34 protein-coding genes and 1 pseudogene are annotated in these 42,919 nt (G+C 39.9%); 18 read left to right on the top strand and 17 right to left on the bottom strand.

The genetic code is table 11. From position 1 onward, the window contains the following. The first annotated feature begins 411 nt into the window (after nucleotides 1–411). Together AB7E53_RS04815 and AB7E53_RS04810 are read left to right on the top strand one after the other, a co-directional pair. The gene (locus AB7E53_RS04815; protein ID WP_446774473.1) at nucleotides 412–2,556 is read left to right on the top strand and encodes a glycoside hydrolase family 97 protein; all 2,145 of its coding nucleotides are present in this window, start codon (nucleotides 412–414) and stop codon (nucleotides 2,554–2,556) included. A 206-nt stretch (nucleotides 2,557–2,762) separates the two neighbouring features. Next, on the top strand, nucleotides 2,763–5,174 hold the full coding sequence (locus tag AB7E53_RS04810) for a transglycosylase domain-containing protein (RefSeq protein ID WP_446774471.1): 2,412 nt from the start codon (nucleotides 2,763–2,765) through the stop codon (nucleotides 5,172–5,174). A 1-nt stretch (nucleotide 5,175) separates the two neighbouring features. Here the strand turns inward: AB7E53_RS04810 and AB7E53_RS04805 are convergent, their stop codons facing one another. Next, nucleotides 5,176–6,225, bottom strand: a complete 1,050-nt coding sequence (locus AB7E53_RS04805; protein WP_446774469.1) for a DUF4434 domain-containing protein — start codon at nucleotides 6,223–6,225, stop codon at nucleotides 5,176–5,178. A gap of 127 nt (nucleotides 6,226–6,352) precedes the next feature. Next, complete coding sequence (locus tag AB7E53_RS04800) at nucleotides 6,353–7,639, bottom strand: DEAD/DEAH box helicase (protein WP_446774467.1); 1,287 nt, start codon at nucleotides 7,637–7,639, stop codon at nucleotides 6,353–6,355. Between the two features lie 121 nt (nucleotides 7,640–7,760). Between AB7E53_RS04800 and recQ the strand changes: the two genes are divergently transcribed. Continuing rightward, nucleotides 7,761–9,620: a DNA helicase RecQ gene (gene recQ, locus AB7E53_RS04795; RefSeq protein WP_179399431.1), complete on the top strand. Its 1,860-nt coding sequence runs from the start codon at nucleotides 7,761–7,763 to the stop codon at nucleotides 9,618–9,620. 301 nt (nucleotides 9,621–9,921) lie between these two features. Here recQ and AB7E53_RS04790 read toward each other — a convergent pair whose 3' ends face one another. From AB7E53_RS04790 to pyrB, 4 genes are read right to left on the bottom strand one after another with little or no spacing between them, the layout of a single operon-like run. Further along, nucleotides 9,922–10,638: a porin family protein gene (locus tag AB7E53_RS04790; RefSeq protein WP_446774465.1), complete on the bottom strand. Its 717-nt coding sequence runs from the start codon at nucleotides 10,636–10,638 to the stop codon at nucleotides 9,922–9,924. 8 nt (nucleotides 10,639–10,646) lie between these two features. Further along, on the bottom strand, nucleotides 10,647–11,213 hold the full coding sequence (locus tag AB7E53_RS04785; RefSeq protein ID WP_079682047.1) for a flavin reductase family protein: 567 nt from the start codon (nucleotides 11,211–11,213) through the stop codon (nucleotides 10,647–10,649). Then, nucleotides 11,210–11,674, bottom strand: a complete 465-nt coding sequence (pyrI, locus tag AB7E53_RS04780; RefSeq protein ID WP_068185533.1) for an aspartate carbamoyltransferase regulatory subunit — start codon at nucleotides 11,672–11,674, stop codon at nucleotides 11,210–11,212. Before pyrI ends, AB7E53_RS04785 begins: the two co-directional genes overlap by 4 nt. Nucleotides 11,675–11,687: 13 nt before the next feature. Continuing rightward, on the bottom strand, nucleotides 11,688–12,602 hold the full coding sequence (gene pyrB / locus AB7E53_RS04775; RefSeq protein ID WP_079682046.1) for an aspartate carbamoyltransferase: 915 nt from the start codon (nucleotides 12,600–12,602) through the stop codon (nucleotides 11,688–11,690). Between the two features lie 172 nt (nucleotides 12,603–12,774). Between pyrB and AB7E53_RS04770 the strand changes: the two genes are divergently transcribed. Next, entirely contained in the window at nucleotides 12,775–15,120 is a 2,346-nt protein-coding gene (locus tag AB7E53_RS04770) for a transglycosylase domain-containing protein (protein WP_446774464.1), read from the top strand. A 21-nt stretch (nucleotides 15,121–15,141) separates the two neighbouring features. On the opposite strand, the gene AB7E53_RS04765 is transcribed toward AB7E53_RS04770, so the two are convergent. The 4 genes from AB7E53_RS04765 to AB7E53_RS04750 are packed head-to-tail and all read right to left on the bottom strand — an operon-like array spanning nucleotide 15,142 to nucleotide 17,605. Continuing rightward, nucleotides 15,142–15,723 (bottom strand): Maf-like protein, encoded by a 582-nt coding sequence (locus AB7E53_RS04765; RefSeq protein WP_446772964.1) that lies wholly within the window; start codon nucleotides 15,721–15,723, stop codon nucleotides 15,142–15,144. A gap of 43 nt (nucleotides 15,724–15,766) precedes the next feature. Then, on the bottom strand, nucleotides 15,767–16,288 hold the full coding sequence (locus AB7E53_RS04760) for a KdsC family phosphatase (RefSeq protein WP_446774461.1): 522 nt from the start codon (nucleotides 16,286–16,288) through the stop codon (nucleotides 15,767–15,769). Then, a complete protein-coding gene (locus tag AB7E53_RS04755; RefSeq protein WP_446774459.1) occupies nucleotides 16,281–17,048 on the bottom strand; it encodes a Rossmann-like and DUF2520 domain-containing protein in 768 nt (255 codons plus the stop codon). The genes AB7E53_RS04760 and AB7E53_RS04755 overlap by 8 nt, the downstream gene beginning before the upstream one ends. Further along, the gene (locus AB7E53_RS04750) at nucleotides 17,045–17,605 is read right to left on the bottom strand and encodes a nitroreductase family protein (protein ID WP_446774458.1); all 561 of its coding nucleotides are present in this window, start codon (nucleotides 17,603–17,605) and stop codon (nucleotides 17,045–17,047) included. Before AB7E53_RS04750 ends, AB7E53_RS04755 begins: the two co-directional genes overlap by 4 nt. A gap of 118 nt (nucleotides 17,606–17,723) precedes the next feature. Here AB7E53_RS04750 and AB7E53_RS04745 point away from each other — a divergent pair, with 118 nt between their 5' ends. The 6 genes from AB7E53_RS04745 (at nucleotide 17,724) to AB7E53_RS04720 (ending at nucleotide 24,810) form a co-directional block, all read left to right on the top strand. Beyond that, nucleotides 17,724–20,138, top strand: a complete 2,415-nt coding sequence (locus tag AB7E53_RS04745; RefSeq protein WP_446774456.1) for a TonB-dependent receptor — start codon at nucleotides 17,724–17,726, stop codon at nucleotides 20,136–20,138. A 133-nt stretch (nucleotides 20,139–20,271) separates the two neighbouring features. Continuing rightward, a complete protein-coding gene (gene mce, locus AB7E53_RS04740) occupies nucleotides 20,272–20,682 on the top strand; it encodes a methylmalonyl-CoA epimerase (protein ID WP_068185566.1) in 411 nt (136 codons plus the stop codon). A gap of 35 nt (nucleotides 20,683–20,717) precedes the next feature. Further along, nucleotides 20,718–22,271: an acyl-CoA carboxylase subunit beta gene (locus AB7E53_RS04735; RefSeq protein WP_079682039.1), complete on the top strand. Its 1,554-nt coding sequence runs from the start codon at nucleotides 20,718–20,720 to the stop codon at nucleotides 22,269–22,271. A 21-nt stretch (nucleotides 22,272–22,292) separates the two neighbouring features. Then, nucleotides 22,293–23,189: an OadG family transporter subunit gene (locus AB7E53_RS04730; protein WP_179399425.1), complete on the top strand. Its 897-nt coding sequence runs from the start codon at nucleotides 22,293–22,295 to the stop codon at nucleotides 23,187–23,189. A gap of 24 nt (nucleotides 23,190–23,213) precedes the next feature. Continuing rightward, entirely contained in the window at nucleotides 23,214–23,645 is a 432-nt protein-coding gene (locus AB7E53_RS04725) for a biotin/lipoyl-containing protein (RefSeq protein ID WP_179399424.1), read from the top strand. A gap of 4 nt (nucleotides 23,646–23,649) precedes the next feature. Further along, nucleotides 23,650–24,810, top strand: coding sequence for a sodium ion-translocating decarboxylase subunit beta (locus AB7E53_RS04720; protein WP_179399423.1), 1,161 nt, complete (start codon nucleotides 23,650–23,652; stop codon nucleotides 24,808–24,810). A 64-nt stretch (nucleotides 24,811–24,874) separates the two neighbouring features. On the opposite strand, the gene tsaB is transcribed toward AB7E53_RS04720, so the two are convergent. Continuing rightward, complete coding sequence (gene tsaB, locus AB7E53_RS04715; RefSeq protein ID WP_446774454.1) at nucleotides 24,875–25,567, bottom strand: tRNA (adenosine(37)-N6)-threonylcarbamoyltransferase complex dimerization subunit type 1 TsaB; 693 nt, start codon at nucleotides 25,565–25,567, stop codon at nucleotides 24,875–24,877. Between the two features lie 93 nt (nucleotides 25,568–25,660). On the opposite strand from tsaB, the gene AB7E53_RS04710 reads away from it, so the two are divergent. The 7 genes from AB7E53_RS04710 to AB7E53_RS04680 all read left to right on the top strand — a co-directional run bounded on the left by AB7E53_RS04710 (nucleotide 25,661) and on the right by AB7E53_RS04680 (nucleotide 33,142). After that, complete coding sequence (locus tag AB7E53_RS04710; RefSeq protein WP_068185579.1) at nucleotides 25,661–26,533, top strand: YicC/YloC family endoribonuclease; 873 nt, start codon at nucleotides 25,661–25,663, stop codon at nucleotides 26,531–26,533. Between the two features lie 3 nt (nucleotides 26,534–26,536). Continuing rightward, entirely contained in the window at nucleotides 26,537–27,103 is a 567-nt protein-coding gene (gene gmk / locus AB7E53_RS04705) for a guanylate kinase (protein ID WP_446774452.1), read from the top strand. A 114-nt stretch (nucleotides 27,104–27,217) separates the two neighbouring features. Then, nucleotides 27,218–27,772 (top strand): nicotinate (nicotinamide) nucleotide adenylyltransferase, encoded by a 555-nt coding sequence (gene nadD, locus AB7E53_RS04700; RefSeq protein ID WP_079682037.1) that lies wholly within the window; start codon nucleotides 27,218–27,220, stop codon nucleotides 27,770–27,772. Between the two features lie 115 nt (nucleotides 27,773–27,887). Continuing rightward, nucleotides 27,888–29,618 (top strand): lysine--tRNA ligase, encoded by a 1,731-nt coding sequence (lysS, locus tag AB7E53_RS04695; protein WP_446774450.1) that lies wholly within the window; start codon nucleotides 27,888–27,890, stop codon nucleotides 29,616–29,618. A gap of 10 nt (nucleotides 29,619–29,628) precedes the next feature. Further along, on the top strand, nucleotides 29,629–30,624 hold the full coding sequence (locus tag AB7E53_RS04690; protein ID WP_068185690.1) for an NAD(P)H-dependent glycerol-3-phosphate dehydrogenase: 996 nt from the start codon (nucleotides 29,629–29,631) through the stop codon (nucleotides 30,622–30,624). Nucleotides 30,625–30,638: 14 nt separating this feature from the next. Then, nucleotides 30,639–31,982: a glucose-6-phosphate isomerase gene (locus tag AB7E53_RS04685; RefSeq protein WP_179399420.1), complete on the top strand. Its 1,344-nt coding sequence runs from the start codon at nucleotides 30,639–30,641 to the stop codon at nucleotides 31,980–31,982. 260 nt (nucleotides 31,983–32,242) lie between these two features. Beyond that, nucleotides 32,243–33,142 (top strand): PIG-L deacetylase family protein, encoded by a 900-nt coding sequence (locus tag AB7E53_RS04680; RefSeq protein WP_179399419.1) that lies wholly within the window; start codon nucleotides 32,243–32,245, stop codon nucleotides 33,140–33,142. 152 nt (nucleotides 33,143–33,294) lie between these two features. Here AB7E53_RS04680 and AB7E53_RS04675 read toward each other — a convergent pair whose 3' ends face one another. Further along, a complete protein-coding gene (locus tag AB7E53_RS04675; RefSeq protein ID WP_446774448.1) occupies nucleotides 33,295–35,778 on the bottom strand; it encodes a glycoside hydrolase family 9 protein in 2,484 nt (827 codons plus the stop codon). Between the two features lie 283 nt (nucleotides 35,779–36,061). Between AB7E53_RS04675 and AB7E53_RS04670 the strand changes: the two genes are divergently transcribed. Continuing rightward, nucleotides 36,062–36,790, top strand: a complete 729-nt coding sequence (locus tag AB7E53_RS04670; protein ID WP_179399417.1) for an HAD family hydrolase — start codon at nucleotides 36,062–36,064, stop codon at nucleotides 36,788–36,790. A 64-nt stretch (nucleotides 36,791–36,854) separates the two neighbouring features. Here the strand turns inward: AB7E53_RS04670 and AB7E53_RS04665 are convergent, their stop codons facing one another. The 5 genes and pseudogenes from AB7E53_RS04665 to AB7E53_RS04645 all read right to left on the bottom strand — a co-directional run. Beyond that, complete coding sequence (locus AB7E53_RS04665) at nucleotides 36,855–37,850, bottom strand: acyl-ACP desaturase (RefSeq protein ID WP_079682032.1); 996 nt, start codon at nucleotides 37,848–37,850, stop codon at nucleotides 36,855–36,857. A gap of 104 nt (nucleotides 37,851–37,954) precedes the next feature. Next, a complete protein-coding gene (locus AB7E53_RS04660; RefSeq protein WP_446774446.1) occupies nucleotides 37,955–38,689 on the bottom strand; it encodes a lysophospholipid acyltransferase family protein in 735 nt (244 codons plus the stop codon). 151 nt (nucleotides 38,690–38,840) lie between these two features. Beyond that, the gene (locus AB7E53_RS04655; RefSeq protein ID WP_446774444.1) at nucleotides 38,841–40,040 is read right to left on the bottom strand and encodes an MFS transporter; all 1,200 of its coding nucleotides are present in this window, start codon (nucleotides 40,038–40,040) and stop codon (nucleotides 38,841–38,843) included. 72 nt (nucleotides 40,041–40,112) lie between these two features. Then, nucleotides 40,113–42,668 carry a M1 family aminopeptidase gene (locus AB7E53_RS04650; RefSeq protein WP_446774442.1) on the bottom strand — a complete coding sequence of 852 codons (2,556 nt, stop codon included), beginning with the start codon at nucleotides 42,666–42,668 and terminating at the stop codon, nucleotides 40,113–40,115. A 134-nt stretch (nucleotides 42,669–42,802) separates the two neighbouring features. Continuing rightward, nucleotides 42,803–42,919, bottom strand: a pseudogene (locus AB7E53_RS04645) (sugar phosphate isomerase/epimerase family protein); the annotation flags it as partial.

The following is a 42,919-nucleotide window of genomic DNA, read 5'->3' as shown; positions in this document are numbered from 1 at the left end:
TATGGATAACTTGCATTCAACATATGACAAACGAATAATTCATATAACAGAAGAAAATTGTTTATAACGATGAAACAATTAGTTGTATACTATGTTCCAACTTATATGCCGGTATCTAAATTAACTTACAAAAGGCATAAAAATCAGATTATGACAGATGACAGATCCGTGAGAGATGAAAACAGGGATCTGTCATAACCTACTTATCTGATCATAAACCAGATAGCTCGAAAAAATGGCAGATGACAGATGTTTTCGTCAAAAACAGTTTTTATTTGTGGATAATATACGACTGATAACCTGTTTTTGCCTGTTTCCGAAATCGTTTGCATGACAAACTTGCTATCATTCGGCCTGCAACTGGTTTGTATCTGGTGTTTTAGTGTTTCATTTGCACCATAAAGATTTTAAATTATCACCATGAAACAAATTTTATTAGCTACAGTTTTATTGTTCTCGGCAGGTTTGCTGAGTGCTGAGACCGTCAAATCTCCCAACGGAGCGATGGTACTAAACGTAGAGCTCAAGAACGGAGTACCTGTTTATCGACTGGACTACAAAAACCAGGCAGTCGTTAAAGAGAGTAAGCTTGGTCTTGAACTTAAAGATGGCAAGAATCTTACGGACGGGTTTGAACTTACAAAAACAGAAACGGCATCGTTCGATGAAAGCTGGAATCCTGTTTGGGGAGAAGTAAAAACCATCCGCAACAACTACAACGAACTGGCAGTCACCCTCACCCAACCTTCAACAAGCAGACATATTTTGATCCGCTTCAGGGTGTTTAACGACGGGATTGGTTTTCGTTATGAGTTCCCTCAACAAGAAAACCTGAACTATTTTACAATCAAGGAGGAAAAAACGCAGTTTGCCATGACAGGCGACCATAAGGCATTCTGGCTTCCGGGCGATTATGATACCCAGGAGTATAGTACGATGACTTCCAATTTATCGGAAATCAGGGGATTGATGGATGAGGCAATTACTCCAAATTCATCGCAGACACCGTTTTCTCCCACCGGAGTACAGACTTCGCTGATGATGAAAAGCAAAGAGGGCCTGTACATCAACATTCATGAAGCGGCATTGATTGATTATTCATGTATGCACTTGAATCTGGATGATAAGAATTTTATTTTTGAATCGTGGTTAACTCCGGATGCTATCGGAGATAAAGGATATATGCAGACTCCCTGTCAGTCGCCCTGGCGTACTGTAATCGTAAGTGACGACGCACGTGATATACTGGCATCCAAAATGATTCTTAATCTGAACGAGCCAACCAAGTACGAAGATACATCGTGGATCAAACCGGTAAAGTATATCGGCGTTTGGTGGGAAATGATTACGGGTAAAAGTACCTGGGCCTATACGGATTTACCTTCTGTTAAATTGGGTGTGACCGATTACTCTAAAACCAAGCCCAATGGTAAGCATGCTGCCAATAATACAAAAGTGAAGGAATATATTGATTTTGCTGCCCTTCACGGATTCGATGCCGTATTGGTAGAGGGTTGGAACGAAGGTTGGGAAGACTGGTTTGGAAAGACCAAGGATTATGTATTCGATTTTGTAACTCCTTATCCTGATTTTGATGTAAAGGAACTGAACCGCTATGCAGCTTCCAAAGGGGTGAAACTGATGATGCACCACGAAACATCGGGTTCTGTACGGAATTACGAACGTCATATGGATAAAGCATACCAATTTATGGTAGACAACGGATATAACTCGGTAAAAAGTGGTTATGTAGGAGATATGATTCCCCGGGGTGAATATCATTACGGTCAGTGGTTGGTTAACCATTACCTGTATGCTGTAACAAAAGCGGCCGAATATAAAATTATGGTAAATGCGCACGAAGCGGTCCGCCCGACAGGACTTTGCCGCACCTACCCTAACCTGATTGGAAACGAATCGGCCCGTGGTACCGAATATGAGGCATTTGGTGGTAACAACGCAGACCATACAACTATTCTGCCATTCACCCGTTTAATGGGTGGTCCGATGGATTATACTCCCGGTATTTTTGTTACGCAGGTAAATAAAATCAATCCGGACAATAATTCGTTCGTGCATTCTACTCTTGCCCGTCAGCTTGCTCTTTACGTAACCATGTATAGTCCGCTGCAAATGGCTGCCGATCTGCCCGAACATTACAACCAATATCTGGATGCCTTCCAGTTTATTAAGGATGTGGCAATCGATTGGGACGAAAGCAAGTATCTGGAAGCCGAGCCAGGCGATTACATCACTGTAGCCCGCAAAGCAAAGGGTTCATCCTCCTGGTTTGTGGGTAATACCAGCGACGAGAACGGACATGCCTCAACGTTAAAGCTTGATTTTCTGGATGCTGGTAAAAAGTACATTGCCACAATTTACAGCGATGCTAAAGATGCACACTACGAAACCAATCCCCAGGCCTATACCATCCGCAAAGGAGTGGTAACAAGCAAATCAGTTTTACAGCTTAAGGCTGCACCGGGCGGTGGATATGCCATCAGCATTGTTGAGGCAACAGACAACGCATCTGTAAAAGGATTAAAGAAGCTATAATTCAAGTATTTAAGTTTAAAATTGAAGAATAGAGACCTTCCCGGCGGGAGGTCTCTGTTTTTTTATTAAAAGGGACAAAAGAATTTTCTACTTCCCGCATTCAATATCAAACTATTGTCGTAATTTTGCACCCGAATTAGATGTGTCGTTGACAACAGGGATTTTAATTATTAGTCAGAATTTATTTACATTAGTATTACAAATACATGATTAACTCCAAAAGCAGTGAATGGGTTTCTCGTGGTAAAAGCATCTTCCAATTCGTTTTAACCCGCTGTAAAGCAGGTTATGTGAAGGGCAAAACCATCTTCCAACAATCTCCCTGGTACAAAAAAATATTACTTTCGGGCGCAGCGTTTATCGTATTGTTCTTTATCTATCTGGTAATGGTAGATATTAATTTCTTATGGCTATTCGGTAAATCACCCAGTCTTTCAAGTATCAGTAACCCCAATCAGAGCGTAGCTTCCGTTATCTATAGTGCCGACGGGAAAGCGATCGGTAAGTATTTCCGCGAAAACCGTACACCGGTGGAATATGAAGAGATCTCTCCCATCCTGATAAAAACGCTTATAGCTACTGAAGATGAGCGCTTTTACGAACACTTCGGGATTGACTTCCAGGGGTTGTTTGCAGCGGTTAAGGACATGACACAGGGACGTGCACGTGGTGCAAGTACCATTACGCAGCAGTTGGTAAAAAACATGTTCAAGGTTCGTTCGCAGTATTCGAGAGGGGTATTGGGACAGATACCCGGATTGCGGTTGCTTATTGCCAAATCCAAAGAATGGATTACGGCTGTAAAGATTGAAATGTTTTACGACAAGAAAGAAATTCTTACCATGTACCTTAATACGGTAGATTTTGGCAGTAACGCTTATGGGATAAAAACGGCTTGTAAAACATACTTTAAAATTTCTCCCAAGGATCTTACAATCGAACAATCGGCCACGCTGGTAGGTTTGCTTAAGGCTACAACTACTTACAATCCGCGCGTAAATCCAAAAAACAGTCTGAAACGCCGCAACGTGGTGCTCGAGAATATGAAGAATCAGGGTATCATTACTGCGGCTCAACTTGATTCGATCAAACAGATACCCATCAAGCTGAATTATAATGTTGAAAGCAATTACGATGGAGAGGCTCTTTATTTCAGGGAAGCGGTTGCTCGTTCGCTGGAAAAATGGTGTAAAGACAACGAGATAGATCTTTATTCGGACGGATTAAAGATTTATACTACGCTGGATACACGTATGCAGAAATATGCCGAAGAGGCGGTAGATAAGCAAATGCGTGTTGTTCAGCAGAACTTTAACAACCACTGGGGTAAAGAAAACCCCTGGAGAGACGAGAATCACCAGGAAATTGTTGGCTTTGTAGAGGACATTGCCAAAAAGACCCAACTGTACAAATACCTGGTTCAGAAATACAACAATCAGGCCGACTCGGTAAATTACTATATGAATGAACCTCGTCGCCTCAAAGTGTTCGATTACAAGACAGGAGTAAAAGACACCACCTTCAGTGCCATGGATTCGATCCGTTACATGGAGCGTTTCATGCACACAGGCTTTGTAGCCATGGAACCTCAGACAGGATTCGTAAAGGCTTGGGTGGGCGACATTAACTTTGAAACCTGGAAATACGACAAGGTGCTTTCAAAACGTCAGCCAGGTTCTACTTTCAAACTTTTTGTATATACTACAGCCATCGAAAAGGGTATGTCTCCCTGTGATACACGTCCGGATAATTATATTAGCTGGGATGTGATGGATAAAGGTGAAATGGTGAAATGGGTTCCGCGTAATGCCAACGGCGAATATACGGGTGAAAATCTTTCCTTAAAAGCGGCTTTTGCTCGCTCTATCAATACCATCGCCGTAAAGCTGACTCAGGAAGTGGGGGTGGAAGAGGTTGTCAAGACTGCCCATGCCATGGGAATTAAAACGCCTCTCAACAAGATTCCTTCCGTAGGTTTGGGATCGTCTGATGTTTCACTGCTGGAGTTGGTAAACTCGTATTGTACGGTTGTAAATGATGGCAAAACACACGATCCGGTATTGGTAACCCGCATAGAAGACCACGACGGCAATCTTTTGTATCAACACAAGCAGGTGGATAAACAAGCCATCAGTTACGAGACTGCTTTCCTGATGACTCAGTTGCTGCGTGCAGGACTTACAGAATACAATGCTACTTCTCAGAATTTGTGGACCTACGATATTTTCCGCCAGAATACAGAGTTTGGAGGAAAAACTGGTACATCGTCCAACCACTCGGATGCCTGGTTTGTGGGTGTGAGTCCGAATCTGGTAGGTGGTGCCTGGGTAGGTGGCGAACATCGCAGTATCCATTTCCGTACCGGCAAATTGGGTGAAGGCAGTAAGACGGCCCTTCCTATATTCGGTCTGTTTATGGAAAAGGTATTGGCTGATAATAACCTGGAAAAATATCGGGCCAAGTTCCCCAAGCCTACAAAGCCCATCAACAAACAGTATGAATGTATGTCGGTAAGACCAGCCGAAAACGATTCCATCGATTTCCTGAATTCAGACAGTTTGTTTATTGAAGAGGAGGAGCCGGAGTATATTGAAGCCACTCCCCCTCCGGCCCTTTAATCTATTTGTTTTTATTCAGCCAGTCGATATAGTCGGTATATAGTTCGGTCGATGTGGGATGACCTGCAAAAGCGGTGGTTCCGGGTTTATTCATCATTCCGATGTATTGATAAATCAGGATATTCTCGACGTACGGAGAGACGTCTTCCAACTGTGTACGTATCCTTTGGAAGGAAGCCGGAAGCAAGGCACTCTTGTAAACAGGACCTTCAAATTGAAACACTTCAACATCGGCCCATAGTCTGGCCCGGCCAACGCTGGCATGCACTTTCTGCAGCGCTTCGAAATACCGTCCGGCCGATCCTGCATCTGTTTTCAAAACGCCTACTTCATCTTGGTAGGCTATGATATCGATATCCAGGCGTTCGAGTTGGCGGGCAAAATTTGCATCGGCTTTTACAAACTTGGTGCCATAGGGGGCTATCAGGTTAACACAGCGGGGCATCAACTCCCTGGCTTTACGTGAGCAGGAGTTTACATAGTGGATGGTGGCCTCATCAATGTTTTCAGACAATCCGGTCTCATTTGGGTAATACCATCCGTAAAAGCTTGGGTGGTGACCGTATTTCCCGGCAACCTCTTCCATCCCCTTCTCTCTAATGCTGACCACCTCCTTGCTCGTCATCAGTTTATACATATCGCCCGAATCTCCCCAAAAGTCGTTACTTACAAAGAACTTGACCCCAAACTCGTCGGCAGCCGACAATACGGCCTCTAACGGATCCGGACATTCAAAATCATGACGGGGTTGCAATTGCGACGGGTAAAAGGTTTTCCCTTTATCGGCCACCGAGAGCAGCACCAGATATTCCATTCCTGCTTCGCGTATCTCTCTGATTTTTTCGCGCCACTGTGCTGATGTGAAACTTCTTAAGGTTGGATCCCAGTATTTACCCTCGGCCGGATTGTGGTGATTAAATTCAAACCACGATCCGATGATAGGTTTACATTTTGATGACAGAGGTGCTTCGGTTGCAAGCAATTGCTGATTTAGCAAGCATGATGAAGCGATGGAAATACCGCAAGCATGTATAAAATTACGTCTGTTCATGTTAGTATGAATCTGTTAGTAGGTATACTATACAAACGATAAAACAGGAAAATAATACTCATTTACGAATCAAAAAAAGAGGCTTTCAATAAATTTGAAAGCCTCTTTAATATACAAATAGAATGTATTATTTCTTTTTGGGAGCAGTGTTAGCGTTACTTCCTTCTGCCCTCTTCTTATTTCTCCAGTAACTGCCGTCGCGCTTGCTTCCAAACATATTCCGGCGTTTAGACTCTTCTTTGATTGCCTTGTTCTTCTCGGCAACAGCTTGCTTTACCTGGGCAGTTTCAAAAGGATTACCTCCCGCAGCCGGTATCTGTTTTCCGATCAGTTTATGAATGTCTTTCAACAATGGCATCTCCTCTGCATCGCAAAACGAATAGGCAACTCCACTTCGTCCGGCTCTGCCTGTACGGCCGATCCGGTGTACATAAGTTTCCGGCACATTGGGCAATTCGTAGTTTATTACGTGCGAAAGGTTGTCTACGTCTATCCCTCGGGCTGCAATATCGGTTGCAATCAAAACCCGTGTAGATCCATCTTTAAAATTTGAAAGGGCACGCTGACGGGCATTCTGACTTTTATTTCCATGAATAGCCTCTGCAACGATCTCATATTTTACAAGTGATTTGGCAATCTTGTCGGCTCCGTGCTTGGTTCTTGCAAAAACAAGTACAGATTCCAACGACTTGTTTGCCAGCAAAGAGGTAAGAAGAGAAATCTTATCCTTCTTTTCCACATAGTATACGTACTGGTCGATCGTATCAACTGTAGAAGATACAGGAGTAACCTCAACCTTTTCGGGCTTGTAAAGAATCGTACTTGCCAGTTTTTCAATTTCGGGAGGCATCGTTGCCGAAAAGAACAGCGACTGACGCTTTTTGGGCAACAAGGGCAGAATACGTTTGATATCGTGTATAAATCCCATATCCAACATCCGGTCGGCTTCATCCAGCACAAAGAAATCAAGACTTTTCAGACTTACATATCCTTGATTGATCAGGTCGAGCAGACGTCCGGGTGTGGCGATAAGAATATCCACCCCACGTTGCAACGCATCGGTTTGAGGCTTCTGTCCCACTCCTCCAAAAATAACTGCATGGCGAAGGTTGGCATAACGTCCGTATGCTTCGAAACTCTCGTCAATCTGAATAGCCAGCTCACGCGTTGGTGTAAGAATAAGCGCTTTAATACCTCTGCTACGCTCTTTCTGCTGCTGATTGTATAGTTTCTGTATGATGGGAATGGAAAATGCGGCTGTTTTACCTGTGCCCGTCTGTGCACACCCCAATAAATCGTATCCGTCTGTTACTATGGGAATGGCTTCTGCCTGTATGGGTGTCGGGGTGGTGTATCCTTCTTGTTGTAAGGCCTTTCTAATAGGCTCTATTAAGTTTAAATCTTCAAATGTCATGTAATGATTGGGTGAGCCTCGCGGCTCGTTATGTAAATATTGGGTGCAAAGGTACAACAAATATGCCAGACATTAACTATCTTTGCTATCTAAATCATGATTGAGAGACCAAACTGAAACGATGAAGGAGATTGAGGCGTTATTAAAAAAGTTTTTTGGATATACTTCCTTTCGCCCCTTACAGGCGGATATTATCAAAAGAATACTGGATAAAAAAGATTCACTGGTGCTGATGCCGACCGGTGGAGGTAAATCCATCTGCTTTCAGTTGCCGGCTATTTACCTGCCGGGTACGGCTGTTGTAATCTCTCCTCTGATTGCCTTGATGAAAGACCAGGTGGAAGGCCTGTTATCTAACGGAATACCTGCTGCTGCACTTAACAGCAGTATGCCCGATGCCGAACGACAACGCATCAAACAACTTTGCATGCAGGGGAAGGTGAAGCTTCTGTATATTTCACCCGAGGGATTGATGGGGGAAGTGGATTGGTTGCTTCCACGTATGGATATTTCTTTGATTGCCATCGACGAGGCTCACTGTATCTCGCAATGGGGACATGATTTCCGTCCGGAGTACACCCAACTGGCCGTTCTGAAAGAGCGTTTTCCAAAGGTCCCTATCGTTGCTCTGACGGCCACCGCTGATAAGATTACGCGGCTGGACATACTCAATCAGTTGAAACTGAATGATCCCCAAACCTTTATTTCGTCGTTCGACAGACCAAACCTATCGCTTACCGTTAAAAGAGGTTTCTCAAAAAAAGAAAAGATTGCCTCCATCGTTCATTTTATCAATGCCCGCAAACAACAAAGCGGGATTGTATATTGCATGAAGCGAAGTGACACGGAAGAATTGGCGGAAGCGCTAAACTCCTATGGTATAAAGGCTATTGCCTACCATGCGGGATTAGCACCTGCCCGACGTGAAAAGGCCCAGGATGACTACATAAACGACCGGTTCGATGTGGTTTGTGCAACTGTTGCCTTTGGTATGGGGATCGATAAAAGTAACGTTCGTTGGGTAATACACTATAACATGCCCGGAAGCATTGAAAACTATTATCAGGAAATCGGGCGCGCCGGACGGGATGGTTTACCCAGCGATACCTTGTTGTTTTATTCTTTGGGCGATTTGGTCTTGCTCCGTCGTTTTGTGGAAGAGAGCGGACAAAGCGATATCACTTCCGAAAAGCTGGAACGTATGAAGCGGTACTGCGAAACCGATGTTTGCCGTAGGCGGATATTGCTTAGTTACTTTGGTGAAGAGGCAGAACACGATTGTGGTAATTGTGATGTGTGTAAGAATCCTCCTCAACGGTTCGACGGCACAATACTGGTACAGAAAGCGCTAAGTGCAGTGGTACGCACGGGTGAGCGGGTTGGCATACAGATGCTGATTGACATCTTGCGGGGGTCGTTCCGCCAGGAGATCAGGCAACATGGGTATGATCAGCTGAAGACTTACGGTGCAGGTCGGGATCTTTCATACAAAGAGTGGAAAGAATATGTTTATCAGATGCTGCAGTTAGGCTACGCTGAAGTGGATTATGCAGCCGGACGTACGCTTAAGGTTACTCCACTGGGAAGCAAGGTTCTTTACGGCGAACTAAAAGCCCAACTGGCTACCTGGAACGAAGATGAAAACACGGATAATTATTCCGACAAAGGTTCGCGAGGAACACGTGAGACTAAAAAGAAATTTAAAGCGAGTCCGATTCGTCCCATCGATTCAGATTCTATAGAAGAATCCTTGCTGGACTCACTCAGACAACTTCGTAAACAGTTGGCCGAAAGGGAAAGTATGCCTGCATACATTATTTTCAGCGATCAATCGCTTCAGGATATGGTTGAAAAGAAGCCCGTTACGCTGGATGAGTTTAGTGAAATAATCGGAGTTGGGCAGATTAAGCTGGATAAATACGGAAAAGTATTTGTCTCTCTGATCCGTTTTGTTCTTAAATTACCAAAGCTCAATTTCTAGAACTGGAATCTTACTGAATAGCTGATGCTCTTAGATAATTAAAAAGGCGTATCCTCACGGACACACCTTTCTACCTTTGAGCGTTTTGACTATTTTACCCATTCTCCTTTATTTTCAGGAAAATCGTTGTGTGTAACTTCTTACACAACAAAGTATATGAAAATACCGTGCCAAAACAGGATATAAAAACCTATCATCGGATAATCAGCTTAAATACAATGATTTATAATAACACACAAAGAATGAACACCTGGGGAAACATGTGTAACACTGTGGAATATTTCCTCAATAAAACGGGGAATTAAAACAATATTCCGAGGGAAAAACTCATTTTATTGGTTCTGTTCTTCAAACTGAAGTTACTTTCGTAGGGTAAAAGAGTGGTTTGATAAGAGAAATCAGTTTTGGATTGATTGATACCGAATTCATAATAAAAATCAAAGAACATCCGCCAAATACTTACCGACACTCCGGTTACGGCATTAACACCATACGGTTTGCTTTCGCCCGACAGCTTAAAAGTTTCCGGATTACCTACGGGTGAAAAATCTTCCGTAACCCTGTACCTTAATTTCGGTCCGGCCTGAAAACTGAGACAATAAGGATAAGATTTTACCATATTGAACCCTAAAAGCACCGGCACTTCAATTGTATTTGTCTCCACATTGAATCCTTCTGAAGAGACTGCAGATGTACTTTTAAGATACGTTTGATCTATACCATCAGGCAACGAATAGTTGATACTTCCGTCTGCGTGGTTCCATTCCACACCCGGCATAATAAAAAACCGGTCGATATTTATACGGCAAAACAGTGCAGCAAGGTAACCTACTTTGTATTGAAGATTCACATTTTGCGCCTCTACCCCTTCTATTGTCAACGAGTTGATAATAGGAAGTGTTGAGCTGAACCCGAGTTTCGCTCCAAACGAAAAACCTTCTGTTTCGTTTTTCTGTGTCTGAGCTCCTCCAGTAAATGCAATAATCAACAATACTGTAAGTATACCTAATTTCTTCATTTCAATATTTATTTTTTCTTTTTAACCGACCAGCCGAATTTACCGATCAGCTCTCCTAATCCATAATACTTTCCATGAGAATACGCCAACAAATCGGCTCTTTGCATATCGAAAGCCCCTGTTTCTGGATCGAGGTAGGCATCGTCTGCCTGTACATTTACCACATCGGCAATAAACATATCGTGGCTTCCAAGTGCTAATACCTCTTTCACCCGGCATTCAATACAAAGAGGAGACTCTTCAATTATAGGTGCACTGACTAACTTTGACTTGCCGGGAGTAAGATTCATTTCATTAAATTTGTTATAATCTTTACCGGAACTTACACCGCACCAATCGGTTGCATAAGCCATTTCTCGGGTAGTAAGATTGATTACAAATTCCATATTCTTTTTTAGAATCGGATACGAATGCCGTCCGGGCCGTATGGATATATAACACATAGCCGGATTGGTACATATAGTACCGACCCAGCTGACTGTTATAATATTGTACTCGGAAGGTTCGCTGCCACAACTCACCATTACAGCAGGTACCGGATAGATCATTGTACCCGGCTTCCAGTCTTGCTTCATAAAATAATAATATCTTCTTTATTTATTTTTCTTTCGCAGTAACGGCATTTTACGGTTCCCGACTCCTTATCTATCACATCAAAGCGGGTTGGCATCGGTTCGTTGTTCGTTATGCATTTGGGATTGTTACATTTAACCAGCCCAACCAGTTCATCAGGGAGTTCAACGGTTTTCTTCTCAACAACCTCGTAATCGCGTATGATATTCAGAATTACATTAGGAGCTATCAGGGCGATGCGGTTAATCACATCTTCTTCAAAAAACTTATCGGCAATTTTGATAATACCTTTGCTTCCCATCTTTTTACTATGGAAATTGTTCCCGATTGTAATTGTGTTTTCAAGTTCTTTCAAACTTAACATATCGGCTACCTTAAATAGCTGACGGGGGGGGATATGATCAATGGCGGTACCGTTCTCCAAAGCGGCAACCTGCAACTCTTTTTTCTTTTCTGCTGACATAACTGTACTGCTTTTAAATAGTAATTCCTAACACTTCGCAAATAATGGCCTGACGGGCAAAAAGTCCATTTCGTGCCTGCTGTATGTAATAGGCTTTAGGACTATCGTCTACATCATACGCAATTTCATTTACCCGTGGCAGCGGATGCAAAACACGCAAATTATCTTTGCTATTCTCCAGCATCTGACTTTTCAGGATATATACATTCTTCACTCTCTGATACTCTTCGAGGTCTGTAAACCGTTCGCGTTGAACACGTGTCATATACAAGATATCTGTCTCGTTGATAACCTCTTCCGAGAAAGCGGTGTGTTCATAATACTTTATGTTGTGCTTGTCGCAAAACAACTTATACTCGTCGGGCATTCGCAATTCGTCTGGTGCTACAAAATGAAAAGTAGGATTAAAATGCGACATCCCGCTGATTAAAGAATGTACCGTACGTCCGTATTTAAGATCTCCCACCATGGTAATGGTAAGATCGGTAAGTTTGCCTTGAGTCTTCTGTATGGAATATAAATCCAACATGGTTTGAGAGGGATGTTGATTGGCTCCATCTCCGGCATTGATGATTGGAATATCTGTAATTTCGGATGCATATTTCGCTGCTCCTTCAAGATGATGCCTCATTACAATCAGATCTGCATAGTTACTAACCATAAGGATGGTATCCTTTAAGGTTTCTCCCTTGGAAGAACTGGTAGTTGAAGCATCCTGAAAACCAATCACTTTACCGCCTAAACGGTTGATTGCGGTTTCAAAACTCAAACGGGTGCGGGTGGACGGTTCAAAAAAGAGCGTTGCTGCTACTTTGCCTTCCAACAAATTCCGATTTGGATTATCTTCAAACTTTCTGGCATTATCCAGAATACGAAGAATGTCCTCCTTGGTACATTGATCGATCGAAACTAAACTTTTACTTTTCATATGCTATATCACTGCTTATGTCACAAAAGTATGGAAAAAATCAGAGACGATATAGTCGGCAGCCTTTTTTTATCATTGTTTTTTAGTTTAAAGATTATGTTTATTGGATTAACAATAATTATAACAGGAAATAGTTACCTTTGCGGTTTCATAATGAAAGAAGGTAAAAAAGATGACATCAAACGCTCGTAAAAAGATCATTATTGGTTTTTGGGTATTCTACGCTGCAGCAGCTTGTGTAGCAGTATTGCTTTTTATTGCCATAGCCAATGGTTCGGTAGGCTACATGCCTCCTGTTGAACAATTGGAAAATCCAATTGACAAATATGCTTCTCAAATAATTTCCACCGATGGAAAAACATTGGGTAGCTATGCCCACAGTAAGGACAACCGTTTATTTGTAAACTACAAAGACCTCTCGCCCGAACTGGTCAAAGCCCTTATCGCAACAGAAGACAAGCGGTTTACAGACCACTCCGGAATCGACGTAGCAGGACTTTTCCGTGCCATTGTAAAACGAGGAATCCTGATGCAAAAAAGCGGAGGTGGTGGAAGTACCATCACACAACAGTTGGCAAAACAACTTTTTTCACCCAGTGCAGATAACGTGGTTGAACGTTTGTTTCAAAAGCCTATTGAGTGGGTAATCGCCGTACAACTGGAGCGATTCTATACGAAAGAGGAGATCATCAATATGTATCTGAATAAGTTCGATTTCCTATATAATGCAGTGGGTATCCAATCGGCTGCCAGGGTTTATTTTAGTACCACTCCAAAAGCATTAAAGATTGAAGAAGCTGCCACGCTTGTGGGTATGTGTAAAAATCCTTCCTACTATAACCCGATTCGTCATAACGAACGCACCAAAGGCCGGCGAAATGTTGTTTTGGATCAAATGTATAAAGCCGATTATATTACCAAACAGGAACGAGATTCGCTGTCATCGTTACCTCTAAAGGTGAAATTTACGCCAATGGATCACAAAGAGGGACTTGCTGCCTACTTTAGAGAATATTTACGTCTGACTCTTACAGCAAAAAAACCCAAAAGGAGTAACTATGCCAGCTGGCAGTCGCAAAAATTCTCGGAAGACTCGTTAGCTTGGGAAACAAATCCTCTTTATGGATGGTGCAATAAGAATAAAAAAGCCAATGGAGACTACTATAACCTATATGACGACGGACTACGAATCTATACCACAATAGATTCCCGCATGCAAAAGTATGCAGAAGATGCCGTAAGAGAACATGTAGGCGGTACATTACAACCCATGTTCTTCCAGGAAAAAGCAAAAAGAGATTATGCTCCTTTTTCCAGAGATTTACGATTGGGGCAGGTTGACACCATTCTTACACGTGCTATGCAACAAACCGATAGGTATCGTGCTTTGAAAGCAAATGGTTTAAGCATGGAAGAGATTAAAGCGGAATTTAAAAAGCCTGAAGAAATGCGGGTATTTAGCTGGAATGGCCCAGTCGATACGATCATGTCTCCCTGGGATTCCATACGTTATCACAAATCATTCCTTCGTAGTGCCTTTATGGCTATGGACCCGCATAGCGGACATGTCAAAGCATATGTAGGCGGCATCGACTATAACGATTTCCAATATGATATGGTAAATGGTGGTCGGCGTCAGATTGGTTCTACCATGAAACCGTTCCTGTATTCTCTTGCCATGATTGACGGCTTTACACCTTGCGATGAAATGTTGCATGTGCAGCAACAACTTCGGGATGAAAACGGAAACCTATGGGTTCCAAGAAATGCCGGAGCAAAGCGCGTTGGTGAAACTGTTACAATTAAGTGGGGGTTGCAAAATTCTTCCAACTGGGTAACAGCCTATCTGATGGGGCAGCTTTCTCCATATACATTTGTACGTTTACTTCATTCCTTTGGATTAAAGAATTACATAGATCCGGTAATATCGGTGTGTTTAGGAACGCCAGACGTTTCGGTAGGCGAAATGGTTACCGGATATACTACGTTTGCCAACAAAGGGATTCGGGTTGATCCGGTCTACGTTACCCGTATTGAGGATCAGTTTGGCAATACAATTGCAAGCTTCACACCAACAATGAGTGAAGTCCTTACAGAGGAGGCCTCGTACAAAATGTTATATATGCTACGGAGTGTTGTAGACGGTGGTACTGCCAGCCGTATCAGATACAGATACAACATTACAGCTCAGATGGGTGGTAAAACCGGAACTACTCAAAACAATTCCGACGGTTGGTATATGGGATTTACCCCTAGCCTGGTTGCCGGATGTTGGGTTGGTGGTGAAGACAGATCCATTCACTTCGATCGGTTGAACGAAGGACAGGGAGCCAGCATGGCTTTACCTATTTATGGTCTGTTTATGCAGAAAGTATATGCCGACAAATCCTTGGGTTATCTGGAAAGTGAAGTTTTTGAAGTTCCGGAGAAATACAGTAATCCATGTGGTAAACCTGTTTCGGAACAAGAAAACAATACCCCCGAAGAATCCGGAGGTATTGATGATATCTTCAAATAAATCAGCTGTTCTGCCGCGAACTTAAAAGGCTTTGAGTTCGCGGTAGAGCCTCTGAACGGGCAATCCCATTACATTAAAAAACGACCCATTAATCGCTTCTGCCCCGATATATCCGATCCACTCTTGTATTCCATAGGACCCGGCTTTATCATAAGGTTTATATTTATCTACGTAATATTCAATATCAGAAGGCTCCAGATAACCGAAACTCACGGCAGACGAGACAGAAAAATTAGTACTCTTGTTCTTTGTAACAATACAAACTCCTGTTATTACTTCATGAACTCGGTTGGATAATTTCATCAGCATCTTAATTGCGTCTTCGCGGTCAGATGGTTTTCCAAGAATCTCTTCGAAAGTCCAGACTACCGTATCTGCGGTAATAAGCAATTCGTCTTCCTGCAAAAAAGGGGCATAGGCATCTGCCTTTTTCTGTGCGACATGCATAGGTATCTCCTCGGGAGACAATCCCTCGGGATATGATTCATCAACATCTCCATTTACTTTAACTTCGAAAGAGATATCCAAGCCGGCCAACAATTCTTTTCTTCTGGGAGAATTGGATGCTAAGATTATTCTATACTTATCTAGATTGGACAACATAGGTTTCTGTGTTTTTCAATTATATTTTAATATTTTCCAGGAATTACCAACCGAACGCTTCTCCCGTCAGCCATGTTCCCTGTGTTTTCATCGTTTGCTCTATCACATCACGTGCAATTCCCTCTCCACCGTTTTTAGATGAGATGTAAAGCGAAATATCCTTTATTTCGGAAGCTGCATCCGCTGGCGCTACAGGCAAGCCAACCAGCTTCATTACTTCATAATCAGGAATATCATCTCCTGCATACAGGACCTCTTCAGGTTTTAAACCGGTAAGATTCATAAAATCAGTATAATCTTTCATCTTAACGGAGCTCCTCATATAGATATACTTAACCCCCAAACGTTCAAAACGCATTTTCACAGAATCGGTATACCCTCCGGTTATGATTGCGACCTGATATCCTTTCTTTACAGCAAGCTGTAAGGCATACCCGTCTTTAATATTAACAGTACGCATCGGATCTCCGTTGGGATGCAGAGGTATGACGTCTTTAGAAAGAACTCCATCCACATCAAAGATAAACCCTCTGATTTTTCTTAAATCATAATTTATACTACTCATTGCTGGATTCTTTATGTATATTCCGGCTGATTAACCGGTAAAGCTCTTTCATATTTGGGTCGGAAAGAAGCTCTATATGTTTTTCAATAATATTTTCATCATATCTGATTGCCGGTCCGGTTTGCGCCTCGCGGGCAGAAAGCTGATGCACCTTGGCTGCTGTTTCATCAATAAGGGGCAAAAGAAATGCCTCGGACAAACTTTGTTCCTGCAATATTTTAGATGCCATCAAATACATGTGATTCGTAAAATTACAAGCCCATACAGCTGCAAGATGCAAATGTTTTCTCTTTTCCGAAGAAAGAGAGATTACCTGTCTTGTAAGCTTACCTGCAAAAGATAACAAATATGCTTCGTCGCCGGCAGAATTTGATTCAATAAACACCGGCACAATACTAAAATCTATGTCTCTATTTTTACTGAACGTCTGCAGAGGATATAATACCCCATACCTATCATTATATCCTTCAAATACACCCATCGGAACACTTCCAGCAGTATGAAGCCAAAGACCTTTATTTTGGGGAATTTTATGAATCAAATCAAGTAAGGCAGAATCTTTGACTGAAAATATATAAATATCAGCATCGTTTACAATGGACTCTGGTTCGGTAGTAAAACTGCATGAAAGTTTATTGGCTAGCAAACTTGCATGGGATTCTGTCTGACTGTAAACCTGGACGACTTCAATCCCAGCCCCTTTCATTGCCAGAGAAAGGTGGGTAGCAAGGTTTCCAGATCCGATAAACACCACTTTCATGACTCAGAGGATTCTGATTCGGATGGAAAAACAAATTTATCTATGTGAATCTTTTCCCACTGCAAATGTGTTTCATCAAATGGCTTCCTGTCTTGGTCTTTATAGCCAACTCCGATAATAGAAAGCACTTCCATCTGATAAGGTATATCCAGCAAGTCTCTTACATATTGAGCAGAATCAGTCTCTCCGGCTGTTTCACGATTTCTAATCTGGCACCAACAACTGCCTAAGCCCAAATCTTCGGCCTGAAGTTGGATATAAATAGAGGCAACCGATGCATCTTCAACCCACACATCACTTTCCATAGGATTAGCTAACACAACAATAGCAAGTGCAGCAGTTTCAAGAAAAGAAGAACCGTTCTTCTTACAAGATGCCAGTTTCTGCAACATCTCTTTATTTTCAACGAGCACAAACTGCCACGCATTACTTCGTTTTGAAGATGGAGACATTAATGCTGCTTTTAATAACGATTCAACTTGTTCGGGGCTAAGTAGCTGGTTTGTAAACTTTCTGATACTTCTTCTTTTTTTAATCAGTTCTGCAAAGCTCTCCATTATTCTCTATTTAGATGATAAATTGTTTGAATTTCGACAAAATTAATAATATTTTTATCACTCCGGGTATACGCTTCTTCTTTTTTTCTCGTTAAGTATTACTAGTAAGATACAGAATATGAAAATACGTGCGATTGCAGCACTGCTATATATTATCATTTCCGCAACCACGCTGGCTCAAGGGCGGATCAAAATTTCCGGGTACGTACGCGACGCGGATGGTAATCCTATTGAACTTGTAAACATCCGTGTAAAAAATTCTCTGAACGGTTCTATGAGCAACGACAAAGGCTTTTATGCTTTACATGTGGCTGCCGGAGATTCGCTCACGCTTGTTTATTCGTGTCTGGGATACAACAAGGCCGAACGCATAATACCCAAAGCCGACCGTGACATGCGGCTTAATGTGCAAATGAACAGTACATCACTCAACTTGGGAGATGTAACAATAACCGCAATCCGCAAACAAACCACCACCATGGAAACGTTGGATGCAAACCGGATAAGGCTCCTCCCCGACCCTGCCGGGGGAAGTATCGAATCTTTGGTGGTTACGTATGCCGGAGTTTCATCAAGCAATGAACTTAGCTCTCAATATTCGGTCAGAGGAGGAAGCTATGATGAAAACATCGTATATGTTAATGGAATTGAAGTATTCAGACCCTTGCTGATCCGGTCCGGCCAACAGGAGGGACTAAGCTTTATCAATCCTGAACTCACTGAATCTGTCAATTTTTCGGCCGGTGGATTTGAGGCACGTTACGGAGATAAGATGAGCTCGGTTTTGGATATCAATTACAAAAAGCCTAAATCGCTGGAAGGTTCAGCTTCTCTGAGCTTTCTTGGTGCAAGCGCTTATGTTGGAAGCAGCATCGGCAAATTAACTCAAATCACCGGTATCCGTTACAAAACAAACCAATCGCTATTGAATACAATGGATACAGACGCTGAATTCAATCCTACTTTTGTTGACTTACAGTCGTATATAACTTATCAGATCACTCCAACTTTGGATGTCAATTTCTTAGGAAACGTCTCAATAAATAATTACAAATTCACACCTTTTACACGCGAAACTTCTTTTGGAACAACGTCTATGATTAAAAAATTCAAGGTTTATTTTGATGGACGTGAACAGGATAAGTTTGAAACTCTCTTTGGTGCAATGGTAATAAAAAAAAGGCTGACCGAGCAAACGGAGTTAGGTCTTCAAGCCTCCGCGTTTTCAAGCAAAGAAGAAGAAACGTATGATATTTCAGGCGAATACTGGTTGAATGATTTAGGTGAAGAGAACAATACGGACGACGACGCATCTTCTGCTTTGGAGGTTGGAACCTATCACGAACATGCAAGAAACAGACTCAACTCCAACATCATCACTATTGGGCATTATGGTGAAAGCAAATTAAAAAACAACACCTTGAAGTGGGGAGTTAATGTTCAACTCGAGAAGATAAAAGACCGAATTAATGAGTGGGAAAAACGTGATTCGGCTGGATATTCTTTACCTTACACAGGATCGGAGGTAAGTCTTATTACAAATCTGTATTCTAACAATAAGCTGGAAAGCAGCCGGACTTCCGGTTACCTGCAAGACAATTTCAAATTCAGGACCAAGCATGGATTATTTACATTGGTAGCTGGTATCCGGGGAAGTTATTGGAGTTTCAATAAAGAATTCATTTTCAGCCCGCGTGCTTCAATCGGCTTTATTCCTAACTTCAATCAGGATCTTACATTCCGTTTTGCCTCCGGCATTTACTATCAGTCTCCTTTTTACAAAGAAATGCGTGTTACCAAACAAGATGAGCAGTCCAATAATGTTGTAGTTTTAAATGATGCTCTGAAATCTCAGCAATCAGTGCATTTTATATTAGGGGGAGATTATACATTCCGCGCAGCCGAAAGAAACTTCAAAATATCAACTGAAATTTACTACAAAATGATGGATAAACTTAATCCTTATACAGTAGACAATGTAAAGATAAGATATTACGGTGAAAACTGCGCCAATGGCTATGCGTTAGGGATGGACGTTAAGTTTTTTGGCGAATTTGTTCCCGGAACCGACTCATGGCTGAGCTTTTCAATAATGAAAGCAGAACAAACAATCAGAGACAAGGTAACAGTACCAATGCCTAATAGCCAAAGATACAATGTTTCTCTATTTTTTCAAGACTATTTTCCTGGTTATAAAAAGGTTAAATTAAATCTTAAAGGAGTGCTTGCCGGAGGATTACCTATTACAGCTCCCAGAAAAGGATATGAAGATGGATTCTTTCGTATGTCTCCTTACAAAAGAATTGATTTGGGATTATCCTATCAAATTGCTGGCGCAACAGAAGAGATCATGCAACGAGGGATAATGAGTAAATTAAAAAACATTTGGATTGGAGTGGATGTCTTTAATATTTTGAATATAAAAAATGTCAGTTCATATTATTGGGTGACCGACATTTACAACCAGCAATACGCCGTTCCGAATTATCTAACAGGCCGTCAACTCAATCTGAGATTAATTGCTGAATTCTGAAAAAACTCAATTATTCATTTTTAGGCTGTCAGAATTGATATATCATTGGATAAAATTAAAGAAATATTTCACCATTGTATAAAAAGGATGTACATTTGCAGCAATAAAAAATCATTTAATTTATTAATATATCATGGAAATTACGCATATTGAACATTTAGGTATTGCTGTAAAAAGTATTGAAGAGGCACTGCCCTACTACGAACAAGTTTTAGGTTTGAAATGCTATAACATCGAAGAAGTTGCAGATCAAAAAGTAAAAACAGCTTTTTTTATGGTTGGCCAGACTAAAATTGAATTACTCGAACCAACAAGCGAAGAAAGTGCAGTTGCCAAATTTATTGAAAAGAAAGGCGAAGGCATTCATCACATTGCATTTGCCGTTCCTTCTGTTGCTGAAGCATTGGCCGAAGTAGAAGCTAAAGGTGTTAAATTGATCGACAAAGCTCCAAGAGGTGGTGCCGAAGGACTTAATATTGCATTCCTTCATCCGAAGTCAACTTGCAGTGTGCTCACAGAACTTTGCGAACATCCTGAAAAATAATTTATTACTTTATTCTAATATCAAAATATAAAAACATGAGTAACCAACTTGAAAAAGTAAAAGAGCTGATTCAATTACGTGAAAAAGCTCGTATCGGAGGTGGAGAAAAGAGAATTGAATCTCAGCACAAGAAAGGTAAATATACTGCCCGTGAAAGAATTGCCATGTTGCTTGACGAAGGTAGTTTTGAAGAATTCGACATGTTCGTTCAGCACCGTTGTACCAATTTCGGTATTGATGCCACTAAATTTTTAGGAGATGGTGTTGTTACCGGATATGGAACAATAGATGGACGTCTTGTATATATATATGCACAGGATTTTACTGTATTTGGAGGAGCACTTTCTGAATCATTGGCCATGAAAATCTGTAAAGTGATGGACCAGGCAATGAAAATGGGTGCACCGGTAATTGGATTGAATGACTCTGGAGGTGCTCGTATTCAAGAGGGTGTAAACGCCTTGGCAGGTTATGCAGAAATTTTCCAGCGTAATATTTTGGCTTCTGGCGTTGTTCCTCAGATTTCTGGAATTTTTGGTCCATGCGCAGGTGGAGCCGTTTATTCTCCTGCATTGACCGACTTTAATATCATGACCAGAGGTACCAGCTATATGTTCCTCACAGGTCCTAAGGTTGTTAAGTCTGTAACTGGAGAAGATGTTACACAAGAACAATTGGGTGGAGCTAGTGTTCACACTACAAAATCTGGTGTTGCTCACTTTGCAGTTGACAACGAAGAAGACGGATTGAAATTGATTCGCCAACTTATCAGCTATATGCCGCAAAACAACTTGGAAGAAGCACCACTTATGGAGTGCAACGACCCTATCGATCGTTTGGATGATGCATTGAATGACATCATTCCTGATGAACCTAATAAACCTTACGACATGTATGAAGTGATTGGTACAATCATTGATAATGGCGAATTCCTTGAGGTTCATAAGGACTATGCTCAGAACATTATTGTTGGTTTTGCCCGCTTCAACGGTCAGTCTGTTGGTGTAATTGCAAATCAACCTAAAATAATGGCTGGTTGTCTTGATAGCAACGCTTCACGTAAAGCAGCCCGTTTCGTTCGCTTCTGTGATGCATTTAATATTCCTTTGGTTACGTTGGTTGACGTACCGGGATTCTTACCAGGTACTGGCCAGGAATACAATGGTGTAATTCTTCACGGAGCTAAACTTCTTTATGCTTATGGAGAGGCCACAGTTCCTAAGGTTACTGTAACTTTAAGAAAATCGTATGGTGGAGCTTATTGCGTGATGAGTTCAAAACATCTTCGTGGTGACATGAACTATGCTTGGCCAACTGCTGAAATTGCAGTAATGGGACCAAGTGGTGCTGTTGAAGTTATCTTTGCGAAAGAAGTTGCATCAGCAGAAGATCCCGCTAAAGCTCAGATTGAAAAAGAAGAGGAATATAAAAAAGCATTTGCAAATCCGTACAATGCAGCTCAATATGGCTATATTGATGATGTTATCGAGCCTCGTAACACCCGTTTCCGGATTATCCGTGCTTTGCAGCAGCTTCAGACTAAGAAGTTGACAAACCCTGCAAAGAAACATGATAATCTACCTTTATAATTCATAAAAAAGGAGATGAATATGATAAAAAAGAAAATAGGGATACTGGTTTTGTTTGCAACATTATTCTCTTTAGGGATTAATGCTCAACGTGCCACATCCATAAGAATAAATGAAATATTAGTTGTCAACGAAGATAATTATGTTGACGATTATGGAAAACATAGTGGTTGGATTGAGCTGTTTAACAGTTCTGCAGGGACTGTAGATTTGAAAGGTTGTTATATTACTAACGACAAGAACAATCTTACAAAATATATGATTCCCAAAGGTGATGTTCTTACAAAAATACGTCCAAGACAACACACTCTCTTTTTTGCTGACAATAATCCTGGAAGAGGAACATTTCACGTAAACTTTGTTCTTGATCCATATATGGATAACTATATTGCCATTGTTGATGCAGATGGTAAAACATTAATTGATGAAGTTACAGTTCCAGCAGGTCAAATTGCAGACACAAGTTATGGTCGTTTGATAGATGGTGAAAAAGAATGGGCGCAACTTACCAAAGTAACTCCCAGCACAAACAATCTTACACTTGATTCAAATGAGAAAATTGATAATTTCAAACAAAATGATTCCTTTGGAATTGGAATGACAGTAAGTGCAATGGCTGTTACTTTTATGGGATTATTATTATTATATCTCATATTCAAACAAGTGGGAAAAATATCCATCGCTGCTTCTAAACGAAATGCAAAAAAGGCAAAAACAGGAGCCATTAATGCTGAAAATGATGATCTAGCAGGAGAAGAGGCTGGTGAAGTTTTTGCAGCTATTGCGACGGCACTATATGAAGTAACAGAAGATGTACATGATCTTGAAAACACTGTTCTAACTATACATAAAGTTACCAGAAACTATTCTCCATGGAGTTCAAAACTCTACGGCCTGCGTGAAATTCCAAGAAAATAATTTCAATAAAAAGAAATATAAACAATGAAACAGTTTAAATATACAATAAACGGGAATGTTTACAATGTTACCGTTAACAATGTCGAAGACAATTTTGCTGAAGTAGAGGTAAATGGGACTCCTTACAAAGTGCAGATGGACAAACCTGCAAAAAAACAAATGGTGACATTAAAAAGACCTGCTCAAGCACCAACTGCAGCAAATGGGGCCCCACTAGTATCGCGTCCCGTTACTAGTAGTTCTGCCGGAGCAGTGAAATCACCCCTGCCAGGTGTTATTTTAAGTCTGGATTGTAAGGTGGGTGACACTGTTAAACGTGGACAAAAGATAGCAGTCCTTGAAGCCATGAAAATGGAAAATAACATCAATGCAGACAGAGATGGTAAAATTTTAGAAGTAAAAGTAAACAAAGGTGATTCTGTTCTGGAAGGCGCGGATATCGTTGTAATTGGGTAACGTTATGCAAGAAAGTTTTATATCATTTTTAGGAGAGAATCTCCAAACGTTTCTCTCATATACAGGTATTTACAATGCAACACCCGGTCATCTCATTATGATTTTGATTGGACTGTTGTTTATTTTCCTGGCAATCAAATATGAATTCGAGCCTATGTTGTTAATTCCAATTGGTTTTGGAATTTTAATTGGCAATATTCCATTTAAAGATGCTGGCCTTCAAGTTGGAATCTATGAGGAGGGATCTGTCTTAAACATTCTTTATCAAGGTGTAATGCAAGGATGGTATCCTCCATTAATTTTTCTAGGTATTGGTGCTATGACAGATTTCTCAGCGCTAATTTCCAATCCGAAACTAATGCTCATTGGTGCAGCTGCTCAATTCGGTATTTTTGGAGCTTATACAATTGCATTACAAATGGGTTTTGAGCCTAATCAAGCAGGAGCAATTGGAATCATCGGTGGTGCTGATGGTCCCACTGCGATCTTCCTTTCATCTAAGTTAGCCCCTAATTTAATGGGTGCAATTGCGGTATCAGCATACTCGTATATGGCATTAGTTCCTATTATTCAACCTCCTTTTATGAGACTTTTAACTACTCAAAAAGAGCGATTGATACGAATGAAACCACCAAGAGTAGTATCATCAACAGAGAAAATTATTTTCCCTATTGTTGGTCTACTACTAACCTGCTTTCTTGTTCCTTCAGGTTTACCATTACTTGGCATGTTATTCTTCGGAAATTTATTAAAAGAAAGTGGGGTAACACGTCGTTTGGCAGAAACCGCAAGAGGACCACTTATCGACACAATAACTATTTTATTAGGGATTACTGTTGGTGCTTCAACACAGGCTACACAATTTCTCACAGTAAACTCCATCAAAATTTTTGGTTTAGGGGCTTTGTCGTTTGTTATAGCAACTTGCGCAGGAATCCTCTTTGTGAAATTTTTTAATTTATTTCTTAAACAAGGTAATAAAATTAATCCACTCATTGGAAATTCTGGTGTATCGGCAGTTCCTGATTCTGCACGTATTTCACAAACTGTTGGATTGGAGTATGACCCCACCAACTATTTGTTGATGCACGCAATGGGACCAAATGTAGCCGGTGTAATCGGCTCTGCAGTTGCTGCAGGTATTCTTTTGGGATTCTTAGGTTAATATCTTAATTCCTACATATAAAAAAAGCGGCTTTCGGGCCGCTTTTTTTATATGTAGGAATTAATTAAAAAACCTTATTTCGTGCTACAGTGGCAACAAAATCTTTCAAATAAAAAGGCTCAAAATAGGCAACATCCTTAAATTCTCCTTTAATAAAAGCATCTTCAGCCAATAAAGCCATATCTTCAGCCAATGGATAAATCTGATCCATAAACATAGCATTGGGATGTGTAATTACAGTCTTACACTTTTCGGCTCCATTTCCAAAAAAGCAGACAGGACCCTTATTCAAAAATTCTTCGTAAGTTTCTAGTGTTATAATATCAGCAGCAGTCTCACGACAAGTAGTCAATTCCCTATCAAATATGGATGCATATACCTCCATACGCCGGGCATCCAACATCGCACAATACAGAGTTTCATTCGCTTTATTATTTAATGAAATGGCTTTTGATGCGATTATTTTAAGTGTGGGAACCGCTATTAAAGGTATTCCATAGCCAAAACAAAGGCCTTTCGCCATAGATACACCAATACGTAAACCGGTATAAGATCCGGGCCCACTACTTACAGCTACAGCATCTAATTTTAATTCATTATTTTTAATGAACTCCAAAGCCTCTGCAACAAAAGTTCCTAAAAGAACAGAATGAGAAGGACCTTCGGTTGATTTGTTGGCAAATATAACATTACCGTCTTGACACAAGGCTGTTGAACAAACGGAAGTCGAAGTCTCGATATTTAAAATATATGACATAATTACTAGTTTTAAAGTGCAAAATTACATTTTTATACAGTATAACAATCATTGTTAGAAATAAAAAGTAACTTTGCACAAAGTTTAAGAACTATGATACAATCTATGACTGGGTTTGGCAAAGTTACAGCCGAACTTCCTTCCAAAAAAGTAACTGTAGAAGTGAAAGCACTTAACAGCAAACAGCTGGATCTTTCCACTCGTATTCCTGGAATTTATAAGGACAAAGAAATGGCGGTACGAAGTTTATTGCTTCAGGAAGTGGAACGTGGTAAAGTGGACTTCTCTATCTTCATTGAATATATTGGTAAAGATACTCCAACACAAATAAATCTTGCTGCAATTGAAAGTTACTATAATCAGATCAAGGACGTTTCTGAGAAACTAAATATTCCGGTTCCGGCTGATTGGTTCACAACTTTATTACGTTTGCCTGAAGCAATCAAATCAGACATTGCTGAAGTTGATGAAAGCGAATGGGAGTTAGTGATGAAAACAATTAAAGAAGCAATCAAGCATCTTAAGGAATTCCGGCTACAAGAAGGAGCCATGCTTCAGAAATTATTTGAACAAAAAATAGGAAACATTGCTTCTTTACTGGATCGTATTGGTGAATTCGATGCAGAGCGTATTGAAAAAATAAAAACTCGCATCAGTGAGAGTATTGCTAAATTAAACGGAGTTGAAATAGACAACAACAGGTTTGAGCAAGAAATGATATATTACATTGAAAAGCTGGATGTTAACGAAGAAAAAAACAGACTGGACAATCATTTGAAGTATTTTATAAGCACCATGAACAATGGCCATGGACAAGGAAAGAAACTTGGATTTATAGCCCAGGAAATTGGCCGCGAAATAAACACTCTGGGATCAAAGAGTAACCATGCAGAAATGCAGCAGATTGTTGTACAGATGAAAGATGAACTGGAACAAATTAAGGAACAAGTATTAAACGTTTTATAATATATGGCTGGTAAACTTGTTATATTTTCTGCGCCATCAGGCTCGGGCAAATCAACCATAATTAATTATCTATTAACACAGAATTTAAATCTTCATTTTTCCATTTCGGCAACCAGCAGGTCTCCGAGAGGAAATGAAAAAGACGGTGTGGAATATTATTTTCTCACACCAGAGCAATTCAGAGCAAAAATAAACGAAGGTGAATTTCTTGAATACGAAGAAGTTTACACCGATAAGTTTTATGGAACTCTGAAAAGTGAAGTCGAGCGGATTTTAAACGAAGGGAACAATGTAGTATTTGATGTAGATGTGGTTGGAGGGTGTAATATTAAAAATTATTACGGAGATAAAGCTCTTTCCATTTTTATCCAGCCACCAAGTATTGAAGCTCTGCGCGACCGTCTTGTAGGAAGAGGAACAGACAGTATGGATGTAATTGAAACCAGACTGACTAAAGCCTCATTTGAAATGAGTTTTGCTTCCAAGTTCGATAAAGTGATAATTAATGATAATCTTGAAAATGCAAAAACAGAAACGCTTCAGGTTATCAAAGCCTTTTTAGATTATTGAAAAAAGGCAAAAAAATAATAGGACTTTTTAATATAAATCATAGGACTTTTTGTTCAAAAAGTTAGTACTTTTTTGAATAAAAGTCCTATCTTTATTCAGCATTAACAACTGATAATGAAACAAACAGGAATATATCCCGGCTCTTTTAATCCAATTCACATCGGACATCTGGCATTGGCTAATTATTTATGTGAATTCGAAGGACTTGATGAAGTCTGGTTTCTTGTTACACCTCATAATCCATTAAAAGTAAAGACCGATTTGATGGACGACGAGTTTCGATATGAATTAACCCAAAAAGCGATTGACGGATATCCGAAATTCAAAGCAAGTAATTTTGAATTTCAGTTACCTCAGCCCTCTTACACCATTCAAACATTAGATGCATTAAGTGCTGCTTATCCTGATCACAATTTTAGCCTCATCATCGGTGCAGACAATTGGCTGAGTATTGACAAATGGAAAGATCCGGAAGTATTGGTTTCAAAATACCATTTACTAGTCTATCCCAGGAAAGGTTATGATGTAAAAATACCTTCAAAGTTACCCAATGTTAAGTTGGTTCAAGCCCCGATAATAGAAATTTCGTCTTCATTCATACGCAAAGCACTTGAAGACGGAAAAGATATTCGCTTCTTCTTACCTGAAGCGATACGAAATATGCTTTAAATTCATCTAAAATACATTCGAAATGACTGCGTATAAGTAATTTTAGTATTACCTATAGCTACTTTCAACATAAAGTTTTGTACTTTTGTCCCGTATTTTACAAAAAAATAGCATAATGAATCTAATTGATCTGAGCGAACAGGAAGTCATAAGGCGCAATAGCATGGAACAATTGCGGAGTATCGGGGTAGAACCATATCCAGCCGCAGAGTATGTAACGAATGCTTATTCAAATGAAATTAAAGCATCGTTTAAAGACGACGCAGACCGCAGACCGGTACAAATTGCGGGACGTATTATGAGTCGCCGTATCATGGGCAAGGCTTCTTTTATGGAATTACAAGATTCCGAAGGTCGTATTCAAGTATATATCACCCGTGATGACATCTGTCCCGGGGAAGACAAAGAGTTATACAACACCGTATTTAAAAAGCTACTCGACATTGGTGACTTTGTTGGAGTTAAGGGTTTTGTATTCCGTACTCAGATGGGAGAAATTTCCATTCATGCAGAAGAGCTGACAGTTCTATCCAAATCACTTAAGCCTCTGCCTGTTGTAAAAGTTAAAGACGGGGTTGTGTTTGATGGATTTACCGACCCGGAAATGCGTTATCGCCAACGCTACGTAGATCTTATTGTTAACGAAGGTGTAAAAGATATCTTTATTAAACGTACGAAGATATTCAATTCCATGCGCGAATTTTTCAATGAGCGTGGCTATATTGAAGTTGACACTCCGGTTCTGCAAAGCATCCCGGGTGGAGCAAGTGCACGACCATTCGTCACCCACCATAATGCACTGGATATTCCTTTATACTTACGTATTGCAAACGAATTATATCTGAAAAGACTGATTGTAGGAGGTTTTGAAGGTGTTTATGAGTTTAGCCGTAATTTCCGTAATGAAGGTATGGACAGGACTCACAATCCTGAATTTACTGCTATGGAAATATATGTAGCCTATAAAGACTATAATTGGATGATGGCATTTACAGAACAGATGCTTGAAAAAATATGTATGGATGTTCATGGAACTACAAAGGTAAAGATGGGTGAAAAGGAAATAGATTTCAAGGCCCCATACAAACGTGTAACCATGATTGACTCCATTAAGGAACATACTGGCATCGATATCAGTGGCATGAACGAAGATCAACTTCGGGATGTGTGCAAACAACTGAATATCGAGCAAGATGAGACTATGGGTAAAGGCAAGCTTATTGATCAGATTTTTGGAGAAAAATGTGAAGGATTATACATCCAGCCTACTTTTATAACCGATTATCCTATCGAAATGTCACCTCTTACCAAAAAGCATCGTACCAATCCGGAGCTTACGGAGCGTTTCGAATTAATGGTTAATGGTAAAGAACTTGCCAATGCGTATTCAGAGCTTAATGACCCGATCGATCAACGTGCTCGTTTTGAAGAACAACTTCGTTTGTCTGAGAAGGGTGATGATGAAGCGATGTTTATCGACAACGACTTTCTTCGTGCCCTCGAATATGGTATGCCTCCTACAAGTGGTATGGGTATCGGTATGGATCGCTTAGTAATGTTCATGACTGGTCAGGAAAGCATTCAGGAAGTTTTATTCTTCCCGCAAATGCGCCCGGAAAAGACTATAAAAAAAGATAGCGCAGACAAATATGCCGCCCTGGGAATTGACGAAGCTTGGGTTCCGGCCTTACAAAAAGCCGGCTATCTCACTATTGAGACCTTGAAGGGATTAAACCCAAACAAGTTAAGACAAGAACTTTGTGAGATGAATAAAAAATATAAACTGGAATTATCGAATCCTACTGCCGAAGAAGTGGAAGCCTGGATTGCAAATGCCGACAAATAAATCCGAACGTATGAATTTGCCTGGAAAAATTGCTATTATGGGAGGAGGTAGCTGGGCTACTGCACTGGCCAAGATTGTGTTGTCTACGCAAGGCAGCATCAACTGGTATATGCGGCGTCCGGAAAGCGTTGAAGAGTTCAAGCAATTGGAACATAATCCACGCTATTTAACTGCTGTAAAGTTCGATATCAGTCGTATTACATTTTACACAAATATAAATCAGATAATAAAGGATTCGGATACATTAATTTTTGCTACACCATCTCCCTTTTTAAAACAACATCTGAAAAAAGTAAAAGCATCTTTGACTGATAAATTTATCATTTCAGCCATCAAAGGACTTGTTCCTGATGAAAATATGCTTATTACAGATTATTTTGCTGAATATTTTAAGGTACCTATTGAAAATATAGCTGTACTTGGAGGTCCTTGTCATGCTGAAGAAATAGCTTTAGAAAGACTTTCATATATCACATTGGCTTGTCCGGATATAGAAAAAGTTAAAGCGATTTCTCCTGTATTTAAAAATCAATACCTGATGAACTCTGTCTGTAAGGATGTTATCGGGATTGAATATGCATCTGTATTAAAGAATGTATATGCTATTGTAGCCGGAATATGCCATGGGATGAAATACGGAGACAACTTTCAAGCTGTGTTTATTTCAAATGCTATTGAAGAGATGCGCAACTTTGTAGATGCGATTCACGGCCTGGAAAGAGACATCACAGACTCTGTATATCTTGGAGATCTGCTGGTAACGGCCTATTCTCGCTTTAGCAGAAACAGGACTTTCGGAACAATGATCGGGAAAGGATATTCTGTTAAAACTGCTCAACTCGAGATGGAGATGATTGCAGAAGGATACTACGGCACCAAATGCATTTACGAGATTAACAAAAAATACAATGTAAAGATGCCAATACTCAATGCATTGTATGATATTTTATACGAAAAGAAATCTCCGACTACCGTAATCCGGCAGTTGACTGAAACGTTTAAATAAATTCAAATTGATATATGAAGAACATCAGTTTAAACATTGACAAGGTTCTGGGAACAGTTTCAAAAAAACAGATTCTGGATCAGGAAACAAAAGCAAACAATTGCATCGCCACTCTGCATAATGGCGACGGTAAAGGAAACGATTTTTTGGGTTGGTTACACCTCCCCTCTTCCATTACTGACGAGGAACTTACTGATATCGAAAATACGGCCAACATTCTTCGCGAAAAATGTGAAGTAGTGGTAGCTGTGGGGATTGGCGGTAGCTATTTAGGCACAAAAGCCGTAGTTGATGCTCTTAACAACAGCTTCGATTTCCTTCTTAAAGAACGCAAGAATCCGATTCTTTTATATGCCGGACAAAATATCGGTGAAGATTACTTATATGAGCTTACTGAAATTCTGAAAGGCAAACAATTCGGAATCATCAATATTTCCAAATCAGGTACTACAACTGAACCGGCTTTGGCATTTCGTATTTTGAAGAAACAGTTGGAGGATGCTGTTGGTAAAGAAGAGGCTAAAACCCGTATCGTTGCCATTACAGACAAATCTAAGGGTGCGTTGCGCACTTTAGCGACAAAAGAGGGCTACAAAACATTTATTATTCCTGATAATGTTGGTGGTCGTTTTTCTGTTCTTACTCCAGTAGGTTTACTTCCCATTGCTGTAGCTGGTATCAGCATCCGCGAATTAGTTGCCGGAGCTGTATCTATGGAAAAAAAGACAGGAATCGAAGTTCCTTTCGAAGAAAATCTTTCGGCTGTATATGCAGCTGTTCGCAACGAATTATATAAGAGCGGTAAAAGCATCGAAATATTGGCAAATTTCCATCCAAAACTCCATTATATTGGTGAATGGTGGAAACAGCTTTACGGAGAAAGCGAAGGAAAAGACAATAAGGGTATTTTCCCCGCAGCAGTAGATCTCACCACAGATCTTCACTCTATGGGCCAGTGGATTCAGGAAGGCGAGCGTACCATCTTTGAGACAGTTATATCCATTGAATCTCCCGACCACCGAGTAGAAATTCCTGCAGACGATGCAGATCTTGACGGATTGAATTTCCTTGCAGGCAAACGTGTGGACGAAGTAAACAAGATGGCCGAACTTGGTACTCAACTGGCACACGTTGATGGAGGTGTACCAAATATCAAAATCACTCTTCCTGCGGTAAACGCATATTATATTGGTCAGCTTTTCTATTTCTTTGAAAAAGCATGCGGTATAAGCGGCTATATGTTAGGAGTAAATCCGTTTGACCAGCCAGGTGTGGAAGCGTACAAAAAGAATATGTTTGCATTGTTGAACAAACCTGGATACGAAAAAGAAAGCGAAGCTATCAAAGCTAAACTATAATACTTTTTAATTTGAATGAATGGCTACTTAGATTATTCTGAGTAGCCATTATTTTTTAGCCCTGTCTATTCAGTATAGATTCGCATTTGAAAAACGAACTTAACACACCTGATTTTATCGCTAGCACGACCTGTGTAAATTTAGAATCGAAGAAAAAAGATTACAAACTAATAAATCTATAAAAAAATTCTTTACTTTGTTCAATAGAATTAAATGAATAATACTGAGTATTTATTCGACACCTTATATTTTAAACTACTATGAAACAGAGATTTATTTTGCTGGTACTGTTACTGATCTTCCCTTGTGTTAACATGCTGAGCTCAGAAGAATCAAAAGATTCAAAACGTGTGATAATCATTTGCGCTCACCCGGACGACTGTGAAATAACCAGTGGCGGTCTTGCACTTCTTTTTACAGCTGCCGGACACGAGGTAAAATGCGTATCCCTCACGAATGGGAACAAAGGACATCAATCTTACACCCCCATTGAATTAGCTGCTGTTAGGTTGAAAGAAACCGAAGAGGTTGCAAAAAGGCTAAAATGTGCATACGAAGTTGTTAACATAAATGATGGTGAGCTACTTCCAACGCTCGAAAATCGATTAGAAGTTATTCGCTTAATAAGGGAATGGAAAGCAGATATAGTAATCACCCATCGTCCCTTCGATTATCATCCAGATCATAGAAATGCCTCACTCCTGGTTCAGGATGCAGCTTTTATGGTAACAGTACCTCAAATGCTTCCGGAGGTACCTGCTATCAAAAACAATCCATTATTTTTATATACAAGAGATCGCTTTACAACACCGTTGCCCTTTCGATCAGACATTGTGATAGACATAACGCCGGTAATTAAAGAGAAAGCCAACCTACTGGATGCACATGTTTCGCAAGTGTATGAATGGCTACCCTGGATAAACCAATCAAATGACATCATACCCTCAGACAAAGAAGGAAGACTTAACTACCTCGAAAAAAACTATGTAATCAAAAGAGGATTTATAACAGAAAAGGATAAAGAATTACTTTACAAATGGTATAGATATACAGATTTAAGTAAAGTAAAAGCTATTGAATCCTTTCAAATATGTGAATACGGTAAACAGCCAACAGAAGCAGAAATCCGGGATCTATTTCCTGGCTACTCTGCAAAATAATAAGAGCAATCCATTCCTTTCAGGAAAGATTCACTTTTCGTAACTAGTTTATCTTTAAATAAACGCCCAAAAGTAAATGCAATTACTTTTGGGCGTTTATTTAAAGAATTATTGCTGCTTTGTTATTTAAGATAAAACAGCCAGGATTATCATCAATAACCTGTAGCATCACGCATGGGAACAAACGTATATCCTCTTTTTTTCAATGTTTTGATTAGTTTATCCAACCGATTATAAAACTTATCAGTCCGGTCAGGATGCGTACCAAGATGGACCAATAACAAATGTCCGTTCAACCCATCAGCTTCTTCAACTTTGATAATTTGATTGAATATATCCTTGCTACTACGATAGTTTTTCATATCAGGAGTTGTATAATCAGCATTAGATCCGGTACCAGGTGTAAAATTTACGATTTTCAAACCCATACCCTGTGCCCAGCCGGCAATCTCTTCGTTATACCATTCGTAAGGAGGTATAAATAGAGGAGCATCCGCTGGATGAATACCTGCTTTAGCCATCAAATTATAATTTTCAACTATATCTTTTGTAAATACCTCTCTGCTTATCAAAGTAGAATCTCTATTTTCCCATGCACAATAAAGAAGATGATCATTTGAATGAGCTCCCAAATAATGTCCATCCTGTTTTAAAGATTTGATTACATCAGGAAAATCTCTATAAAAACCGCCGGTAAAGAAGAATGCCCCCTGAACATGATTACGTTTTAATGTCTCTCGGATAATATCGGCACCATCCGCTTTATCGGCCGCCGTAAAAACCAATGTCAACTGTTTTTTTGAAGGATCGGTACGAACTATTCCTCCTGCCACCTCGATGTTTCGAGAGGTGTTATGCTTTGATAATTCCATACCATCCTTTTGCATAGCAGAAAGATAATAAGTAAGACTTGCCGTTCCATCCATTGTTGGCTCATTGGTTGAATAGTCAGAGACGTCGTCGTGGTACACGACTAAATCCGATTGGAAAGGAGCATATAAGTCCGGCTCAGTAATTTTAACACCCAACAATCCATTAAAAATAGCACCGTAAACAGGTCCGTCTACTAATCCGCCCGGAGTATTTCCTATACCGCCAACAACATACGAAGAATGTGGAAACTCAGGATAGTCTCCCCACGACGGAAGGCCAACTATCATGCTTGTACCCCATGGGTTACAACCAAACAGCCAATCCCTTAAAGCCGCCTCCATTTCATCGTAACGAATATCGCCGGTGGTCTCCCGATACAATCGGCATTGAGTTAACAAAGCTGCAACTAAATTATTTGAACACCATATATAAGGTATACCATTGAGAAATGGATTTTCCTTTGCTTTTTCAAATACACGTTCAATTCCAGTACGCATGTTCCGTTTAAACTCATCGCTAACTCGCTTATCGGTCGAATTTCCAAGTCTGTAATGCCCTACGTTCATAAATGGATACCACTGATAATGTCGGGCACTATCAGCCCCCATCCAGGGAGTAACGGGTTCCATCCTGCCATAATTTACAGCCAGCTTCATGTATTTTTCATCTTTGGTCGACTTATACAATTCAACAGCTGCCAATTGCATGTCGTCCACCCAATTATCCTCCTCATAAAAATATGGAGCAGAACCCGGGGCTGTCTGGCATGCTCCCGGATATTGCACGCCAAGGTCGAAAGCATCAGCAGCCTTAGCCCCTATTTCTTTTGCAAAATCAGGATAAAATCCGGACAACACTTTAGAACCTAAGGCAAAACAAGAAGAAAACTTTCCAGCTGTAGAGGCTATTCCGGTAGCTCTGTTCTTATGTTTAATCAATCCCTGAGGTTCTCCGGTACAAAAGTAGACCGGTCTGCCAGTACCTTTACCCCATCCATAATCTACCGAGTCTCTTGTAGGCAATCTGAAACCAGCATGATCCCTGTCATCCGCAATCTGATTAAACATCATTCCCTTCACCGGATTCATCTTGTTCAACCAGTCAAGTCCCCATTTAATCTCGTCAACTATATCCGGAATCCCATTAGACCCAGGATGTCCATTCGCTTGATAAGCATCACCAAATGATTCCGGATTTTGTTGGTATGCCAGCATCATCTGATATATTGCGTTGGAAGAGGTGGCCGTATACTGTAGATAATCCGTTGCATCGTGCCAACCGCCGGTAACATCAATCTTCTCACCCGAACGGGTTGGATGATAAACAATATAACCATCGTGCAGGTGACAACTATCTTTTAGCCATGGATTGTACCCACATCTTTGCTGACGCATATAATGGAGCAAAAAATCGGCTGTACCATCATATACATGTGCGTTAATCCTGAACACCGGAGAAACAGCATTACCCGCTTTTAAATAATATGTTCCGGTACCTTCAAATGCACTAAAGTTCAATCGGTAAGTAGATTGCATTTTACCATATCTGCCAGCGGATTTCAGTGAATTAAAAGTAAGAATTGTAGAATGGGTGTAAGCATCTTTCAATTCAAAACGTTCTAAATCAATGGGCGATTCACTCATATATACAGCTATCTTTTTCGAATCAGGAAGGTACCCCAATTGGTTCACGCGGATCCATTCTCCAGCACGGGCAAAAAAGAAAACAAATAAGAGAACTGAAATACAAAATAATTTTTTCATATGTATTGATTTATATAATAACTTAAGGCTATAACAAAAAGCTGACTTTAATAATAAGACTAATTAAAAAGAAAAAGTCCTCAACTATTTATCATTTTTTAAAGATTAATACTGAGTCGGCAAATCAACAATACAGTTTACAAATACCTTAATAGAATAGTTTTATTAACTATATAATCTTTTTAAACAAAGATAACTACTTTTTAAGACAAACAACAGGATAGCATTTGATTACACGAACATTTTAGTGTAATTTTGTATTATACTTTAAAAGACAAATAAAATGATTCAACGAGCTATTCAAAGCTATCTGCATAGACATTCGTACCCTATATTAAATCCCAAAGCCGTTTTATTTGATATGGATGGAGTATTATACGATTCCATGCGTTATCATGCCCGTGCATGGTCTGAAACCTCCAGTCTGCATCAACTCATCTCAACCCCCGAAGACTTTTATATGTTTGAAGGAAGGACCGGCGAAAGCACCATTAATATTCTTTTTCAACGTACGTTCGGGAGAGATGCAACTGAGGAAGAAAAAGCGCAAATGTATAAACAGAAATCCGAGTTGTTCAATCATTATAATGATGGAGCCACTATGGATGGAGCTACCGAGGTGATTTCGAATGTTAAGAGACATGGACTACAAACACTTGTGGTTACCGGCTCAGGACAGGAATCATTACTTTCTAAATTAAATCAATCCTTTCCCAATTGCTTTGAAAGAGAAAAGATGGTTACGGCCTACGATGTGGAGTATGGGAAACCTCATCCGGAACCATATCTTATCGGACTAAATAAAGCGGGAGTTCAACCCTGGGAGGCCTTTGTTGTAGAAAATGCACCAATGGGTGTAGAAGCATCCGTTGCTGCAGGCATTTTCACTATAGCCGTTAATACCGGTCCTTTGCCAGACAGTGTACTATTGGGTGCAGGAGCAGACATTCTCTTTCCAAGTATGGCTGATCTGGCTGCAGCCTGGGATGATATCATGAAAGCTTGTAGATAAAAAAATCCATCTTCCTGCGAATTGAATCTGTCAGGGAGATGGAATATTCTATGTATAAATAGGCCTATTTTACTAAAGGAGTTACCCACTTAAAGACATAAGGTTCTGAAGGGATAACCAACCTTTCAGATATTTTAGCCATTCGTGCAGGCAATTTCATAAGAAAATCCCTTGCTCGTTCGGCCTCATCTGTAAGTCCTGTTATTTTATCTATTTTCCACTTTTCAATCAGCTTTTCCATAATAGCTATATAGTCGCTTGTTGTGTAAACGCCGATACGTTGTGCTGAATTAGAAAACTGTTCGAATGCCGTACTTATTTTCTGTCCGGATTCTCTCAAGAAGTGGGCTGGCATTACAATTTTTTGCCTCATCATATAGCTAAAGGCCAGCATCATTTCACTTGGATCCAATTCAAAGATTCGTCTTACAAACTCACTATATGCCAGATGATGCCTCATTTCGTCGCCTGCAATTCGTCGGCACATACGTGCCAATTTATCATTACCACCCTTTTTAGCCAATTCAGCAATACCGTTATGGGACGTAAATGTAGCTAATTCCTGAAAACTGGTATACACAAAATTCTTGTAAGGATCCCTGCCTGTACCTATATCAAATCCATCGTTAATAAGATGCTGGGTTGTTTGCTCAATTTCTCTCATATTTACCCGTCCCGACAGATAGAGATACTTATTAAGCACATCCCCGTGTCTGTTTTCTTCTCCGGTCCATTGTCTGATCCATTTTGACCAGCCATTTCTGGTTTCCGAATCACCATTTACAACACCTTCAACCTCCATCAACCAAGACTCATAGGTAGGTAAAGCTTCCTCGGTTATGGTGTCGCCAACCAGTACAACCCAGAAATCGTATGGTAAATCTTTAGCCAATTCCCGCAACTCCCTTAAGTCTTCATAAAAGGTCTCGCTACCAGAATCAGGGAGGAAATCAGTTGGTTGCCAAATCTTTTCGACAGGAATTAAATATTGATTCACAAAACTATCAATATTTTGTTCCAGGAAGTGCATCACTTCTAAACGTATATTTTTTAATGCCATTAGGAATAATTTAATTGTGAGTAATAGGTTGCATTTACAACAAAAAAACACATAGCTTAAACTTAAACCATGAAGTATATTATTAAGTTGAAAAACACCTTCAACTAATTGCGCACAGAACCAACAACTGCTTTTTCAGTTCTTTCAAATATTTCTGCAAAAGACAAACCTTCAATTGCAAAAGGAGGATGAATAGTAAATGTAAGCTTATTTCCAATTCCTAATGGAAAAGATCCCCAAGGTGTCATTTTCCAGGAATTATTGATAGTTAACGGAACCATGTAAGCCGAAGGTGCATACTTGCACAGTAACTTCAATCCACTTTCGGCAAAAGGCTTTGGAACACCCGTCTTACTCCTGGTACCTTCAGGAAATATAACGACCGATCTCTTATTTTGTTCAATATACTCTGCAATCTTTTTAATGGCAGGCAGACTCTGTCTGGGGTCTTTACGATCAATTACAACCGAACCGCCATGATTTAAATTATAGGAAATACTGGGTATACCCTTAGCTAATTCAATTTTACTAATATATTTGGGGTGCACTTTACGCATAAACCATCCGATAGCAGTAATATCATACATACTTTGATGATTGGCTGCAATTATAAGAGGTACACCTTGAGGTAACAACTCCAGATTCTCAAATTTATAAGAAGTTCCCAATACATACGTATTCGCCACCAAAAAGTAACTTAATACATCCACACTCTTTTTATGAGCATTATAACCAAACAAATTAAAACATATCCACTGAATCGGATGAAATAACAGTAATGTTAAAAAAAATAGCAAATAATATACTATAGACAATGGATAAGAAATTAACTTTTGCATACAAACATATTTTATAACAATTAATGAGTCGCGTTAAAGATCACTCACTAACTCGGCTTAAAAACAATTTTAAAAGATCTATTGTTCAAAAAATAACATCAATCAACATCACCAGGATAACAAAAAATCAATAATTCAATCACTTACTCAATCACACTTTCCGCTTTACATTAGGTAAAAAATAGGTAACTATACCCAGTAAAGGCATAAAAGATACGAGATGATAGATATACTCTATACCCTTTTCGTCGGCTATATTTCCCATAATTGCAGCCGAAATTCCGGCAATACCAAAAGCCAATCCAAAGAAAAGGCCGGAAATAAGTCCCAGTTTCATAGGCAGCAACTCTTGTGCATACACTAAAATTGCTGAAAATGCAGAAGATAAAATCAAACCGATAACCAAACTCAAAATACAGGTCCACTGTAAGTCGGCATAGGGCATCATTAAACTAAAAGGAGCCGTCCCAAGAATCGATACCCAGATTACATACTTACGTCCTACCTTATCACCAATCGGTCCGCCGAGCAGGGTTCCCAGAGCAATGGCAAAAAGAAATCCGAATAAATAAAATTGAGATTGTTGTACGGTAACTCCAAATTTTTCAATCAGATAAAACGTATAATAATTGGTCAGACTCGCCATGTACACATACTTTGAAAAAATAAGTATCAGCAAAACTATCAGCGATAGAATCAATTTCGGGCGGGATATGGCCAGGTGTTTTATGGGCTGCATAGTATTCTTTCCTGACTTTAATTCCTTCAGTTTTCTTTTGTACCACTTACAGATAGGAATCATTACAAGAATACAGATTACAGACAATATTGAGAATAAAGCAATATGTTTCTGACCGTATGGGGCAATAATCAAAGCAACCAATAAAGGTCCTAACGATCCCCCGAGATTTCCACCTACCTGAAACAAAGACTGTGCCATTCCACGTTTACCTCCCGAAGCAATAGATGTAAGTCGGGATGCCTCCGGATGGAGTATGGAAGACCCGATGCCGACCAAAAATACAGCGACTACAGTAAGTGTTACGGTATGAGCAAAAGCAAGTGTAGTTAACCCAGTCATCGTAAAGGTCATTCCTACCGGAAGAAACCATGGATTTGGTCTTTTATCCAGATAAAAACCAACAACAGGTTGAAATACAGAAGCCGATATCTGATAGACCAGTGTAATTAAACCGATCTGAGCAAAACTCAAAGCCAAACTCTCCTTTAGCAAGGGATAAACAGCCGAAATCACAGACTGCAATGTATCATTAGCCAAATGTGAAAAACTTAGTGCCAGTAAAATACCGAAAGAGGTTCCGGTTGCCGCATTGTCTTTGAACTTATTCATTAAATTACTTTTTTCGAGGTGCAAAGATAAAGCTAATAATTGCAGAAGCCAAAGAATCTTTGAGGAACCTCCTTAATCCTCGTTACACCGAAATAACGGGTAAGCTGCCTGGAGTATCTTATTTTTCAATAGAGGCGGGTATTGCGGATTATCTTTCAAAAAGTCCTGTACTTCTTGGTATGCATCCATACTTCTGTACCCTCCTAATAACGCACCCACCCATCCTCTTGGAAAAAAGATATCGCCGGTTCGTTGCACATCCCGCAATGCATCTAGAGCCGGACGTATATATTTGACAGAATAATCCTGACGTGTTGGATGATTTAGATAATAAAGCACCGTCTGAGTCCAAGGTTCAATGCGTCGGTTTGACGGAATAAGAAGTGATTCAAAAAGATTATCCAATCTGGTTGTGTCGTGATTCAATGCCCGTGCCACATAATCATATTCCCTGATACGATCCGGATTTGTGATCCGCTCCCTTTGCTTAGCAAGAATGGCTGCACTCCTTTCAGGCATCCTGATAGCCAGTTCATAAGAGAGAGTTATATAATCCCGTTCGCTTAGTAATTCACTTTTTCCGTCACTCCATATACCATATAGCGCTTCAATAACATCCGGCGAAACAACCATACTCATCAAGGCTCGAAGCAATTGTAATCTGACAGATGGAAGTTTATGAGTCTGATACAGCTCATACATCCGTTGTTCAATAAACAAACGGGGTTCACCGTTCAAGTCATTAACACAACTATTCAAATATCCAACAAGGGCAGAAGCAATAATCGGATTACTTTCAATAGGTAAACCCTTTAACAGGGTATTTGCTATAAGGGAAGGAGACAAACGCTTCGATTGATAATTCTCGTATAAAGTCATAAGTAACGAAAGACGGCAAACTTCATCCTTCTCTGAAAACCAATTATCCACAATATATTGAACAGCCTCTGAAGAGAGGAGAAAGCGCCCATAACCTCTACCATCCGTATTTGGAAGCACATAATCCGGATAAAAATCGAGAGGCAGTTCAAGTATACTATCCGTAAGATTTATTTCCCTTGAAATTGTTTTCTTTCCACAGAGCGTTACATTAAAACGTTGTGGCCAAAATATCCCTCTATTCAAGAGATCTCTTTGGCGGACAATAAGACGATTACCTTTAAGTTCCATATCTATTTCAGGCATACCCTTCTGATTTACCCATACATCGCTAAATTGTTTTAAATCTGCATCGGTTTTACTATCTAAAATAGAAACGAGATCATCCCACGTTGCATTTCCATAGGCATAAGTACTTAAGTATTCCTGAATACCGCTTTGAAATGCCTCTTGCCCAATCAACTCCACAAGTTTTTCCATAACAATAGGAGCTTTATTGTAGATAATCTGACCGTAGATGAGTCCGGAGTTTCGTAAATTATCAAGAGGCTGACGTATAGACGTTGTTCCGGGTGTACGGTCTTCGCCTAATGAGGAAATATAAAATGTTCGTAAATTAGAAAGCCTATGATTTACGTCAGGGAAAAGAGGTTCAGTAATTCTTGCTGCAAAATAATTAGCAAAAACCTCTTTGGTCCACACATCATTAAACCAATTCATAGTAACTAAATCACCGAACCACATATGTGCAGTTTCGTGAGCAATCAATAATGTCCGGCCCAGTTCTTCATCAGGTGTAGGATGTTCATCTAAAAACATTCTTCTATCATTATAAAGAGTTGCACCCGTATGTTCCATACCACCATATTGAAATCCGGGAAGTATTATCAAATCGTATTTTGCAAATGGATAAGGTACACCCGTATATTCTTCCATCCACTTGATAGATGCAAAAACCTGATGAAAAATTGTATCCAGCTGAATCAGTTTTTGAGGATCCGTTTCCCGGTGATATACCGCAATTTTTTGTCCGTTCTGAAACTGTTCTGTACGGTTTAACAAACCGGCAACAAAAGAAAATAGATAAGTGCTGAGAGGTTCGGTAGGTGCGAAATGAATTTCTTTACGGTCATTAGTAGTTTTCTCATTTATAATTGCGGTATTGGATACGGCTGTCCAACGGGCAGGAATATCCAGCTGCAAGCTAAACTCAGCCTTCAGATTAGGTTGATCAAAACAAGGAAAAAGTGTACGTGCCCTATCTGGAACCAACAAAGTATAAAGATATTCGGCATTACGGTTCAGCGACTGATCCTCAGCAACAAACTGCACAGTAATCTGATTATCGCCCTTCTTTACTACCGATTCAGGAATTACAATATGCTCATTAACAATCCATTTTTTCACTTGTCTCCCATTGGCCCATATTTTATAAATCTTATCCTTATTTATACGACAGTCCAGAAGTACTCCGCCAAATTCATTTGTTTTATCTACATTAGTCCGGTTAAGCATAAAATCCATAACAACTTTACCTGAAACCTCTTCATTTTTATCTTCCGGAATTTTAAAGTATAATTTATATTTCAATCCGGAAACTTCCTGTTTCCGTAATTCGGCCAACTCCAAAGAAACACCTGGATTAAAAACAGGGCCATTCATCATTTTGTAACCCGAACAAGATCCGAATAATAACATCGTAAATGTAAATGAAATCCAGAGAGACAATTGATATTTAAATTGATGCATAGTTTGTAAAATAAGATCGTAACACAAAGATACAGCATTGAAAAGAATTAAACTACGGCTCTGTAAGGAAATAAAGAAACGAGGATGGTTCAAATTAATGAATCATCCTCGTTTCTTTATTTATTTACGCAAAATTATTTCACGTATTCTGCTTTGTTCAGGAAGTCGAAGCTCTGTTGTACACTGGCAACAGGATCGTTGTTAGTATATTGTTCAACTTCTACGTACCAGTCTTTTATATTATTGGCATT

Source organism: Macellibacteroides sp., from assembly GCF_050251695.1.
GTDB lineage: Bacteria > Bacteroidota > Bacteroidia > Bacteroidales > Tannerellaceae > Macellibacteroides > Macellibacteroides fermentans.
This window is presented reverse-complemented; position numbering and strand designations above follow the sequence as displayed.

What these genes read in the sequence shown, in the direction of transcription:
- AB7E53_RS04710 (WP_068185579.1), top strand. Translation starts at nt 25,661, where the DNA reads ATGATACAATCTATGACTGGGTTTGGCAAAGTTACAGCCGAACTTCCT.
- AB7E53_RS04755 (WP_446774459.1), bottom strand. Translation starts at nt 17,048, where the DNA reads ATGAAAGTGGTGTTTATCGGATCTGGAAACCTTGCTACCCACCTTTCT.
- gmk (WP_446774452.1), top strand. Translation starts at nt 26,537, where the DNA reads ATGGCTGGTAAACTTGTTATATTTTCTGCGCCATCAGGCTCGGGCAAA.
- AB7E53_RS04665 (WP_079682032.1), bottom strand. Translation starts at nt 37,850, where the DNA reads ATGGCATTAAAAAATATACGTTTAGAAGTGATGCACTTCCTGGAACAA.
- lysS (WP_446774450.1), top strand. Translation starts at nt 27,888, where the DNA reads ATGAATCTAATTGATCTGAGCGAACAGGAAGTCATAAGGCGCAATAGC.
- pyrB (WP_079682046.1), bottom strand. Translation starts at nt 12,602, where the DNA reads ATGAAAAGTAAAAGTTTAGTTTCGATCGATCAATGTACCAAGGAGGAC.
- AB7E53_RS04785 (WP_079682047.1), bottom strand. Translation starts at nt 11,213, where the DNA reads ATGAAGCAAGACTGGAAGCCGGGTACAATGATCTATCCGGTACCTGCT.
- pyrI (WP_068185533.1), bottom strand. Translation starts at nt 11,674, where the DNA reads ATGTCAGCAGAAAAGAAAAAAGAGTTGCAGGTTGCCGCTTTGGAGAAC.
- AB7E53_RS04750 (WP_446774458.1), bottom strand. Translation starts at nt 17,605, where the DNA reads ATGGAGAGCTTTGCAGAACTGATTAAAAAAAGAAGAAGTATCAGAAAG.
- recQ (WP_179399431.1), top strand. Translation starts at nt 7,761, where the DNA reads ATGAAGGAGATTGAGGCGTTATTAAAAAAGTTTTTTGGATATACTTCC.
- AB7E53_RS04655 (WP_446774444.1), bottom strand. Translation starts at nt 40,040, where the DNA reads ATGAATAAGTTCAAAGACAATGCGGCAACCGGAACCTCTTTCGGTATT.
- AB7E53_RS04660 (WP_446774446.1), bottom strand. Translation starts at nt 38,689, where the DNA reads ATGCAAAAGTTAATTTCTTATCCATTGTCTATAGTATATTATTTGCTA.
- AB7E53_RS04670 (WP_179399417.1), top strand. Translation starts at nt 36,062, where the DNA reads ATGATTCAACGAGCTATTCAAAGCTATCTGCATAGACATTCGTACCCT.
- AB7E53_RS04770 (WP_446774464.1), top strand. Translation starts at nt 12,775, where the DNA reads ATGACATCAAACGCTCGTAAAAAGATCATTATTGGTTTTTGGGTATTC.
- AB7E53_RS04805 (WP_446774469.1), bottom strand. Translation starts at nt 6,225, where the DNA reads ATGAACAGACGTAATTTTATACATGCTTGCGGTATTTCCATCGCTTCA.
- AB7E53_RS04765 (WP_446772964.1), bottom strand. Translation starts at nt 15,723, where the DNA reads ATGTTGTCCAATCTAGATAAGTATAGAATAATCTTAGCATCCAATTCT.
- AB7E53_RS04690 (WP_068185690.1), top strand. Translation starts at nt 29,629, where the DNA reads ATGAATTTGCCTGGAAAAATTGCTATTATGGGAGGAGGTAGCTGGGCT.
- AB7E53_RS04720 (WP_179399423.1), top strand. Translation starts at nt 23,650, where the DNA reads ATGCAAGAAAGTTTTATATCATTTTTAGGAGAGAATCTCCAAACGTTT.
- AB7E53_RS04725 (WP_179399424.1), top strand. Translation starts at nt 23,214, where the DNA reads ATGAAACAGTTTAAATATACAATAAACGGGAATGTTTACAATGTTACC.
- mce (WP_068185566.1), top strand. Translation starts at nt 20,272, where the DNA reads ATGGAAATTACGCATATTGAACATTTAGGTATTGCTGTAAAAAGTATT.
- AB7E53_RS04790 (WP_446774465.1), bottom strand. Translation starts at nt 10,638, where the DNA reads ATGAAGAAATTAGGTATACTTACAGTATTGTTGATTATTGCATTTACT.
- AB7E53_RS04675 (WP_446774448.1), bottom strand. Translation starts at nt 35,778, where the DNA reads ATGAAAAAATTATTTTGTATTTCAGTTCTCTTATTTGTTTTCTTTTTT.
- AB7E53_RS04730 (WP_179399425.1), top strand. Translation starts at nt 22,293, where the DNA reads ATGATAAAAAAGAAAATAGGGATACTGGTTTTGTTTGCAACATTATTC.
- nadD (WP_079682037.1), top strand. Translation starts at nt 27,218, where the DNA reads ATGAAACAAACAGGAATATATCCCGGCTCTTTTAATCCAATTCACATC.
- AB7E53_RS04685 (WP_179399420.1), top strand. Translation starts at nt 30,639, where the DNA reads ATGAAGAACATCAGTTTAAACATTGACAAGGTTCTGGGAACAGTTTCA.
- AB7E53_RS04650 (WP_446774442.1), bottom strand. Translation starts at nt 42,668, where the DNA reads ATGCATCAATTTAAATATCAATTGTCTCTCTGGATTTCATTTACATTT.
- AB7E53_RS04810 (WP_446774471.1), top strand. Translation starts at nt 2,763, where the DNA reads ATGATTAACTCCAAAAGCAGTGAATGGGTTTCTCGTGGTAAAAGCATC.
- AB7E53_RS04760 (WP_446774461.1), bottom strand. Translation starts at nt 16,288, where the DNA reads ATGAGTAGTATAAATTATGATTTAAGAAAAATCAGAGGGTTTATCTTT.
- AB7E53_RS04800 (WP_446774467.1), bottom strand. Translation starts at nt 7,639, where the DNA reads ATGACATTTGAAGATTTAAACTTAATAGAGCCTATTAGAAAGGCCTTA.
- AB7E53_RS04745 (WP_446774456.1), top strand. Translation starts at nt 17,724, where the DNA reads ATGAAAATACGTGCGATTGCAGCACTGCTATATATTATCATTTCCGCA.
- AB7E53_RS04735 (WP_079682039.1), top strand. Translation starts at nt 20,718, where the DNA reads ATGAGTAACCAACTTGAAAAAGTAAAAGAGCTGATTCAATTACGTGAA.
- AB7E53_RS04680 (WP_179399419.1), top strand. Translation starts at nt 32,243, where the DNA reads ATGAAACAGAGATTTATTTTGCTGGTACTGTTACTGATCTTCCCTTGT.
- tsaB (WP_446774454.1), bottom strand. Translation starts at nt 25,567, where the DNA reads ATGTCATATATTTTAAATATCGAGACTTCGACTTCCGTTTGTTCAACA.